The organism is Candidatus Pelagibacter sp. HIMB109 (assembly GCF_052048155.1).
In the GTDB taxonomy this organism is placed as follows: Bacteria; Pseudomonadota; Alphaproteobacteria; order Pelagibacterales; family Pelagibacteraceae; genus HIMB114.
In genome coordinates, this window is the sequence record NZ_JBNAIK010000005.1 from 1 (window position 1) to 57,671 (window position 57,671).

Annotated in this window: 55 protein-coding genes, 2 tRNA genes and 1 riboswitch (1 of these 58 running past the window's edge); of the genes, 27 read left to right on the forward strand and 30 right to left on the reverse strand. The window is 31.3% G+C overall.

The genetic code is table 11. From position 1 onward, the window contains the following. Positions 1 to 80 precede the first annotated feature (80 nt). Both ACTTAQ_RS03995 and ACTTAQ_RS04000 read left to right on the forward strand, forming a co-directional pair. Complete coding sequence (locus ACTTAQ_RS03995) at positions 81 to 1,808, forward strand: ShlB/FhaC/HecB family hemolysin secretion/activation protein (protein WP_440695751.1); 1,728 nt, start codon at positions 81 to 83, stop codon at positions 1,806 to 1,808. Then, positions 1,808 to 2,356, forward strand: coding sequence for an invasion associated locus B family protein (locus ACTTAQ_RS04000; protein ID WP_440695753.1), 549 nt, complete (start codon positions 1,808 to 1,810; stop codon positions 2,354 to 2,356). Before ACTTAQ_RS03995 ends, ACTTAQ_RS04000 begins: the two co-directional genes overlap by 1 nt. Here the strand turns inward: ACTTAQ_RS04000 and rpoH are convergent, their stop codons facing one another. The 12 genes from rpoH to ACTTAQ_RS04060 all read right to left on the reverse strand — a co-directional run bounded on the left by rpoH (position 2,357) and on the right by ACTTAQ_RS04060 (position 13,178). Then, positions 2,357 to 3,259 carry an RNA polymerase sigma factor RpoH gene (gene rpoH, locus ACTTAQ_RS04005; protein ID WP_009360489.1) on the reverse strand — a complete coding sequence of 301 codons (903 nt, stop codon included), beginning with the start codon at positions 3,257 to 3,259 and terminating at the stop codon, positions 2,357 to 2,359. It lies immediately after the preceding gene. Between the two features lie 37 nt (positions 3,260 to 3,296). Continuing rightward, positions 3,297 to 4,274, reverse strand: a complete 978-nt coding sequence (locus tag ACTTAQ_RS04010) for an RluA family pseudouridine synthase (RefSeq protein WP_440695755.1) — start codon at positions 4,272 to 4,274, stop codon at positions 3,297 to 3,299. A 34-nt stretch (positions 4,275 to 4,308) separates the two neighbouring features. Continuing rightward, entirely contained in the window at positions 4,309 to 5,040 is a 732-nt protein-coding gene (locus tag ACTTAQ_RS04015; RefSeq protein ID WP_440695757.1) for an amino acid ABC transporter ATP-binding protein, read from the reverse strand. A gap of 5 nt (positions 5,041 to 5,045) precedes the next feature. After that, positions 5,046 to 6,092 carry an amino acid ABC transporter permease gene (locus tag ACTTAQ_RS04020; protein WP_440695759.1) on the reverse strand — a complete coding sequence of 349 codons (1,047 nt, stop codon included), beginning with the start codon at positions 6,090 to 6,092 and terminating at the stop codon, positions 5,046 to 5,048. A gap of 1 nt (position 6,093) precedes the next feature. Beyond that, a complete protein-coding gene (locus ACTTAQ_RS04025; protein WP_440695761.1) occupies positions 6,094 to 7,290 on the reverse strand; it encodes an amino acid ABC transporter permease in 1,197 nt (398 codons plus the stop codon). Between the two features lie 55 nt (positions 7,291 to 7,345). Then, positions 7,346 to 8,389, reverse strand: coding sequence for an amino acid ABC transporter substrate-binding protein (locus ACTTAQ_RS04030; protein WP_440695763.1), 1,044 nt, complete (start codon positions 8,387 to 8,389; stop codon positions 7,346 to 7,348). Between the two features lie 118 nt (positions 8,390 to 8,507). Beyond that, positions 8,508 to 9,395 (reverse strand): ABC transporter permease, encoded by an 888-nt coding sequence (locus ACTTAQ_RS04035; protein ID WP_440695765.1) that lies wholly within the window; start codon positions 9,393 to 9,395, stop codon positions 8,508 to 8,510. 18 nt (positions 9,396 to 9,413) lie between these two features. Next, positions 9,414 to 10,424 (reverse strand): glycine betaine ABC transporter substrate-binding protein, encoded by a 1,011-nt coding sequence (locus tag ACTTAQ_RS04040; RefSeq protein ID WP_009360482.1) that lies wholly within the window; start codon positions 10,422 to 10,424, stop codon positions 9,414 to 9,416. 193 nt (positions 10,425 to 10,617) lie between these two features. Further along, positions 10,618 to 10,694 (reverse strand) — tRNA-Arg (locus tag ACTTAQ_RS04045). 30 nt (positions 10,695 to 10,724) lie between these two features. Continuing rightward, entirely contained in the window at positions 10,725 to 11,516 is a 792-nt protein-coding gene (locus ACTTAQ_RS04050; protein WP_440695768.1) for an ABC transporter permease, read from the reverse strand. Next, a complete protein-coding gene (locus tag ACTTAQ_RS04055) occupies positions 11,506 to 12,237 on the reverse strand; it encodes an ABC transporter ATP-binding protein (RefSeq protein WP_440695770.1) in 732 nt (243 codons plus the stop codon). The genes ACTTAQ_RS04050 and ACTTAQ_RS04055 overlap by 11 nt, the downstream gene beginning before the upstream one ends. Next, positions 12,234 to 13,178: an L-threonylcarbamoyladenylate synthase gene (locus ACTTAQ_RS04060; RefSeq protein WP_440695772.1), complete on the reverse strand. Its 945-nt coding sequence runs from the start codon at positions 13,176 to 13,178 to the stop codon at positions 12,234 to 12,236. Before ACTTAQ_RS04060 ends, ACTTAQ_RS04055 begins: the two co-directional genes overlap by 4 nt. Before the next feature lie 39 nt (positions 13,179 to 13,217). Here ACTTAQ_RS04060 and ACTTAQ_RS04065 point away from each other — a divergent pair, with 39 nt between their 5' ends. Then, a complete protein-coding gene (locus tag ACTTAQ_RS04065; RefSeq protein WP_009360478.1) occupies positions 13,218 to 13,475 on the forward strand; it encodes an exodeoxyribonuclease VII small subunit in 258 nt (85 codons plus the stop codon). A 6-nt stretch (positions 13,476 to 13,481) separates the two neighbouring features. Then, positions 13,482 to 14,360 (forward strand): polyprenyl synthetase family protein, encoded by an 879-nt coding sequence (locus tag ACTTAQ_RS04070; protein WP_440695773.1) that lies wholly within the window; start codon positions 13,482 to 13,484, stop codon positions 14,358 to 14,360. On the opposite strand, the gene ispH is transcribed toward ACTTAQ_RS04070, so the two are convergent. The 5 genes from ispH to crtI are packed head-to-tail and all read right to left on the reverse strand — an operon-like array spanning position 14,357 to position 19,647. Continuing rightward, positions 14,357 to 15,301: a 4-hydroxy-3-methylbut-2-enyl diphosphate reductase gene (gene ispH / locus ACTTAQ_RS04075; protein ID WP_440695775.1), complete on the reverse strand. Its 945-nt coding sequence runs from the start codon at positions 15,299 to 15,301 to the stop codon at positions 14,357 to 14,359. The two genes, ACTTAQ_RS04070 and ispH, sit on opposite strands and share 4 nt — an antisense overlap. Beyond that, on the reverse strand, positions 15,301 to 16,215 hold the full coding sequence (locus tag ACTTAQ_RS04080; RefSeq protein ID WP_440695777.1) for a Brp/Blh family beta-carotene 15,15'-dioxygenase: 915 nt from the start codon (positions 16,213 to 16,215) through the stop codon (positions 15,301 to 15,303). Before ACTTAQ_RS04080 ends, ispH begins: the two co-directional genes overlap by 1 nt. Positions 16,216 to 16,219: 4 nt before the next feature. Further along, positions 16,220 to 17,311, reverse strand: coding sequence for a lycopene cyclase family protein (locus ACTTAQ_RS04085; RefSeq protein WP_440695779.1), 1,092 nt, complete (start codon positions 17,309 to 17,311; stop codon positions 16,220 to 16,222). A gap of 2 nt (positions 17,312 to 17,313) precedes the next feature. Further along, the gene (locus ACTTAQ_RS04090) at positions 17,314 to 18,171 is read right to left on the reverse strand and encodes a phytoene/squalene synthase family protein (protein WP_440695782.1); all 858 of its coding nucleotides are present in this window, start codon (positions 18,169 to 18,171) and stop codon (positions 17,314 to 17,316) included. Positions 18,172 to 18,174: 3 nt separating this feature from the next. Next, positions 18,175 to 19,647: a phytoene desaturase family protein gene (gene crtI / locus ACTTAQ_RS04095; protein ID WP_440695784.1), complete on the reverse strand. Its 1,473-nt coding sequence runs from the start codon at positions 19,645 to 19,647 to the stop codon at positions 18,175 to 18,177. 175 nt (positions 19,648 to 19,822) lie between these two features. Between crtI and ACTTAQ_RS04100 the strand changes: the two genes are divergently transcribed. The 6 genes from ACTTAQ_RS04100 (at position 19,823) to ACTTAQ_RS04125 (ending at position 26,998) form a co-directional block, all read left to right on the forward strand. Then, the gene (locus tag ACTTAQ_RS04100) at positions 19,823 to 20,524 is read left to right on the forward strand and encodes a bacteriorhodopsin-like (RefSeq protein ID WP_009360471.1); all 702 of its coding nucleotides are present in this window, start codon (positions 19,823 to 19,825) and stop codon (positions 20,522 to 20,524) included. 88 nt (positions 20,525 to 20,612) lie between these two features. After that, positions 20,613 to 22,523: a 1-deoxy-D-xylulose-5-phosphate synthase gene (gene dxs / locus ACTTAQ_RS04105; RefSeq protein ID WP_440695786.1), complete on the forward strand. Its 1,911-nt coding sequence runs from the start codon at positions 20,613 to 20,615 to the stop codon at positions 22,521 to 22,523. A gap of 5 nt (positions 22,524 to 22,528) precedes the next feature. After that, entirely contained in the window at positions 22,529 to 23,269 is a 741-nt protein-coding gene (locus ACTTAQ_RS04110; RefSeq protein ID WP_440695789.1) for a hypothetical protein, read from the forward strand. A gap of 100 nt (positions 23,270 to 23,369) precedes the next feature. After that, positions 23,370 to 23,915 (forward strand): hypothetical protein, encoded by a 546-nt coding sequence (locus tag ACTTAQ_RS04115; protein WP_009360468.1) that lies wholly within the window; start codon positions 23,370 to 23,372, stop codon positions 23,913 to 23,915. 7 nt (positions 23,916 to 23,922) lie between these two features. Beyond that, the gene (locus ACTTAQ_RS04120; protein WP_440695791.1) at positions 23,923 to 25,155 is read left to right on the forward strand and encodes an MFS transporter; all 1,233 of its coding nucleotides are present in this window, start codon (positions 23,923 to 23,925) and stop codon (positions 25,153 to 25,155) included. A 151-nt stretch (positions 25,156 to 25,306) separates the two neighbouring features. Then, complete coding sequence (locus ACTTAQ_RS04125) at positions 25,307 to 26,998, forward strand: GMC family oxidoreductase (protein ID WP_440695793.1); 1,692 nt, start codon at positions 25,307 to 25,309, stop codon at positions 26,996 to 26,998. Here the strand turns inward: ACTTAQ_RS04125 and ACTTAQ_RS04130 are convergent. From ACTTAQ_RS04130 to aroC, 3 genes are all read right to left on the reverse strand, one after another. After that, the gene (locus ACTTAQ_RS04130; RefSeq protein ID WP_440695795.1) at positions 26,995 to 27,423 is read right to left on the reverse strand and encodes a hypothetical protein; all 429 of its coding nucleotides are present in this window, start codon (positions 27,421 to 27,423) and stop codon (positions 26,995 to 26,997) included. The genes ACTTAQ_RS04125 and ACTTAQ_RS04130 overlap by 4 nt on opposite strands. Before the next feature lie 80 nt (positions 27,424 to 27,503). Continuing rightward, complete coding sequence (locus tag ACTTAQ_RS04135; protein ID WP_440695797.1) at positions 27,504 to 28,235, reverse strand: rhomboid family intramembrane serine protease; 732 nt, start codon at positions 28,233 to 28,235, stop codon at positions 27,504 to 27,506. Continuing rightward, positions 28,236 to 29,321: a chorismate synthase gene (gene aroC / locus ACTTAQ_RS04140; protein ID WP_440695800.1), complete on the reverse strand. Its 1,086-nt coding sequence runs from the start codon at positions 29,319 to 29,321 to the stop codon at positions 28,236 to 28,238. It abuts the gene before it with no gap. Between the two features lie 32 nt (positions 29,322 to 29,353). On the opposite strand from aroC, the gene pdxH reads away from it, so the two are divergent. Then, the gene (gene pdxH, locus ACTTAQ_RS04145) at positions 29,354 to 29,971 is read left to right on the forward strand and encodes a pyridoxamine 5'-phosphate oxidase (protein ID WP_440679701.1); all 618 of its coding nucleotides are present in this window, start codon (positions 29,354 to 29,356) and stop codon (positions 29,969 to 29,971) included. Here the strand turns inward: pdxH and ACTTAQ_RS04150 are convergent, their stop codons facing one another. Genes ACTTAQ_RS04150 through ACTTAQ_RS04160 form a run of 3 tightly spaced genes read right to left on the reverse strand, consistent with a single transcriptional unit; the run spans position 29,972 to position 32,513 of the window. Continuing rightward, positions 29,972 to 31,225, reverse strand: coding sequence for a rhodanese-like domain-containing protein (locus ACTTAQ_RS04150; RefSeq protein WP_440695802.1), 1,254 nt, complete (start codon positions 31,223 to 31,225; stop codon positions 29,972 to 29,974). Beyond that, entirely contained in the window at positions 31,225 to 31,728 is a 504-nt protein-coding gene (gene gloA, locus ACTTAQ_RS04155) for a lactoylglutathione lyase (protein WP_440695804.1), read from the reverse strand. Before gloA ends, ACTTAQ_RS04150 begins: the two co-directional genes overlap by 1 nt. 8 nt (positions 31,729 to 31,736) lie before the next feature. Beyond that, the gene (locus tag ACTTAQ_RS04160; RefSeq protein ID WP_440695806.1) at positions 31,737 to 32,513 is read right to left on the reverse strand and encodes an NAD(P)-binding domain-containing protein; all 777 of its coding nucleotides are present in this window, start codon (positions 32,511 to 32,513) and stop codon (positions 31,737 to 31,739) included. Between the two features lie 25 nt (positions 32,514 to 32,538). Here ACTTAQ_RS04160 and ACTTAQ_RS04165 point away from each other — a divergent pair, with 25 nt between their 5' ends. From ACTTAQ_RS04165 to ACTTAQ_RS04195, 7 genes are all read left to right on the forward strand, one after another. Beyond that, positions 32,539 to 33,387, forward strand: a complete 849-nt coding sequence (locus ACTTAQ_RS04165; RefSeq protein WP_440695808.1) for a DMT family transporter — start codon at positions 32,539 to 32,541, stop codon at positions 33,385 to 33,387. A gap of 2 nt (positions 33,388 to 33,389) precedes the next feature. Next, positions 33,390 to 34,355, forward strand: a complete 966-nt coding sequence (locus ACTTAQ_RS04170) for an NAD(P)/FAD-dependent oxidoreductase (RefSeq protein ID WP_440695810.1) — start codon at positions 33,390 to 33,392, stop codon at positions 34,353 to 34,355. Between the two features lie 88 nt (positions 34,356 to 34,443). Beyond that, positions 34,444 to 34,528, forward strand: a riboswitch (glycine riboswitch). Positions 34,529 to 34,614: 86 nt separating this feature from the next. Continuing rightward, positions 34,615 to 35,724 carry a glycine cleavage system aminomethyltransferase GcvT gene (gene gcvT / locus ACTTAQ_RS04175; protein ID WP_440695812.1) on the forward strand — a complete coding sequence of 370 codons (1,110 nt, stop codon included), beginning with the start codon at positions 34,615 to 34,617 and terminating at the stop codon, positions 35,722 to 35,724. Between the two features lie 11 nt (positions 35,725 to 35,735). Then, entirely contained in the window at positions 35,736 to 36,116 is a 381-nt protein-coding gene (gene gcvH, locus ACTTAQ_RS04180; protein ID WP_440695814.1) for a glycine cleavage system protein GcvH, read from the forward strand. After that, positions 36,116 to 38,977 (forward strand): aminomethyl-transferring glycine dehydrogenase, encoded by a 2,862-nt coding sequence (gene gcvP / locus ACTTAQ_RS04185; RefSeq protein WP_440695816.1) that lies wholly within the window; start codon positions 36,116 to 36,118, stop codon positions 38,975 to 38,977. Before gcvH ends, gcvP begins: the two co-directional genes overlap by 1 nt. Continuing rightward, positions 38,977 to 39,138 carry a hypothetical protein gene (locus ACTTAQ_RS04190; RefSeq protein ID WP_440679712.1) on the forward strand — a complete coding sequence of 54 codons (162 nt, stop codon included), beginning with the start codon at positions 38,977 to 38,979 and terminating at the stop codon, positions 39,136 to 39,138. The genes gcvP and ACTTAQ_RS04190 overlap by 1 nt, the downstream gene beginning before the upstream one ends. Further along, positions 39,138 to 39,617, forward strand: coding sequence for a TspO/MBR family protein (locus ACTTAQ_RS04195; protein WP_440695818.1), 480 nt, complete (start codon positions 39,138 to 39,140; stop codon positions 39,615 to 39,617). Before ACTTAQ_RS04190 ends, ACTTAQ_RS04195 begins: the two co-directional genes overlap by 1 nt. Here the strand turns inward: ACTTAQ_RS04195 and ACTTAQ_RS04200 are convergent. Then, positions 39,610 to 40,623 (reverse strand): polyprenyl synthetase family protein, encoded by a 1,014-nt coding sequence (locus tag ACTTAQ_RS04200; RefSeq protein WP_440695820.1) that lies wholly within the window; start codon positions 40,621 to 40,623, stop codon positions 39,610 to 39,612. The two genes, ACTTAQ_RS04195 and ACTTAQ_RS04200, sit on opposite strands and share 8 nt — an antisense overlap. A 106-nt stretch (positions 40,624 to 40,729) precedes the next feature. Between ACTTAQ_RS04200 and ACTTAQ_RS04205 the strand changes: the two genes are divergently transcribed. From ACTTAQ_RS04205 to ppdK, 4 genes are read left to right on the forward strand one after another with little or no spacing between them, the layout of a single operon-like run. After that, a complete protein-coding gene (locus ACTTAQ_RS04205) occupies positions 40,730 to 41,536 on the forward strand; it encodes a S49 family peptidase (protein ID WP_440695822.1) in 807 nt (268 codons plus the stop codon). After that, positions 41,533 to 42,468 (forward strand): glycine--tRNA ligase subunit alpha, encoded by a 936-nt coding sequence (locus ACTTAQ_RS04210; protein WP_440695824.1) that lies wholly within the window; start codon positions 41,533 to 41,535, stop codon positions 42,466 to 42,468. Before ACTTAQ_RS04205 ends, ACTTAQ_RS04210 begins: the two co-directional genes overlap by 4 nt. Further along, positions 42,468 to 44,531: a glycine--tRNA ligase subunit beta gene (gene glyS / locus ACTTAQ_RS04215; RefSeq protein ID WP_440695826.1), complete on the forward strand. Its 2,064-nt coding sequence runs from the start codon at positions 42,468 to 42,470 to the stop codon at positions 44,529 to 44,531. The genes ACTTAQ_RS04210 and glyS overlap by 1 nt, the downstream gene beginning before the upstream one ends. A gap of 2 nt (positions 44,532 to 44,533) precedes the next feature. Further along, a complete protein-coding gene (gene ppdK, locus ACTTAQ_RS04220) occupies positions 44,534 to 47,200 on the forward strand; it encodes a pyruvate, phosphate dikinase (protein ID WP_440695828.1) in 2,667 nt (888 codons plus the stop codon). Here the strand turns inward: ppdK and nadC are convergent, their stop codons facing one another. Beyond that, on the reverse strand, positions 47,201 to 48,028 hold the full coding sequence (gene nadC / locus ACTTAQ_RS04225; RefSeq protein WP_440695830.1) for a carboxylating nicotinate-nucleotide diphosphorylase: 828 nt from the start codon (positions 48,026 to 48,028) through the stop codon (positions 47,201 to 47,203). It abuts the gene before it with no gap. A 5-nt stretch (positions 48,029 to 48,033) separates the two neighbouring features. Beyond that, a complete protein-coding gene (gene nadA / locus ACTTAQ_RS04230; protein ID WP_440695832.1) occupies positions 48,034 to 49,035 on the reverse strand; it encodes a quinolinate synthase NadA in 1,002 nt (333 codons plus the stop codon). Between the two features lie 76 nt (positions 49,036 to 49,111). Here nadA and ACTTAQ_RS04235 point away from each other — a divergent pair. Further along, positions 49,112 to 49,196 (forward strand) — tRNA-Leu (locus ACTTAQ_RS04235). A gap of 2 nt (positions 49,197 to 49,198) precedes the next feature. On the opposite strand, the gene ygfZ is transcribed toward ACTTAQ_RS04235, so the two are convergent. Further along, positions 49,199 to 50,020, reverse strand: coding sequence for a CAF17-like 4Fe-4S cluster assembly/insertion protein YgfZ (gene ygfZ / locus ACTTAQ_RS04240; RefSeq protein ID WP_440695834.1), 822 nt, complete (start codon positions 50,018 to 50,020; stop codon positions 49,199 to 49,201). A gap of 10 nt (positions 50,021 to 50,030) precedes the next feature. Here ygfZ and ACTTAQ_RS04245 point away from each other — a divergent pair, with 10 nt between their 5' ends. Beyond that, positions 50,031 to 51,341 (forward strand): dihydroorotase, encoded by a 1,311-nt coding sequence (locus ACTTAQ_RS04245; RefSeq protein ID WP_440695836.1) that lies wholly within the window; start codon positions 50,031 to 50,033, stop codon positions 51,339 to 51,341. On the opposite strand, the gene ACTTAQ_RS04250 is transcribed toward ACTTAQ_RS04245, so the two are convergent. Then, positions 51,334 to 51,849 carry a polyhydroxyalkanoate synthesis regulator DNA-binding domain-containing protein gene (locus tag ACTTAQ_RS04250; protein WP_440695838.1) on the reverse strand — a complete coding sequence of 172 codons (516 nt, stop codon included), beginning with the start codon at positions 51,847 to 51,849 and terminating at the stop codon, positions 51,334 to 51,336. The genes ACTTAQ_RS04245 and ACTTAQ_RS04250 overlap by 8 nt on opposite strands. Then, positions 51,849 to 53,711 carry a PHA/PHB synthase family protein gene (locus ACTTAQ_RS04255; protein ID WP_440695840.1) on the reverse strand — a complete coding sequence of 621 codons (1,863 nt, stop codon included), beginning with the start codon at positions 53,709 to 53,711 and terminating at the stop codon, positions 51,849 to 51,851. Before ACTTAQ_RS04255 ends, ACTTAQ_RS04250 begins: the two co-directional genes overlap by 1 nt. Positions 53,712 to 53,930: 219 nt before the next feature. Here ACTTAQ_RS04255 and ACTTAQ_RS04260 point away from each other — a divergent pair, with 219 nt between their 5' ends. The 3 genes from ACTTAQ_RS04260 (at position 53,931) to ACTTAQ_RS04270 (ending at position 56,437) form a co-directional block, all read left to right on the forward strand. Next, positions 53,931 to 54,398 carry a phasin family protein gene (locus ACTTAQ_RS04260; RefSeq protein WP_051040688.1) on the forward strand — a complete coding sequence of 156 codons (468 nt, stop codon included), beginning with the start codon at positions 53,931 to 53,933 and terminating at the stop codon, positions 54,396 to 54,398. Positions 54,399 to 54,489: 91 nt separating this feature from the next. Next, a complete protein-coding gene (gene phbB / locus ACTTAQ_RS04265; RefSeq protein WP_440695843.1) occupies positions 54,490 to 55,218 on the forward strand; it encodes an acetoacetyl-CoA reductase in 729 nt (242 codons plus the stop codon). Between the two features lie 19 nt (positions 55,219 to 55,237). Then, entirely contained in the window at positions 55,238 to 56,437 is a 1,200-nt protein-coding gene (locus ACTTAQ_RS04270; RefSeq protein ID WP_009360437.1) for an acetyl-CoA C-acetyltransferase, read from the forward strand. Here the strand turns inward: ACTTAQ_RS04270 and ACTTAQ_RS04275 are convergent, their stop codons facing one another. Further along, positions 56,438 to 57,671: the 3' portion of a propionyl-CoA synthetase gene (locus ACTTAQ_RS04275; RefSeq protein ID WP_440695845.1), read on the reverse strand. Its footprint extends 653 nt past the window's final position; 1,234 of the gene's 1,887 nt are visible here — the last part of the coding sequence; its start codon lies off the right edge, out of view; the stop codon is at positions 56,438 to 56,440.

The following is a 57,671-nucleotide window of genomic DNA, read 5'->3' on the forward strand; positions in this document are numbered from 1 at the left end:
AGAAAATTCTCAAAACCAAAACGATAATAAAAATGAAAATTCTGGTGTTAGTGAGGATGATGAAGAAGAAAAAAAAATAAATGAACAGACAAAAGCTAATTAGTATTCTTATTTTAACTCTGTGTTCTACAAAGCTATTTGCAGCTGATCCAAAAATTCCAACTGTTGATGATGTTAATCGTGAAATCCCAAAAGTTAAAAAAGATTTAAAGAAAAATGAAATGCCTTCCGATTCAATCATAGATAAAGATAAAAAGAAAGTTGATCAGGTAAAAGAAGAAGATGTAACAAAAGTTTTTGTTAAAAGTTTTATTATTAGAGGAAATAAAAAATACCCAACTGAAATTTTTGAGGCGATGGTAAAAGATAAAGTCAATAAAGAATTAGGTTATGCTGATTTAAGGAATATTATAAATGAAATGTCTTTTTACTACAGGTCTAAAGGATACTTGGCTACAGCTTTTTTACCTGAACAAAATGTAAGCGATGGTGATATTTTAATTTATATTTCTGAAGGAAGAATTGGAAAAGTTGAAATTAAAGCTGACGCAAAAAAAGTTTTAAATATTTCAAGAAATAGAATTTCTAAATTTATTTATAATAAAATTGATCCAAGTGACGTTTTAAATATTACTCAGCTTGATAAAAATATTAGAAATTTAAATAATACTCCTGGTATTAATGCAATTGCTCAGCTTGTTGAAGGGAGTTTGCCAGGGGAAACTGATGTCGTGATTTCTGCCTCAAACACTAAAACTGTAAATACAACAAGTTTAGTTGATAATAATGGATCAAGATCATCTGGTTATGAAAGAATTACAAATATCTTAAATTTTGACAGTGTACTTAATTATGGAGAAAGATTTTCTGTTACTGATGTGATTACTGAAGGTTCTCATTATTATGCTGGATCAGTAACATTACCAATTGGATATGATGGTCTTCAAAGTACTTTTAGAATTTCAAAAATGGAATATGATTTAGGAGCACCATTTGCTTCTACCGATCCAACTGGTTATTCAACAGAGTATAGTCTAGCTTTGAACAAGGAACTCATGACTAAACCAGATAAAAGTTTAAGTTCTTCATTAACTTTTGCAAGAAATGATTACGTCAATGATTTAAACACTGGTAGCAATAGTAATAAAGATATCTCAAAAGCTGTTTTAAGTTCTACCTTTAATATTCAAGATAAAATTTTCTCTGGTGGTGCAAATTCTTTCACATTTTCAGTTACAGGAGGTCATCTTGATTTAACTGATAATATGACCAATTATGATACTGATCAGCTGACTGCAAAAACAGATGGCGATTATTGGAAGGCTGCTTTAAATTTTAATCGGTTTCAAAGAGTAACAAATACAGTGAATTTAAATTTAAAATTTAATGGTCAGTATACTGATATGAATTTGGATGGTGCTGAACAAATCAGTTTAGGAGGACCTTCCGCGGTTAGAGCATATCCAGGAAATGAAGCAGCGGGTGATCAAGGTTTTGTGACAAGTTTAGAAGCAAACAAAATATTTAAAGGAAATAAAAAATTAACTTTATTTGGTGATTATGGAAAAATACAGTTACATAAACAATTGTGGGCTAATTGGAATGCAACGAATACAAAATTAAAAAATCAATATGATCTTTATGGAGTCGGTTTATCTTTTTCAATGCCAGTATTTAAAAATTTTAGTTTAACAGCAACTTATGCTGAAAAACTTGGGAATAACCCTGGCAAAGATACAAATGGTAATGATGTTGATGGATTGACTTGGGATAGTAGAAGTTTAATAAGTTTAGTAGGTCAGTTTTAATGTTAAATAAAATCTTAATCATATTTTTTTTATTAACCGGATTATCATTTGCAGGTCACAAAGCTGGAGACCCACCACCAAAAGTTTCATCTCAGCAATATAATAGTTGGACCTATCAATGTATTGAGGATCATGGAAAAAAGAGATGTGAGGTTTCGCAGTCTTTGCAAATACAAAATTCAAATCTAAGATTTAGTATCAATTACTTTAAATTTAAAAATAAAGAAAATGAAGTTAAGGATATTATTAGTATTATCGCACCACTTGGTGTTAATCTTAGTCAAAAGTTAGCAATTAAGTTTGATAACAATTCACAAATTAATTTAACTTGGACCAAATGTGAAGTTGTGGGCTGTATGGTGATATTAAGTAATAATACAAAAGATAAAATAGCATTAGAGATATATAAAAGAATTAATGATGGTTTTAAGAAATCAAAAAAAGCAGCAATTGGTGTTGCAGGTTTTGCTGGCAAACCACTTGCAATTGAGATCAATCTTAATGGTTTTAATGGAGCAACAAAAGAGCTTGCTAAACAAAAACTATAGTTAGTTTACAGAAATTAGTTTTTGGTCTTTAGCTTGTTCAAGCATTTCTTTTTGTAGTTTTTCAAATGCTCTATTTTCGATTTGTCGAATTCTTTCACGACTAATATTATATTTTTGGCTCAATTCTTCTAATGTCTTTGGCTCTTCATTTAATCTTCGATCAAATAAAATTTCTTTTTCTCTTTCATTTAAAATAGACATTGCTTTATCTAGTAACGCTTTTCTCTTATTAGTTTCTTGACGGTGCGCAATTTGTAACTCTTGGTCAGCATTTTCATCCACGACCCAATCCTGCCATTCTGATTCACCTTCTTCACCAGAAATAGTAGCATTTAGTGATGCTTCAGGACCTTTCATTCGCTGATCCATTGAATTCACTTCATCTTCAGTCACATCAAGTCGGTTTGCAATTTCTGTAACTTGTTCTGGTAAAAGATCAGTTTGGTCTGATCTCATAATTTGGTTTTTCATTTTTCTTAAATTAAAAAATAACTTTTTTTGTGCAGCGGTTGTACCAATTTTAACTAAGCTCCAAGATCTTAAAATATATTCCTGCATAGACGCTTTAATCCACCACATTGCATAGGTTGCTAATCTAAATCCTCTTTCAGGATCAAATTTTTTAACAGCAGTCATTAATCCGATATTACCTTCAGAAACTAACTCACTCATTGGAAGACCATATCCTCTGTAACCCGTTGCAATTTTTGCAACTAATCTCAAGTGAGAAGTAACCAGTTTATGAGCAGATTCTTTATCACCTTTTTCCCTCCAATTTTTAGCTAGGATATATTCCTCTGCTGCATCCAGCATTGGAAATTTTCTTATCTTTTGTAAATAAGAGTCAAAACTCCCATCAGGAGATAAAACAGGTAGATTGGTTTTACTTATTTCTTTACTCATGCTGTATATGTAATTTTTAATTTCAAACCTTCAAGGCTCAATTTTTTAGTGTTTCCAGCCTATTTTTTAATTTATTTAAATCATCTGGCAATTCTGAGGCAAAGAATACCTCTTCATTTGTTGTTGGATGAACAAATCCAAGTGTATGAGCGTGTAGTGCTTGTCTTTTTAATGATTTTAAAATTTCTTCAAATTCTTGATCAATACCTCTAATTTTTTTTATCTTTTTACCATAGGTTTGATCTCCCAAAATCGGATTACCCTTATGAGACATGTGAACTCGAATTTGATGAGTTCGTCCGGTCTCAAGAATACATTTTACCAAACTTATATCTGGAATTTTATTTCCTTTAAAAACTTCTAGTGTTTCATAATTGGTTATTGCATCTTTACCTCTGATCACATCTGCGCTCATTTTTTGTCGGTTAGTTTTATTCCTACCAATTAAGGTTTCAATTTTTCCATGAAGAGGTCTGAGAATTCCGTAGACAAAAACTAAATAACTTCTTTTAATTGAATGTTTTTCAAATTGTTTTGCAATAAAGGCATGAGCTTGATCATTTTTAGCAACTACTAATAGTCCACTGGTATCTTTATCAATACGGTGAACTATACCAGGGCGATCTTCACCATTTATACCTGAAAGATTATTTTTACAATGATAAAGCAAACCATTAACCATCGTATCCTCATAATTACCCGCACCTGGATGAACGACCATTCCAATAGGCTTATCTATGATAATGATATCTTCATCTTCAAATATAATGTTAAGGTCCATTTTCTTTGGGATAAGATTAATGGTCTCTTCTATCAAATTTTCAAATTCGATTTGGTCTCCTGATTTAACTTTATGAGATGGATCTTTTAAAATTTCACCATTTAGTTTAAGGAGCTCAGTTTTTATAATTTTACTTACCTTTGATCTGCTAATTTTTGGATATTGTTTTGCTACAACTTGATCAATTCTTTTTTGATCAAAGTTCTCATCAACTACAAAATTATAGTTATTCATCTGAGTTAAAGTATATCTTATCTAAACAAAAAGTTTATAGAATTTGACTTAGGAAAAGTTTTGTTCTCTCATTCTCTGGGTTATCAAAGAAATCTTTAGTCTTTTTAGCTTCTACAATATTTCCTTCATCCATAAATACGACACGGTCTGCAACTTCTTTTGCAAAACCCATCTCGTGTGTTACCACACACATTGTCATACCGCCTTTTGCTAAATCAACCATCACATCTAAAACCTCTTTAATCATTTCAGGGTCTAATGCAGATGTGGGTTCATCAAAAAGCATAATCTTTGGCTCCATACAAAGTGCTCTTGCAATTGCAGCTCTTTGTTGCTGTCCACCTGATAACTGTCCTGGGAACTTTGCAGCCTGATCATCAATTTGAACTTTTTTCAAATAATCCATAGCTAAAGCTTCAGATTCTTTTTTTGTCTTTTTCTTCACCCAAATTTGAGCAAGTGTACAATTTTCTAAAATAGATAGGTGTGGAAATAAATTAAACTGTTGAAACACCATTCCAACTTCACTTCTAATTGCTGAGATATTTTTTGTATTCTCATCAAGAGTCATGCCATCTACTATGATTTCACCTTTTTGATGTTCTTCTAATCTATTGATGCATCTAATTAATGTAGACTTTCCTGATCCAGAAGGGCCACAAATAACAACTTTTTCTTTCTCGCTAACCTCAAAGTTAATGTCTTTTAGGACGTGAAAATCGCCGTACCATTTATTAACCTGTTTTAATTGAATTATGCTTTCCATTGTCCCTAGTTAGTTGTTTTTAATTTCCTCTCTATACTTAAACTATATCTGCTCATAGCGAAACAGAAAATCCAGTAAACTAAAGCTACAAATACATAACCTTCTGTTGCCATTCCAAGCCATGCAGGATTTGTTTTTGCTAAATTTACCATTCCTAAAATTTCAAGTAGTCCAACCACAAAAACTAAAGGTGTATCTTTAAATAATGCAATGAAAGTATTAGCAATTCCAGGTATCACTAATTTCAGAGCTTGTGGAAGAATAATAAAAATATGACTTTTCCAATATCCCATACCAATTGCTTTTGATGCATCATATTGGCCGCGACCTACAGCTTGCAATCCACCTCTAACCACCTCAGCCATATAAGCAGCTTCAAACAAGGTAATTGCAATAATAACTCTAACTAATTTATCCATATTAGTTCCAGCTGGTAAAAGAAGCGGGAACATAACGCCTGCCATAAATAAAACTGTAATTAGAGGAACCCCTCTCCAAAATTCAATAAAGCCAATTGAAAAATATCTCACTACTGGAAGATTTGATCTTCTTCCCATTGCTAAAAGAACACCTAATGGGAAACAGAAGATGATTGCAAATATTGATATAACAAGTGTTAAAAATAATCCTCCCCATTCCCTTGTATCAACTGGCATTAAACCAAGAAAGCCACCAGAAAAAAGCATTAAGGATAAAATTGGAAATGGAATAACTAAAAATAAAAATAGATATTTTTTGTATTTTTCATTTAAAAATCTGTAGACAATAATTGATACGACCAAAAATCCAAATGGAAGATTGATTCTCCAAATTTCATCATTTGGATACATTCCATATAAGAATCTATTAAACCAAATTTTTACAAATACCCAGCATGCTCCACCTGAAACACATTCTTTTTTACTTTCACCTGAAAAAGTTGCGCTGATAAACATCCAATCAAGTAGTGGTGGAATAGTTAGATAGATTAAATAACTAATTGATATTGTAAGAAATGCATCAATAGGTGATGAAAAAAACTTCTCTCTAATGTAATTTAAAGTTTTATTCATATTATCTTTCCGTCAAAGAAACCTTTTTGTTGTACCAATTCATAAAGATAGAAATACTTATACTTAACGTTAAATAAGTAAGCATCGTGATGGTTACAATTTCAATTGCCCTACCTGTTTGCATTAAAGCTGTTCCAGCAAAAACTAAAACAATATCTGGATAAGCAATAGCAGCTGCTAAAGATGAGTTTTTAGTCAGATTTAAATACTGGTTTGTTGTTGGTGGTATAATAATTCTTAATGCTTGAGGAATGACCACTAATCTTAAGATTTGAGTATTCGTTAAACCAATTGATGCTGCAGCTTCTTTTTGCCCTTTATCAATTCCTAAAATTCCAGCTCTAACGTTTTCTGCAATGAAAGTTGATGTATAAATTGATAATGCAAAGGCTAGGGCCAAAAATTCTGGTATAATTGATGAACCTCCAATGTAGTTTGCAATTCCCATTTTAACTTCAAGTTTTGGATGAGAAAACTCAACACCAACGCCAAAAATAAATATTACTAATGTTGGTAAAATAATTAAAATTCCAAGCGAAATTAGAAATTGAGGTAATTGTTTTCCAGTATTTTCTCTTAATCTTTTGGCATAGACATTAAAGAAATAAATAGAAATAAATGTAAAAATTAAGCCATAAATTAAGAAACTTAAATTTGTCCAAATAAACTCTGGAAAATAAATACCTTTGATATTTGCATAGATAGAGTCAAAAAACACAATGGAATTTTCTGCCTGAGGTAACAAACGAAGTACCGTGAAATACCAAAAAAAGATTTGAAGTAATAAAGAAATATTTCTAAAAAACTCAATATAAGAAGTCGCCAATCCTGATGCTAAAGGATTTGATGAAAGTCTTAATATACCAAATATAAAACCAAGAATGGTTGCAAATATAATTCCAATAACAGAAACTAGAATGGTGTTTAATAAACCTACTAAATAAGCACGACCATAAGTCATACTAGAGTCAAACTCGATTAAACTAAACTGAATATCAAATGATGCTTTGTTACTTAAAAAGCCAAATCCAGTATTGATACCTCTTGCTGAAAGATTTGAACTTGCATTGAATGAAAAATAAGAAATGATTGATAAAACGAATATAATAAGAATTGCTTGTGGTAATAAAAATTTTACTCTTGGATGATCATTTAAGTACTGATCAATTTTTTCTAAATGATTTTGAATAAAAGACATTTAAGGTAGATTAAAAAAAAGGGCTGGAAAATCCAGCCCTTTTTTAAATAGTGTTTTATCTAACTGGTGGTACGTAAAGTATTCCGCCTTTAGTCCATAAGTTATTTGGACCTCTGTCAGGTAAAATACCAGTATCAGCTATATGCTTTTTATAGCTTTCACCATAGTTACCAATTTGCTTGATAATTCTATAGCTCCACTGGTTATCTAAACCTAAGGCTTCACCATTTTTAGTACCTTCAGCACCTACTATTCTTTGAATAGCTGGGTTTGGACTGCTCTTTAGAGAGTCAATATTGCCTGAATTTACGCCGTACTCTTCAGCTTCAATCCATACATTTAATGACCATCTTACAACATCTTCCCATTTAGAGTCACCTTGTCTTACAACAGGGCCCAAAGGTTCTTTAGAAATTGTCTCTGGCAATACAATGTGATCGTCAGCTTTAGACATTTTAGTTCTTTGAGCTGCTAATCCTGATTTATCAGTTGTATAAGTGTCACATCTACCAGCATCATAAGCTTGAACAACTTCGTCCGCTTTTTCAAATACTACAGGCTCATATTGAACACCTTTAGATTTAAAGAAGTCAGCCATGTTAAGTTCAGTTGTAGTACCAGTGTTTGTACATACTTTTACACCGTTTTTAAAATCATTAACTGATTTTATTCCAGTTGCTTTTCTTACCATGAAACCTTGACCATCATAGAAGTTTACACCAACGAATGTTAATCCGATTGAAGCATCTCTTTCTAATGTCCAAGTTGTATTTCTTGAAAGTACGTCGATTTCTCCAGCTTGTAATGCAGTGAATCTTTCTTTAGCACTTAAAGGTGTATACTTTACTTTATTAGCATCACCTAAAACTGCAGCAGCTACTGCTCTACAAACGTCTACGTCGATACCTGTCCAGTTTCCTGATGCATCAGCATTAGAAAATCCTGGAAGACCTTGTGAAACTCCACATTTTACAAAGCCCTGACTTTTAGTAGTGTCTAAAGTACTAGTTGTTTTTTTAGCTCCACCGCCGTCGCCGCAAGCTGTTAAAACAAAAGCTAATACTGATAAACTACCAATTGCTTTCATTATGTTTTTCATTGTTCCCCTTTTAATTTAAATTAAAGATGCCTTAAGATAGAAAAATCTAAGTTAAATTACAATTGTTTAATTACTCAGTTATGAATTTGGGATATAGGTTCTTCAATTATTAGTTGAATTATTTCTTCATTACATCTTTGTGTTTTTGCATACGTCTTGCATAGTGCTGAGATATTCGGTCAAATATGATTGCAAGTGCAACAATTGCTAGACCATTCATAACTCCAAGTGCAAGATATTGGTTTGAAATCGATCTTAGAATTGGGACACCAAGACCGCTCACACCAATCATAGATGCAATCACGACCATTGATAACGACATCATAATTGTTTGATTAACTCCAGTCATAATAGATGGAAGAGCCAATGGAAATTCTATTTTATAAAGAATTACAAATTTAGAAACGCCAAGAGCTTTACCAGCTTCAATCAATTTTGCATTTACTTCTCTAATTCCAAGATTTGTTAATCTTACAATCGGTGGAATAGCATAAATACAAACTGCAATAAGGCCTGGAACCTTTCCAATTCCAAGTAACATTATAATTGGAATTAAATAAACAAAGGTTGGTATCGTTTGCATTGTATCAAGAACTGGTGACATAACTAAAGAAACTCGATTTGATTTTGCCATTAAAATTCCAAACGGAGTTCCTATTAATAAACAAAGTAATGTAGCAACTGAAATAATTGCAAGTGTCGACATAGTATCTTCCCACATTCCAAAAAGACCAATTATAATAAAAGCTAGTATTGTCCCAAATACTAAACTTAATTTTTGCGATGCTTTCCAGGTTAAAAAGGCAATGATACCAATAATAATTAGCCATGGAGAATTAATTAATAATTTTTCAAAAAAAACTAAAAATTGTAATAAGGGATCAAAAAAATTTTCTATACCTTCACCATATGATCGTGAAAAGTCTTTAAAAGAACTATCGACTCCTTTTTTTAAATCTCGAAGTGTTTCTCGCCCTAAAGAGGGAAAGTTTATAAGGTATTCCATCTTTAGAGCGAGATAATATTATAATGATTTTTTAATTTTATTTGCCACATCTGTTGGAAGCCATTTGGTCCAAACAGTCTCGTGTTTTTTAAAAAACTCGATTGCAGCGTCAGAACCATCTGCTTGATTTTCTGTCATGTAAACAAGCATACCGTTCATTACTTTTCCTGGATAAGTTCTTTTCTCAAAATACGTGATTAAATTTTTATCAGCATTTTTTCTAAACTTATCAGTAACCACTGTATTTACAGCTGGTGTAATCCATGCAGTTGGCTTTGGATTTGCACAATCTTTTTCAGGTTTTGCAATACATCCATCCCAGTTTTCTTTTCCTGCAAATGGAATGCCCCAGTCAAGTTTGACTAGATTATATTTTCCAATCATTGCAGTTGGAGCCCAGTAGTAACCAACCCAATTTTGTCCTCTCTCAGCTGCTTTTGCAATTGTTCCATCTAAACCAGCTGCAGAACCCGGATCAATAAGTTTCCAACCTTTTTTCTCCATTTCAAAAGCTCTAAAAAGATTTGCATTACTTAACTGACATGCCCAACCTGCAGGACAAGTCACAAATCCACCTTTTGATTTATCTTCTGGGTGTGGAAATAAATCTGGTCTTTTTAATAAATCCATCACAGTTTTAATTTCAGGATGTTTTTTTCTAAATGCAGGAGTGACCCACCATCCTTCACCAAGTCCCGTAATTGGACCTTTGTTTAATCTGTGAAGTCTTCCTTCTTTAATCGCTTTATTCAGCGGTGTAATAAATGAGTTGGCCCAAAGTTCTGGAACGATATCAGGCGAACCTTTTTCATTCATTGATGTAAATGCTGGAACGGTATCAGCTTGAATAAGTTCAACATTACAACCAAATCCTTTTTCAAGGACAATCTTATCTATATTGGCCATCAGACCAGCTGATGCCCAGTTCATATTTGCAATTTTTACATTTTTACAGGCGGCGTTACTTTCACCCGTGTTAGATAATAATAAGAACCAAGCTCCTATTAAAACCGTTAATATTTTTTTCATTTTCTCTCCTTAACTTTTACAACTTATAGTTTATACAATTAGTAGCGTTGCAATTTACAAATTACTCTACTAATAGGTATAACAAATGAGAGGTTCAGTTGAACCGTATACAACTATAAAGTTGTATTTAGCATATCTTGTGTTTTGAAAAAAAATATTGGCATATTTGTAATTTTTTATAGGACTTTTTATTTGGCGCGCCTGCAAGGAGTCGAACCCTGAACCTCCAGAGCCGAAATCTGGCGCTCTATCCAGTTGAGCTACAGGCGCATAAGCTAATATTTATCAATATTTTTGTAATTATTCACCAATATTAACTAACGTTCCGTTTCTTTTGGCGCTAACAAATGATCTATAAAATATTGAAATAGCTAGGGTAAGGTAAATTAAATTTAAACCGATTGCATAATAAATGTTTGTAAAACTAACCGTTTGATTAACAAGAATATTTCGTGTTTCTTCAAATATATGAGCAATTGGTAACCCAAGTGCAATAGGCTGAACCCAACTGGGCAGTATCTCTACAGGGTAATAAATGCAACCAAGTGGGGCTATAAAAAACAAACTTGCCCATGCCACATTTTCAAATGATGGACCAAATCTAACTAGGCCTGCAGTAACTAAAAGTCCAAGGGTTACACCAAACAAATAAAGACTAAATAATAAGAGTATCAAGGGAAACCCAAGTTCAAATATGGATATTCCAAACAATGGAATAGCTATAAAAGCAGCAGGAACCAATCCAATCATGGTTCGAATTAAAGCAGATGAAGTTAATGCCATGATAATCTCAGAAATTTTAAGAGGGGAGACAAATAAATTAATAATATTTCTGCTCCAAATTTCCTCTAAGAAAAGCATATTATAGCTAATGCTTGATCTAAATAAGAAGTCGTAAAGAATTGCAGCACTTAATATGACACCAGCAACATTGTTAAAGTAATCACTGTGCATCGTAAAAAATTTAGAGACAAAGCCCCATAGAATAATTTGTACAGTCGGCCAATAAATTAGATCAAAAATTCTTGGGAAAGATGACCTGATTAAATAAAAATGCCTTAACATTAATGATGAGGATCTTTTAATATTCATTTTTCTGCCTCACCAATTTTAAAAATACTTGTTCTAAATTTTTTCTTCCGTGTTTATCAATTAAATCTTTTGCTTTACCATGATCAATAATTTGGCCTTCTTTCATCATTAAAACATCATCACTTAATCTTGTGACCTCATCCATATTATGAGAAGCTAAGAGAATACTAATATCATTTTCTTTTTTATACTTTTCTAGATAGCTTCTTACATAGTCACCAGTATCAGGATCTAAACTTGCTGTTGGTTCATCAAGTAGTAAGATCTTTGGATCATTGATTAAAGATTTTGCTAAGGACACTCTGTTTTTTTGACCAGACGAAAGTTCGCCTGTTCTTTTATTTAAAAAAGTTTTTAAGTTTAAATCTTCTATAAGTTGATCAATTTTTTCTTTAAAATTTTTTATCAAATACATTCTCCCATAAACTTTTAAATTTTCTAAAACGGTAAGTTTTTTTGGAAGCTCGACATAAGGAGATGCAAAATTCATGATATTTAAAAACTGATGATCTTTGTAATTTAATTCTTGTCCATTAATAAATATGTTTCCTGATGTTGGAGTAATTAATCCAAGTAACATTCCAATGGTTGTTGTCTTCCCGCATCCATTTGGACCAAGAAGTGCTAAAGTTTCACTTTGGTTAATTGAAAAATTAATTCCTTTTACAGCTTCAGCTGTTTTAAATTGTTTTTTTAAGTTTTTAACTTCAATTGATTTCATGATGATGCTCTTTTTAACCTGTCATTTATTGCTATTCCAATACCTTGATTTGGAATTTTTGTAACAGATATCGTTTTATATTTTAATTTTTTAATTTGTCTTAACTTTAGATAAAGTTTTTTTGCACACTCATCCAATGATTTAGATTTTGAAAGATAGAATATATTCCCCCCTTTTAATTTTGTTTTGCCAAATACAAGCAAAGCACCATTAGGTTTTGGTTTTTGTTGATTTAAAAAAATAGGTATACCAGGAGAGTAATGTTTTTTAAGCTGGCCAGGAGATAAAATTTCTTTGGATATATTTTTTGTAACATGTTTTACAACCTTTTGAATTTCATGCTTTGTTATTTTACCAGGACGCAATACTTTAGGTCTTCCAACGAGATTAACTACAGTAGATTCAATTCCAACCTTTGATTGTTTACCATCTAATATGAATTTAATTTTTTTTCCAAATTCATCAAAAACATCCTTTGATGAAGTAGGGGATACATGATTACTGATATTAGCGCTGGGTGCCGCTAGAGGTGCATGAGTAAGTCTTATTATTTTTCTAAAATGTGTATTTGCAGGAACCCTACATGCAATGGTGCCATTTTTATTAATAAGTTTTTTTGAAATTTTAGATTTCTTTTTTAACTTTAATACGTAGGTAATGGGTCCAGGTGAAAACTTGCGATAAAGTTTTTGAAGATATGGATTTTGCTCGGTTTCTTTAAGGATAGATTGAAGGCTATCAAAGTGAACAATTAATGGGTTTTTCTTTGGTCTTTTTTTTAAACTGTATATTTTTGTAACAGCACGATTTGAATACGCATTTCCAGCTAATCCATAGACCGTTTCAGTTGGTAATGCCGCGATGCCATGGTTTTTTAATATCTTAGAGCACTTTTTTAAATTTTTATCAGTAGGGCTAAAGATATTTGAATAGTTTTTCATTTTGAAATATTTATTATGCATCAAAGTTAAAATCTATAAATGAATAAAGCAAACAAATACGCTGATATTGAAAAAATGTCCTTTGAAAAGGCAATGGCTGAGCTGGAGACAATTGTTTCTGATTTAGAAAATGGATCAATTGAGTTAGAAGAATCTATTGAAAAATATCAACGTGGCATTCAGTTAAAAAAACATTGCGATCAAAAATTAAAAGAAGCAAATATGAAAATTGATCAAATTGAAATTGATAAAAATGGCAATGTTACAGAAAAACCATTTGTAAGAAAAAAAAAATAACAATTCATGTCTAATTTTCAGCAAGAGCTAAAGCTTACTGCAGATAAGGTTAATGCTTTTCTTAAAAGTTATTTCAAGAACCAATCTGCAGATAATAAATTATACGAAGCTATGGAATACGGATTATTCTCTGGAGGTAAGATGATTAGATCTTATCTTGTTCAGTCTGCGTGTAAAATTTTTGATATTGATGAAAAAAAATATATTCCAATTGCTGCAGCAGTAGAGTGTGTTCACAGTTACTCTTTAATTCATGATGATTTACCTTCGATGGACAATGATGATTTTAGAAGAGGAAAAGAAAGTACGCATAAAGCGTATGGTGAGTACACTGCAATTTTAGCTGGAAGCTCATTGTTAACCTTGGCATTTGAAATGATATCTGATCCAAAGTTTGAAATTGATCAAGATATTAAAATCAAAATCATTCATGCTTTATCTTCTTCATCTGGACACCTTGGAATTGCAGGAGGTCAATTTTTTGATTTAAGTTTAAAAAAAAGTGAAGTTGATAAAGATACTATTATCGATATGCAAAATAAAAAAACCGGAGCACTGATGGGTTTTTGTACAGAAGTTGCACCACTACTTTCTCATAAAAACGAATTAGCAAAAACATTCAGAGATCTTGGAATTAAAATAGGTTTATTATTTCAAATTGCAGATGATTTTTTAGATAAGTATGGAAAATCTGAAACTTTAGGTAAACCTACTCAACAAGATGAGAGTAAAGGAAAAAATACTTTAATTGTTCATTTAGGTGAGGAAAAAACTAAAGTACTTATTGCTGATTTAAAATCTGAAATTACAAATCAATTAAGTTCTTTTTCTCAAACTGATGAATTATTAAATTGTATTAATTTTATTATTGAGAGAAAAAATTAATTTTCTCTAAGTTCTCTTGGAAGTTTAAACTCAACGTTCTCTTTAACAATTTCTATATCTTGAACCTTAATATTTCTGATTTCTTTGATTTGATCTATTAGTCGATCAACTAAAACTTCAGGCGCAGATGCTCCAGATGAAACTCCAATACACTTTGATTTTTTTATTAGATCAATAGGTAATTTAAATTCTTGATGAACCAGGTAGCTTTCTTTACTTCCATTTTTTTTAGCCACTTCAACAAGTCTTTGTGAGTTAGAAGATTGCTGACTTCCTACAACAAAAAAGACATCGCATTTTCCTGCAATATTTTTAACCGCCGCTTGCCTATTTGTTGTTGCGTAACAAATATCACTTTTAATAGGCTCTTTAATATTTGGAAATTCTATTTTTAGAGCATCAATAATATCTTTCGTATCATCAATAGATAGTGTTGTTTGAGTAATATAAGCTATTTTTTCTTTGTTTAGTTTGATGTTTTTTATATTTTCAATATTCTCTATTAATGTAACTTCCCCTGCTGGCAATTGACCCATAGTCCCAATCACCTCAGGGTGATTTTTGTGACCAATAAGAATAATTTGGTAACCTTGTTTATTTAGTAATTCTGCCTCTCGGTGTACTTTTGAAACTAATGGACATGTTGCGTCAATAAACTGAATATTTTTAATTTCAGCATCTTCATAAACTTTTTTTGATACTCCATGGGCCGAGAAAATTACTGGTCTTGTTTTATCTTCAATTTCATCAAGCTCATCAACAAAGATGACCCCTTTATTTTGTAAATTTTGAACAACATGTTTATTGTGAACGATTTCATGTCTTACATAAACTGGTGCACCAAATTTTTGTAAACTTTTTTCTACAATTTCAACGGCACGGTCAACTCCAGCACAAAAACCTCTTGGAGCACAAAGCAATATATCTAAATCTTCATTCATTATTTTTTATCTAAAATTTCTAATAATATATGAGGAAGTGTAAGTGAAGCCAAACCAATAAAAATCGTTTTAATGATATTTTCATCGATTTTTTCACTTAATAAAAAGGCAAATAATACTGCAGCAAGTGCTGTAATAGATGTTAAGGGGACCGCTTTAATAGAAAATAGCTTTAATCCATTTTTTATATCCTGTTTATCTAGTTCTTTTGCAAGTCCAATAATGTGTTTAGAAGAATGAAGAAAACAAAAGTAAAGTGAAAAGGCTAGGATGAGAGGTAAATAGATAAATGATAAAATGATTAACAAAACTTCAAGTAAGGTTAATGCAAGGTGATTAATACTATCTTTAAATAAATAAATTAAACCACCAACCAAACATATTAAATTAATTGAGAATAAAGTAGATTTTAAAGGAATGAGTGCATCATAATAATTTTGTGGAACCATTAAATATTCAAAAAATAATGATGTGTTTTCAAAACTATAATGAAAGGACAATGTAATAATCAAAAAACCTTTTAAAAAACTTACTATATTAAAGATAACGCCATTGTCCTCTTTGAAAAAACTAAGATCCTCTTCTCCAAAATGATAACCAGCAGTTATTAAAAACAATAATAAGGTCACTGGCGGAAAGCTAATCCAGCTAATAATTACGATTAAACCTAGAATAATATATCCTGGAAAAAATAAGATGGACCATGCTTTATTAAATTTTGGCTCCAAAATTCTTTTGCCACGAATATGATCCAGTGCACCATGCGATACTCCAAGCACGAGAATTAAAAAGAAACAAAAAAATAGTAGGGTTAAATCATCTTGAATGAAGTTATTGGTAAATAATATGTATGAAAGGGATCCAAATATAGAGAATATAATAAGTAATATATTTTGAATTTTGTTTAATGGCATATGACTAATTAAATAAATTTTTTAAAAATAATAGTTTTGGCATCTTAGATACAATTTTCATATCATCTAACCAGATTCCTTCACTAGATAAAAATCTAATTACGCTTTCCTGATTATTTTGATCAAAAAGTTTAAAAAATATATCAGGCATTTGGTCTGTATGGTTCTTTAATACTTTAACAAACAATTGATCTAAAAATTCATATTTAGCTGAAATTGGTCTTTTGAAACTTAATTGATCTAAAGCATTGGCAATGATTTTAGAATGTGCTTGTATGTATGGGAATGCATACCCTGTACTCATACGATTTATGTTTCCTCTAATACCGATATCAACATAACCCGTTTCATTTTTTGAGGATCTTCTGAACATTGGAATTGCACCAATTTCTTCATGAATAATATTAAATTGATTGATGCCAAGATCATTTTTAATGTACTGATGAAGTTCATCAACATACTTTTCTTTATTTAATTCATTTAATTTTGATAGCCAGGTTGTCTCAATTAAAGCTCGATTACTTTTAAATGGTAGAATGTAAAAAAAATGAACACCCTGCTCTTTTTGTTTAAAGTCCATTAAAGTTAATTTATTTTCATCAAAAGCATTTTGATTTGTTTCAATAGTAAGGCCATAAAAATGTTGATAAAGATTTCCCATTTTAATTTCTGGTACACGGCTATCAAAAACTAATTTACTTTCTATAACTTCGTTACTATTTTTAAATTGAAAAATTTCTGAAGTTTTTTGAATGTCTTGAATTCGAAATCCTAATTTGAGATTAAATTTTTCATTTAAATTATTTTTAATTTTTTCATAAAATTTTAAACTATTAATTGTTTGATAGGGATATTTGGTTTGATTAAATATTTTTATTTGCTCTTTATTTTTCACTTCAAAATTAGACCATTGTTTTTCTAAACAATCTTCAAAGTCGTGATCATTTGTTTTCCAAAAAGACCATGTACGATCATTTTGAAATTTAGATTTAGAATCTAGAATAATAATTTTTTTATTCTGATTAGTTTTAGAAATTTGATAGGCAAGAGATAATCCCGCACATCCTGCTCCAATAATTGCAATATCATAAATCATATTTAGAAATAATTTGAATGAAGCTGATGGGTTAAATGTACAGGTTCTTTTGATTTATATTTTGTAAATACATTTGCCATTAAGATTAAAATTTTTTCAAAAGTATTTAAGTAAATTCGTTGTTTCAAAAAAAGCGTTTTTTTTTTAATAATTTTTTTACCAATAGAGTTATAGAGCACACCTGCAATTAAAATACTAAACTTATTTTTTTTAGGTATATAATAAATACCTTCAAATCCACTTTGATAATATGTTTCAGCAATCTCTAGTAATTGTTTTGTTATATTAAAAATTAATCCATCATTTGATCCATTAGTAATGTCATTTGGCTTAAAATTATTTGGCAGCATATCTTCTGGAATATAAATCCTCCCATTCTGCGCATCTTCTTTAATATCTCTCGATATGTTTGTAATTTGCATTCCAATTCCAAGATCTACAGCAAATTTCCAAGCGTTATGATCATTTGTACCAAGTATCTTTGCCATCAAACCTCCAACAGTACCAGCAACTTGATAACTGTATTTTATCAGTTCACTTAAATTTTTAGGTTGCTTGAAATTGATGTCTGATGAGACACCTATAATTAAATCATCAATAAATTTTTGATCTAATTGATATGTCTTTTGTAATTTTTTAAATTCCTTATTAATTAGGTCTTCTGAAGCTTCTTTTTTATAATCTGTAATTAAATCATTAAGCTTAGTTTGTTGATCTTCCTCATCAGCCGCATCATCAAGTTGTCTGCAAAAAGCATATAAAATTGCTGCATCATTAAGCGTTTTTTTATCAAGCAGTAACCCTGCAAAATAAAAAGACTTTGCATGTTTTTTTAAAATATCTTGAGCAGTACTATTCATTATTTAAATATCAAGGTGATCTAAAACTTTAGCAGAAGATAATACTCCTGGAATACCTGCTCCTGGATGAGCACCTGCTCCTACAAAATATAGATTATCTAATATCTCAGATTTGTTATGAAACCTAAAGTATGCTGATTGCGTAAATACGGGTTCAATTGAAAAACCAGATCCGTATTTGGTATTTAATTCTTTTTCAAAATAATCTGGAGTAACAAAAATTTCTGCTTCAACATATTTGGATAGCCCTGGCATACAAGTTTGTTCTAGTTTTCTTATCACTTTATCTTTAAAAGCTTTGCCTTCTTGTTCCCAGTTTATTTTAGATTGATTATTGGGAACCGGTACTAAGACATAAAAACAATCTTTACCAGCTGGCGCCATGCTTTGATCGGTGGCTGAAGGGCGGTGTAGGTAATAACTAAAATCATCATCAAGCGTTTTGGTATAAAAGATTTTGTCTAATAATTGTTTGTGGGATTTTCCAAGGTAAATTGTGTGGTGTTCAATATTTTCATATTTCTTTTTTGTTCCAAAATAATAAACATATAATCCCATTGAATATTTCAAACGATCAGTCTTTAAATTAAATAATTTGTTATTAATTTTTGGATATATTAATTCATCATAAACTTTAGGTGGATCAGCATTGCAGACAATACTATCAATTTCTAAAACATCATTATTCTTTAAGACTATATTTTTAACTTTTCTATTTTCATGATTTATTTTTACAATTTCTTGTCCTTTGATAATTTTTACACCCACTTCATTCATTAATTTCTCAAATGCACTTATAATATTTCCAGTACCACCCATGGAATAATGAACTCCCCATTTTCTCTCTAGAAACAAGATCAATGCATAAATTGAAGTCGTACTGTAAGGGTTGCCACCAACAAGCAATGGATGAATAGTAAATGCTTTTCTGAGTTTTTCATTTTTAATAAACGAAGAAATGAAAGTAAAAACTGAATTATAACTTTTTAGTTTAAGTAATGCTGGAATTTGTTTGAGCATAAACCACACTTTATGAAAAGGTTTGTCTGCTAATTTTAAAAATCCAATATTAAATATTTTTTCAGACTCAATTAATAACTTTTCAAATCCTTTTTTGTCATTCGGATCAATTTTTTCTATATCTTGTAACAGTTGGTTTAAATCTTCACCGTAATTTAATTTAGATAGGTCATCAAATATGAATTGATACCAAATTTTAAGAGGAACGATGTTCACATAGTCTTGATATTTTTTATCAAACAGTTGGAAAAGTTCATAAATTAATTGTGGTGCAGTGATAACAGTGGGTCCAGCATCAAAAGTGTAGCCATCTTTTTTAAAAACTCTTGCACGTCCACCAAGATCATTTTGTTTTTCAATTAAACTAACTTCATGACCCTTTGCTTTCAGTCTTAATGCTGCAGCAATGCCACCAAAGCCAGATCCTATGACTGCAATTTTTTTAACTTCACTCATTTTGAACTATCTAAAAAGTATATTAAAAGTTGCATTTTTTCAGGAAAAAAGCGTCTTTTTGTGGAAATTAATGTTTTTTTTGGGTTTTAATGAACGCAAATATAAGTATAAATTGCCGCAGTTAAGAGCGAATCCGAATGGTTTCGCTTTTTTTGTTTAAACAAAAAGGAGAAATATGAAAAACGTAATACTACAGTCAAATGACTTCACTGGAGTTACTTTCTGGTTGATTTCTATGACTATGTTAGCGGCTACTGTTTTCTTTTTCATCGAAAGAAATTCAGTAAAAGCATCTTGGAGAACTTCAGTTACGTTATCTGGTCTAGTTACTGGTATTGCATTCGTGCATTACATGTACATGAGAGACGTTTGGGTAACAACTGGTACTTCACCAACTGTATTTAGATATATCGACTGGTTACTAACTGTGCCGTTATTGATGATTGAGTTCTACTTCATCTTATCAGCAGTTAAAAAAGTTTCTGGTGGTATTTTCTGGAGACTATTAATCGGTACTATCATCATGCTAGTAGGTGGTTACTTAGGAGAAGCTGGTTACATCGGCATCAACTTAGGTTTCATCATCGGTATGGCTGGATGGATCTACATCCTATATGAAGTATTTGCAGGTGAAGCAGGTCAAGAAGCGAAAAAATTAAAAGGCGCTGCTGCGAGCTGTTTCGAATTCTGTAAGTGGATCGTTACTATCGGTTGGGCGGTATATCCATTAGGTTACCTATTTGGTTATATGACTGGTTCAGCGGACGAAGTTTCGTTAAACATCATTTACAACCTAGCAGACTTTATTAACAAGTTGATCTTTGGTTTAGTGATCTGGCATACAGCTAAGTCACTTACTCCTGCATCAGCGAAGTAATAAGGCTTAGAGCTTAAATTAAGGCCCGCTTCGGCGGGCCTTTTTTTTTATTTATTCCAATAATTTTCTAATCAGTTAAAATAAACACATGTCAAAAACTCCATTGCTGGATAAAATTAATTATCCTCATGACCTTCGCTCTTTTGATAAAAAAGATCTCACAACACTAGCAAAAGAATTGAGAGAAGAGATGATTGATGCTGTTTCTGTTACAGGAGGTCATCTTGGAGCAGGACTTGGTGTTGTTGAACTGACTTTAGCCATTCATTATGTATTTGATACTCCAAAAGATAGATTGATCTGGGATGTTGGGCATCAAGCATATCCTCATAAAATCATTACAGGAAGACGTGATCGTATACGAACTTTAAGACAAGGAGGTGGTCTATCAGGTTTTACCAAAAGATCTGAGAGTGAATATGATCCTTTTGGAACAGCACATAGTTCAACTTCTATATCTGCAGGACTTGGAATGTCTGTGGCTAGAGATTTAGATGGTAAAACAAATAATATTATTTCAGTTATTGGCGACGGGGCCATGAGCGCGGGTATGGCTTATGAGGCGATGAATAACGCTGGGTCCATGGATTCAAGGTTGATCGTGATTTTAAATGATAATGATATGTCGATTGCACCTCCAGTTGGAGCGATGAGTTCATACCTGGCAAAATTATTATCTGGTAATAAATATATTGGTTTTAGAGAGTTCTTTAAAAAACTATCAAACAAGTTTCCAAAATCTTTAAAGAAAAGCATTGGTCAAGCTGAGGAATATCTTAGAGGACTTGCGGTTGGGGGGACTTTGTTTGAAGAAATGGGTTTCTTTTATGTGGGTACTATTGATGGTCATAACTTTGATCATCTGCTTCCTGTCCTAGAAAACGTTAAAAATTCTAAACATGAAGGACCCTTTTTAATACATGCTATTACAGAAAAGGGAAAAGGTTATAAGCCAGCAGAAGACTCAAAAGATAGGTATCACGGAGTAACCAAGTTTAACGTTGAGACAGGTGAACAATCTAAATCAAAATCAAACATTCCATCATACACTTCAGTCTTTGGAGAAACTTTAACAAAGCATGCTGAAAAGGATAGCAAGATTGTAACTGTAACAGCGGCAATGCCATCTGGAACTGGCGTAAACATTTTTCAAAACAAATTTCCAAAAAGATCTTTTGATGTAGGGATTGCTGAGCAACACGCGGTGACTTTTGCTGCAGGACTTGCAACAGAAGGATATAAACCTTATGCAGCAATTTATTCTACATTTTTGCAACGTGCTTACGATCAAGTGGTTCATGATGTGGCTATTCAAAAATTACCAGTTCGATTTGCAATTGACCGTGCAGGATTAGTTGGAGCAGATGGTCCAACACATGCAGGGGCATTTGATATTACATACCTATCTACACTACCAAACTTTATTGTGATGGCGGCAAGCGATGAAGCAGAGCTTGTAAGAATGATTAATACCTCAGTTGATATTAATGATGCACCGTGTGCGTTTAGATATCCAAGAGGAAATGGTGTTGGACTAGAACTACCCGATATTAATGAGACCATTGAAATTGGGAAAGGGAGAATAATCCAAGAAGGATCTACTGTTTGCATTTTAAATTTTGGAACAAGGTTAGAGGAATGTAAAACAGCTGCCAAACAACTTGATTCAAAAGGGATTACAACTACCATTGTTGATGCAAGATTTGCAAAACCGCTTGATCAAGATTTAATTTTAAGATGTGCAAGAGAACATGAAATGATAATCACCATTGAAGAAGGATCTATCGGTGGATTTGGTTCTCATGTGTCACATTTATTATCTGAAAAAGGTTTTTTTGATAAAGGTTTAAAATTTAGATCAATGACTTTACCTGATATATTTATTGATCAAGACACACCTGAAAAAATGTATGACATAGCAGGTCTTAATGCTAAACAGATTGCAGAAAAAATTGAGAACATTTTTTTTAATAAAGATGGAATAAAGATTATAAAATAATCAAAATGAAAAAAATTATTACCTTTTTTTTTGCATTTTTAATTTTCAAAACTGATTTGTTAGCAGATATCACTAAATTAAAAGTTGATGGAAGAGTTAGGTATTTCACAACTCTCGTTGATGATCTTGGAACACGTTATGATGATACAAGACCAGGGCCTGCTTTAGATTTACATTTTACTTATCCTTTAACAGATAACCTATCGATTAAGAGTTTTAATTATATTATTAATTATAATGATACGACTTCTGGTGATGAAACAATGAATACTGAGTTTAACCAAAGATTAGGATTATTATATAAGAGAAAGGGTACTATATTCTATCCGTATGGAAAAATACTTTGGCATGATGAAAATCCGGCAAAACAAGTCGACAATTCTCATTTAGGTATTGTTGTCCAACAATATTTTTCAAAAGATGTATTTATAAGCGCTGATTATAGAGAAGAGTTATCAAATGGTGCAGTTTTAGCTGGGGTAAGACATTCTCAAAGAGTATTTGATTTAAGATATAATAAAAAAAATCTCACAAGCATTGCTGATTATCCTGTTCATTTAAAACTTGGATATGCTGAGGGTGTGAATTTACGTGGAGTGAAATCAATTAGATTTGATATGGATGTAACAAAGCGTTTAGAGCTTTCTGTTAAATATGTAGATAATATGGGAAAAGGTCCAATTTCCTCAACTTTAGACTCTCAAAACCAAGACTTCTTAGTTGGTAGTATCGGTTACAAATTCTAAAAATAATTTAACCCATTTTGGGTTTTAGTTTCCCATTTTGAGTAGTAAAATCTCATTTTAAGTTTAAGTGTTTCAAAGCTTTTAGAGAGAGGGAGACTTTATGAGTTCTGCGATTAATAAATTAACTGGTGAACAGTTGATGAAAGATCAAGTTGAGCAACCCAATAGTGACTTGTCAATTGCATCTTATGCTTTCCTGGTTTTTTTGACAGATTATTATCGCAGAGTCAAAGTAGATTATAAATTAGATTTTGATTCATTTATGGTCATTGCTGTAGTCATGCAGCACGCAATTTATGAGTCTAATAAAATTAGAGAAGAACCTATTGCAAGATTAGATAAGTTAAAGTCAGATGTTGAGCAAACTCGTTCAGAAGGTTTTTTTAAAACACGAGGTCGTAAATTAGGAATCAATAGTATCTCAAATGTTTTAGAAATGCCTGAGGAAACTACAAGAAGAAAAATTGAAAACTTAGTTAAGAGAAAGATATTAGCAAAATCTAAAATTGATGGGATTATATTAGGTCCTGACTTTTTAAAAAATCATTCTCCATTCGCAGACAAAACACTTAAATCTTATAAAGCTATGATTAGACAAATGAATAAAAACGGTTTAGTCGAAGAATTTCTAAAAGAAAATAAATAATTTCTTTATGAAAAAGTATGTTTATGGGTTATTTGATGTAGCCAACTCGCCCTTTCAAGTATTAATTATCAGTCTAATTTTTTCACCTTACTTTGCTAACCAAATTGTTGGCGATCCACAGATTGGTTCTGCCTATTGGCAATGGACTGTTGGACTATGTGCAATTGTTGTTTCTATTGTTGGAATTAAATTAGGATCATTTAGTGATCAAATTAAAGGTGGAAGAAGAAATTTTTTTTATATTTCAACTCTACTTTGTATTTTTTCAACTTTTTTTTTATGGAGCTGCGCTCCTGGTACCGAGAATATTTTTAAATGCTTAGCTATTTTTTTTATTGCTAATTTTTTCTATGAGTTATGCCACATGTTTTATAACTCATACTTATTTGATTTTTCTGAAAAAAAAAATCGAGGTTTTGTATCAGGATTAGGTTTTTCCCTAGGATTTATTGCAATCATTCCATTATTACTTTTATTAATAAATTTATTTATTTTACCAGAGCAAACTTTTTTAAATTTAGATAAATCTCAGTTTGAACATGTTAGAGTTGTGCCAGTTGCAGTTGCTATTTGGTTTCTGATTTTTTCTATTCCAATATTCGCCTTCATTCAGTTTACAGAGCCTAGGCCTGTCACAAAAAAAGAAGATGTTCAGCCTTTATTAAGTTTAGTTTATCGTGAAAAAAAAATAACTAATCTTGGAAACTTTTTGATTGCAAGATTATTCTACGCTGATGCAATTATTGCGATACAAATTTCTTTTTCAATATTTGTTGTAAAAGTTTTAGGTTTAACTGTTAAAGAAATTTTTCAACTCGTCATCATCACATCCGTCGTCCAAGCTTTAGGAGCATTTATTGGTGGATATTTGAATGATAAAATTGGAAGTAAATTATTAATACAATATTCTTTATATATTGTTTTATTAACTATTATTGGGCTTGTTTCTTATCAGGAAAGAACAGTTTTTATTATTACATTTCAAATTGGAGCTTGTTTCTTTGGTATACTCCAAAGTGCAAGTCGTGTCTTTATGACAAGTTTTGTAAGCCAAAGTAATCTTGGCCAGGGTTTTGGGTTATTCACTTTGGCATCTAGATCAACAGCAATACTTGGTCCAATTATGGTTGGAACGATTACTTATTTTACCAGTTTAGACTTTGGTTTCTTATCGATTACGGTTTTAGTGTTAGCTGGGATCATTATGTTAAGAAGAGTTGACGTTCCTAAGAGTTATTAACAACACCTTCTGAGGTTGTATTTTTGAATCAAATTGGAATCAAAATAGAATCAAAACGAGAACATTTGATTAAATAACAAAGCAAAATGTGAGTAAGTTACTGCCTCAATACGCCTGTAGAATATAAATTTAAAATATTTAAAAAACTGCCGTGGAACAAAAAAACCTGGAATTTGACACTATTATTGTAGGGGCTGGTAGTGCGGGTTGTTTATTAGCTAACCGTTTATCAGCAGATCCAAATCACAGAGTGCTTCTTGTAGAAGCTGGAGGCCAGGATGATTGGATATGGATCAAAATTCCAGTTGGATATTTATATACCATTGCAAATCCAAGGACTGATTGGTGCTTTAAAACAGAGCCAGATCCTGGCTTAAATGGAAGATCTATTCATTATGCAAGGGGACGGGTTTTAGGTGGATGCTCTTCTATTAACGCTATGATTTATATGAGAGGTCAAAAGAGTGATTATGATTTATGGAACCAAGCAACAAATGATCCAACTTGGAATTGGGGGAGTGCTTTAGAGACTTATAAATCGATAGAAAATTATTTTGGTGGTGAAAATGAATGGCATGGAACCAAGGGTGAGATTAGAGTTGAATACCCAAGAGTAAGCTGGCCAATACTAGATGCATGGAGAGATGCTGCTGATGAAAATGGTATTCCAAAAATTGAAGAGTTTAATCGAGGGGACAATGAAGGATGTGCCTATTTTCACATGAACCAAAAAAAAGGAGTCCGTTGGTCCATGTCAGACTCTTTTTTAAAACCTATTCAAAATAGAAAAAACTTAACCATCATGACCAAGACTCAAGTTTTAAAAGTTTTAACAAGACAGAAAACTGATGAGACCAAACAAAATCAAAAATATAATGAAAGAGGATGGGCTAATTCTAAAATTGAAACTTATGGTTTAGAAATTTTAAATCAAAAACAAAAATTAAATGTAATTGCTAAAGAACAGGTCATTTTATCATGTGGTGCAGTAAGTACTCCACATCTTTTACAAGTATCAGGAATAGGATCAAAAGAATTAATAAATAAAATTAATGTTGAGCATGTTCATGAGTTACCTGGTGTTGGAGAAAACTTACAAGACCATCTACAAATTAGAACAGTTTACAAAGTATCAAACTGTAAAACAGTAAACACAATGTATAAAAATATATTTTCAAGAATGATGATGGGATTAGAATATTTATTTTTTAGAACTGGACCATTAACGATGCCACCATCAACATTAGGAGCTTTTACTAAAAGTGATGAAAGCCAACAAAGTGCAAATCTTGAATGGCATGTGCAACCTTTGTCACTTCCAAAGTTTGGAGAAAATTTGCATTCTTTTAATGCAATTACACCTAGTGTTTGTAATTTAAGACCAACATCACGAGGTTACATTCATGCAAAAAGTTCTAATCCATTTGAGTACCCAAAAATCATGTGTAACTATTTATCAACCAAAGAAGATCTAGATGTTGCAGTAAGTGGATTAAAAAAAACAAGATCAATTATGAAAAGCAATGCTTTAAAACCTTTTGCTCCTGAAGAAATGTTACCTGGCCCAAATTTAAATTCTGAAACAGAGCTTCAAAATGCAGCTCGTGATCTTGGAACGACTATTTTTCATCCTGTAGGAACATGCGCGATGGGTGAGGTTGATGTTAATGGAAATGCAAAAGATCCAATGACTGTATTAGACTCTGAGTGCAGACTAAGAGGAATTTCAAAATTAAGAGTGATTGATGCATCTGTTATGCCATCAATTACATCGGGAAATACCAATGCACCAGTGATGTTAATTGCAGAGACGATTGCTAAAAAGATTTTAAGAAAAAATTAACTACTTGATAGTCTTTCACTCATTCCAAGTGATGCTTCTGGAGATATAATCCTAGCTTTTATTCTAAGTTTTGATTGTTTAATATTTACTTCGTTTTGAAGATTTCTAATTTCCTTTAAAACATTTTCTAATTGTTTTTGTTTATCATTTTCACTTTCAATTTTTAAAATCTCTTCTTTTTTTGATTGAAGCTCTTGTTGTTTTTTAAAGCCATCATCGTAAACTTTGTAATATTCTTCCCAAATAATTTTAGTCTCACTTCTTTTATTATGGATTAAAATAGCTAGGTTATTTTGACATTTTTCGCACTTTAACTTTTTCTTAATGGTAAAATCTTGAAGCGTTATAAAGTCATTTTCAAATGTTATTCCATTTACTGTAGTAAAATGTAGTTTTGAGCAGCAAGGACATTTAAAAAATTTCATAGAATTCCATTAAACCCAAAACACATTTTCAACACAATATTATCCACACCCAATTTAGGGTTTTTATTTGTCAGATTGGGTTAGGCTTGATCCCAAGGATTTTTGATTTTTTTTGAAACTTTTTTTGCTCGAGCAGGTTTTCGTCTCACTCCTCGATTGAAGAACAGGATTGCGATAGCTCCAAAGATAAAACCACCAATGTGAGCACCGTAAGCAACACCACCACCTGTACTACTTGTCGCAGCTGAACTGATGAACTGAAGAACAAACCAAAAACCTAGAACAAAAATTGCTGGGATCTTTATGATCTGAGAGAAGAACCCAAGAGGGATTAAAACGAGCACTTTGGCTTTGGGATGATTAACAATGTATGCCCCAAGTATTCCTCCAATTGCACCGCTTGCCCCAACCATAGGAATAGTAGACTCTGTATTCATATAACCTTGTGTTAAAGCTGCAGCTACACCTGATAAGAGGTAAAAAATAATAAACTTGGTTTTCCCAAGTTCATCTTCAATATTATCTGCAAAGATCCACATATAAAGCATGTTGCCAATAAGATGCATGAACCCTCCATGCATAAACATTGAGGTAAACAATGTCGCCATAGGTGTAACTCGGTAAACTTCACTTGGAACTTCAAAGTTATGAAAAAAGGATGCAGGGATAAATCCCCAGGAATAAAATATTGCTCCACTATCATAATTAGGAGATGAAAGTTCTAATAAAAAAATAACAACACACACTCCAATTAAAAAGTAAGTAATGATTGGTGTTGAGGATGTTGGATTATCGTCTTTGAGTGGGATCACTTATTTTCCACATTGTGCTTTGTGCATCAGATAATGATCTAACAAAATACATGCTAGCATCGCTTCACCAATTGGAACAGCTCGAATTCCAACACAAGGATCATGTCTTCCTCTTACAGAAATTTTTGTATTCTTTCCTTTTTTATTTACAGTCTCTCTTGTGTTTAAAATAGAAGAGGTAGGTTTTACAGCAAATGAACATATAATTTCTTGTCCAGAAGAAATCCCACCTAAAATTCCACCAGCTTTATTAGATTTAAATTTTACTTGTTTGCCAGATGCTCGCATTTCATCTGAGTTTAATTCACCTGATAACGATGCCACTTCACTCCCCGCACCTATGTTTACAGATTTTACTGCATTAATACTCATTAAACCTGCCGCAATATCTGCATCAAGTTTTGAATAAATAGGAGCGCCAAGACCAACAGGAATACCTCTTGCTCTAAGTTCAATCATTGCACCACATGAACTCCCAGATTTTCTAATATCCATGAGATAATGTTCATAAATAGAAACAACATCTTTATCTGCAGCAAAGAATGGGTTCTTACTAATTTGTTTATCATCCCAATTCTCTGGGTTTGAAAAAACCGGACCCACTTGCGTGACCGCTCCAACAATATTAAATTTTTTTCCAAGTTTTTGTTCTAAAACTTTTCTCGCAATAGCACCCGCTGCGACACGCGCAGCAGTTTCTCTGGCAGATGATCTTCCTCCACCTCGATAATCTCGAATTCCATATTTTTTAAAATAAGTAAAGTCAGCATGACCTGGTCTGAATTTATCTTTGATATCACCATAGTCTTTTGATTTTTGATCTTCATTATAAATCACAAGTGAAATAGGAGTTCCTGTAGTTTTACCTTCAAAAATACCAGATAAAATATGTACGGTATCACTCTCTTTTCTTTGCGTTACAAATTTAGATTGCCCAGGTTTTCTTCGATTAAGTTCTTTTTGAATATCACTATCTTTTAAAGGGATGTTTGGAGGACATCCATCAACAACACAACCAAGCGCAGGACCATGAGATTCACCCCATGTCGTAAATCTAAATAATTTCCCAAAAGTATTGAATGACATAAGGGTATTATATAGGTTAATTTGGCTTAATTATGAATGAAAAATTAGGACTAGATCCAGCTTTTTTAAATGAAGAAAATCCATTTGATCTATTCAAAGCATGGATGGAAGAAGCAAAAAAATCTGAACCTAATGATCCCAATGCAGTGAACGTTGCAACTGTAGACAGTGCAGGTCAACCCGATAACAGAGTAGTATTGTTAAAAGGTTTAACGGATACCAGTTTTATTTTTTACACAAATTTAGAGAGTAAAAAGAGTAAGGATTTAAAAGGAAACCCAAAGGCTTCGATGTGTTTCCATTGGAAATCATTACTCAGACAAATTCGCATTCAAGGATCAGTTGAGCTTGTTGATAGCAAAACAGCTGATGAATATTATAATTCAAGACCATATGGCAGTCGTATTGGAGCGTGGGCATCATCTCAATCTGAAGTGATGAAACACCGTGATGAGTTTGAAAATAAAATTAAAGAATTTAAAGAAAAATACCCTGATGAAAATAATGTCCCAAGACCAGCGCACTGGTCAGGCTGGGCACTAACGCCTTATAAAATAGAATTTTGGAAAGATGTAAAAAACAGATTACATCAGAGATTATGCTATAGTCGTATAGGGCAGGCGTGGTCTAAAGAAATTTTATATCCTTGATTAAAAGTTTTTATAAACTTTATAAATCGTATGCTTAATATCTCTTAGATTTTTTTGATTTGCAGATACCCAAGGTTGCTTACAACCCCACTTTCTTATTGTTGGGATAAGAGAATGTTCCCAATTTAAATAACCTCTTGAATGCGATTTGTTTCCAAGATGTCTTTTTGGAAAGAAATAAGTTGGATCAGGTTTTGTTATTGAATAACTTTTTTTAAATGATCTTGGGTTTTTAATTTGCCAAATCGCATTATATCCCATTCGTCTTAACCAAATCGTGGCAAAGACAGCAGAGGTTGGGATATTAGAGAATATAAATATTTTAGTTTTGGTAGATGCAATAAACTTGTCTGTATTCTGAACCAGGGTTGTTGCATTTACCCGTTTCCATCCTTTTATTTTTTTAAAATTTTTAATTTCAGAATTTAATTGAAAGTAGTGACAGCTATGATTTTTATTTTTTTGTGATGATTTTGGAATATTAAATTTTCTTGCGATTTGGTTTGCAAGATTTAAATCTGATTTAAAGTTTAGTTTTGTAGATTTGATTTTTGATTTATTTTTAAAATCTCTGTCATATCCATTTAAAACCCAGTTTTGTGTACCTCCATTGAGTACATATTTTTTATTTTTAAAGTTAAAATCCTTTAATGTTTGGTAAGCAACAATACTTCGTGTTCTTCCTGCGCAGTGAACGATATAATCCTTTTTTAAATTAGTTTGGTTATTAATAAAACAAGGAAGCTCACCTCCTGAACATTGTACTGAGTTTGGGAGTGTAAATTTTTCAAATTCTTTTTTTGGTCGTGCATCGATTTGTAAGTAATTGTGAGGTTTTTGATGAATTTTTCTGAGTTGTTTTGGGAATAGATTTTTAACTTCTGAAGTAATTTCAATCCACTCACCAAATGCTTTTGAAAATGTATATTCCCCAGCCCAAATGGGTAACTTTTCTTTTTTCCATTTTTTATAATCACCTTTGATTTGAAAAACATTTTTATAATTTAAAGATTTGGTTATTCTTCCAACTTTTTTAGTCTGAACTGAATTTTTAAAACCTATAAATAATATAGCGGAAGATTGATCGGGTACTAAATCTTTAATTGTGGTTTTAAATTTAGATAAAGGGCAATTGATAGTTCCAAATGCAAATCCTTGTACGTATTGCTTTCTTTCTCTGATATCTAAAAAAGCAATATTTTGCTTTGGATTTTTTAATAGTTTAATAGCGTTTTTAACTTCAATAATTTGCATTAAACAATTTCAATCCAGTATCCATCTGGATCTTTGATAAATGCAATATTGCTCATACGTCCATCTTCAGGCTTTTTTTGAAATGTAACTCCAAGTTTTTCAAAACGTTCACATGCTTTTTGCACATTAGGAACACGAAAAGCTATATGGCCAAAACCCCTAGGATCTTTATTTCCATCATGGTAAGCAAAATCTTTATCATCTTCTGTACCGTAGTTATGAGTGAGTTCTAAAATTGATTTTTGACTAAGCACCCATGCTCTTCTTTCATCATCGGTTTCAGGAATATCTTTCACTTCCTTTTCATCAAAGCTACCTAGGAAATACAAAGAAAACTTTGCTGCTGGAAAATCAATTTTCCTTAACAATTTCATTCCCATAATTCTTGTATAAAAATCAACTGACTTTACAGGGTCTTTTACCCTGATCATGGTGTGGTTCAATCTGTAATTTTGAGTTTCTTGGTCCGGAGTTTTACAATTTCCTTCAACTTCACTAAACATACGCCCTCCTATTTATCGTTAGCTTTTTTTAGTCTTAAATAAATTTTGTTAAAATTATTTTCCATTTTTTTAAAAAACTTATCTTTTTCTAATCTTTTTAAAAGCTCTTCATTAATCCCACCTGTTGTTTGAAGTGCTTTAACCGATTTATCTAAATCAAAGTTTTGATTGTTCATTTCAAACAACATGCCGGTTAAAAATGTATTAAGATACTTATCTGCATCTTGTTTTTGAACTTTGTTTTTTTGTAAATATTTTTTTAGTGTTTTTATAATAGATACATAGGTTGCCATAAAAGATGACATCACCCAAAGGTGATTATTTTGATTTTCATTTTTAGCAACCACAACAGTTCCAATAAGTTCAAACAAACTTTTTACAATTTTTTGATTTGGGTAAATAATAGTTGGGCTAAGCCCATCCTCTGCCATAGGTAGAGGTGCAGCTTTTACAATTTTTGTAACAGGTTTACATAATTTTTTTAAAGTTTTTAAATTTAATGTTGAGACAAAGCTCACAACGATTTGACCCTTTTTAAATTTAAGTTTTGTTAGCTCTTTACTTGCCACTTTTGGTAATAGGCTGACAAAAACAATTGAGGATTGATCAATGATTTCTTGGTTTTTATTAAAAACTCTAATCTTTTTTGATTTACGTCTTAATTTTGATGAGTTTTTTTTAGAGCGTAGAGAAATATTAATTTGCCCAAGCCCTGCTTTTGACTTAAGTAAGCCCTCAATGACTGCCGTTGTAATAGTTCCTGTTCCAATAAAACCAAGTTTCATAAAGTTAGTATTAAACTAATCAAACATGTTATCCAATTATAAAATTCCAGGTTTTTTGTTGGTATCCCTTGGAGGATTATTCTTAAGTTCTGGTGGAGCTTTATTTAAACTCTTTGAAAACCAAGACGTATGGACAATTTATTTTTGGAGATCTTTTTTCTTTGCGCCTGCAGTTTTAATTTACTTATTTTTTTCATCAAAAAACAATGTGATTAATAAATTTAAAAACGTTGGTATCATTGGTATTTTTTGTGCAGCATTATATGCAACGGGTAGCGGTGCTTATATGTTTGCCATGAAGCATACTACGGTTGCTAATGTTTTATTTATTATCAGCACTCAAACTTTTATGTTGGCAGTTGCTGGATACTTCATTCTCAAAGAAAAAATTAATTTAACTACTGGTATTGCAATCTTAATGGCCTCAATTGGAATCTACATCATGATTGGAACCAAAATTTCAAACGGTACAATGCTTGGTAATGCTTTTGCTTTTGTAACTCCAATTTGTTTTACAAGTATTGTTATGATCATTAGAAAATTTCAGCATACAGATATGGTTCCTGCAGTCGCTCTATCAGGAGTTTTTTGTATGGTTGTTGGGGCAATGATGAGCAACAATTTAATGATGACATCTCATGATTTCTTTTTAGCTTTTTTATTTGGATCTTTACAATATGCACCAGGATTTATTTGTCTAACCCTGGGTTCAAGAACAACAGAGTCTGCAAAAGTTGGTATATTTGCTTTCTCCGAAGCTATTGCTGGACCCTTGTGGGCATGGATATTTGTTAATGAAAATCCATCTATTGGAGTTTTTATTGGTGGTACAATTATTTTCTTAGCACTATTGTTAAAATCATTTAAAAAATAATTATGAATAATATTGCAATATTAGGAGCCGGATTTTCTACCTCTACACTCTGTTATTATTTAAATGAAAAAGATATTAAAGTTTTTGAAAAAGCTAGAGGACCAGGAGGCAGATCTTCTACAAGGAAAGTAGATGATATTGGAGTATTTGATCATGGTCTTCAATATATTTCTCCTAAAGATAAAAACTTTTCAGAATTTTTAAAATTAAATAAAAGTGTCAAGCAATGGGATGGAGATTTTGTTGAGATTGACGGGAAAGTCTCTGTTTTACCTCCATCTGAAAAGCTGATTGGTATCACTGGGAATAATGATTTTGTAAAATCAAATATCAATTTAGATCAATGTCATTTCAAAACTAGAATTGAAAAAATTGAGTATCAAAATGATCATTGGAAACTGATTGACGATAGTTCAAACGAGCACCTTGCAAAAAAAATTATTTTAACTCTTCCTCAAGAACAAACGAATATTTTAATAAAAGATTTAGATTTAAAATTTGAGATAAAAGAAAATTTTATGAAGCCATGTTTTACTGTCATGTTAGCTTTAAAGGAGTCTCCGATTTTTAAACATTCGGGCTATGTAATTAAAAATAATAAAATTATATCTTGGTGTGCAAATGAAAGTTCTAAATTTAGAGATTTAAATAACAAGAAACTTACATTGTTAACTCTTCAAACCACTGAAGAGTATGGTTTTGCGAACTTTAAAAGATACAGAGAAAACAAAGAGCATATCTTAAATGAAATTTTGAGTGAATTTTTAGATATTTTTAAAATTGATGATTCTGAGGTGATTCATAAAAATGTTCATGGTTGGCTATATGCTTTTTCTGAAAATCAATCTTCTGAAGTTTTTTGGGATGATAAAAAATACATTGGTATTACTGGTGATTGGTTTACAGGTGGAAGAGCTGAAAATGCTTGGATTAATGCGAAATTATTATCTGAAAAAATAAATAATTAAATCTGGGAAACAAACCCATTTATCAAAACGAACCTAAATTACCCTCACAACTATTGCGTTATTGTATAAGGATATATAAAAGATACTGTAACTTTATACGGGAGAGTCTGTTAAGTCAGCACCGAAGGAGCAAAGCCCAGGAAACTCTCAGGTAAATGGACCGTATATAAAATAAACTCTGGAAAGCGGATTGAAGTCCCACCGAAGGAGCAAATCTCTCAGGTAAATCGACAGACGGGCATATGAACAGAGTTTATTAATGAGTCAAAACGCAGAAAAAATTACAGATTTAAAAACAGCGCTTTACGATTTTCACGTATCCGTTGGTGGAAAGATGGTTCCATTTGCGGGATACCAAATGCCAGTACAATATCCTGAAGGCATTATGAAAGAGCACTTGCATGTAAGAGCTAATGCTGGAATTTTTGATGTTTCTCATATGGGTCAATTCTCAATCTATGGAACTGAAGAAGAATATCTACCTTTAGAAAAAATAGTTCCTATTGATTTAAAATCATTAAATAACAACCAATCTAAGTACACTGTTTTGATGAATAAAGATGGTGGTATTGATGATGATTTGATTGTCACGAAAATTGAAGGTGGACTAAATATAGTTCTTAATGCGGCTTGCAAACATCACGATATTAAAAGAATTCACGAAGTAATCGATCCTTCAAAAACTAAATTACATGAAGACTTATCTTTAATTGCAATACAAGGTCCTAAAGCTGTTGAAATTTTAGATAATATCATTCCTGGAGTTTCAGCTCTAACTTTTATGAACGGATCAAAGTTTAAATTAAATAATGAAGATATTTATGTCACGCGTTCGGGATATACTGGAGAAGATGGTTTTGAGGTATCAATTAAAAATTCTTTAGCTGAAAAATTTTGCAAAACTTTATTAGAAGATCATAATGTTAAGCTTATTGGGCTAGGAGCAAGAGACTCTTTAAGATTAGAAGCTGGTTTGTGTTTATATGGCCATGATCTAGATACCAAAACTACACCTGTAGAAGCAAGTTTAACTTGGGCATTATCTAAGAAAAATAAAGAAGAAGGAAATTTTTTAGGTGCTTCAATTGTAAAAGATCAAATCAAGAATGGTGCTTTAAAAAAGAGAGTAGGGATCAAACCTGAAAAAACAATTGCAAGAGAAGGTTCAAAAGTTTTTAAAGATGATAAAGAAATAGGAATTGTAACAAGTGGTGGATTTGGACCAAGTGTAAATGGGCCTGTTGCAATGGGTTATGTATTGAAAGAATTTTCTAATGAAGGAGAAGATTTAGAATTAGAAGTGAGGGGAAAAAGGCATGCAGCAAAAATTTTTAAGATGCCTTTTTATAAAAAAAATTACGTAAAATAGAAAGGAAAGTAATGGCTGAAAAAAAATATTCAAAAAAACATGAGTGGGTTGAACTAGATGGAGATACAGCAACGATTGGAATAACAAAACATGCAACCGAGCAATTAGGAGATATTGTTTTTACTGAGGTACCAGATAAAGGAAAAACATTTGAAGCTGGAGGAGAGGCTGCAGTTGTAGAATCTGTAAAAGCAGCAAGTGATGTTTATTCACCAATTGCTGGAGAAGTTACAGAAAGTAATGAAGCAATAGTCTCTGACCCTTCTCTTGTAAATCAAGATCCAGAAGGAAATGGTTGGTTTTTTAAAATTAAAGTTTCGAATCCAGAACAACTTAACGAGTTAATGAATAAGGAAGATTATGATAAATTTGCAACATCGGAGAATGCCTAATGACAGATAACAGAAACAAAGAATTTATTAGAAGACATATTGGTCCATCATCTTCGGATCAAAATAAGATGTTATCTTATTTGGGTTTTAACTCTTTAGATGAATTTATTAAAAAAATTGTTCCTGAAAAAATTTTAGAAAACAGTGCTTTAAATATCGATTCACCTATTTCTGAAAATGCAGCGCTTCAACAATTGAAGCAAATCGCTAGTCAAAACAAGATTTTTAAAAGCTTTATTGGTATGGGTTATTACGGAACTTATACGCCAAATGTAATTTTAAGAAATTTATTAGAAAACCCAGGTTGGTATACATCTTACACTCCATATCAACCCGAAGTAGCTCAAGGAAGATTAGAGATGTTATTAAATTTCCAACAGATGGTTACTGATCTTACGGGTATGGATATCGCGAACGCTTCACTGTTGGATGAGGGAACTGCAGCCGCTGAAGCTGTAGCGCTTTGTCAAAGAGTAGATAAGAGTAAACTTCATAAAATCTTTATATCGAAAAATTGCAATCCTCAAACCATTGATGTTGTTAAAACAAGAGCAGAACCTTTTAATCTCGACGTTATAATTGGAGATGATGACAATATAGATAAAGTAGAAGGAGATTTGCTTTGCTCAATTTATCAATATCCTAATACTTACGGAGAAATAAATGGAGCGGAAACTTTTATTAAAAAAACTCAAGATAAAAATGGAAAAGCTATTCTAGTAACAGATTTATTAGCTTTAACCTTATTAAAGCCTCCTGGAGAGATGGGTGCGGATATTGTTGTAGGAAACTCTCAACGTTTTGGTGTTCCAATGGGTTACGGTGGTCCTCACGCAGCATTTTTTGCAACTAAAGATGAATTTAAACGCGCAATGCCAGGAAGATTAATTGGTGTATCAAAAGATAGAAATAATGATCAAGCTTTAAGAATGGCTCTTCAAACAAGAGAACAACATATTAGACGGGAAAAAGCGACGAGTAATATTTGTACAGCTCAAGCTTTATTATCAATAATGGCAGCAGCATATGGAATTTATCATGGCCCAGATGGCATAAAACATATTGGAGAAAGAACGGCAAAATTTGCAAATGCATTTGCAGACATTGTAAAAACAAAATTTGAAATTTTATCAGATCAGTTTTTTGATACTGTTACAATAAATACAAAAGATAAAACGCAAGAGATTTATGCAAAAGCTTTAGAGTTTAAAGTTAATTTAAGATTAATAGATCAACACGCACTTTCAGTTTCTTTTGATGAAACAACAGAAATCAAAGATTTAAATAATCTCTTTAAAATCTTTGGTTTAAATCAACAAGTCGATAGTATTGATAAAGTAAATATTTCTTCAATTGAAAATTCACTTCAAAGAACTTCACAATTTTTAACTCATGAGATCTTTAATTCATATCATTCTGAAACAGAAATGCTTCGATATTTAAAAAAATTAGAAGATAAAGATATAGCATTAAATCGATCGATGATTGCACTTGGATCGTGCACAATGAAATTAAATGCTGTTGCAGAAATGATACCAGTAACGTGGCCAGAGTTTGGCGGTATTCATCCTTTTGCACCTTTGGATCAGGCCAAAGGTTATTCAAAAATGTTTGCTGATCTCGAAGATATGCTTACAGAAATTACAGGATTTTCTGGAGTATCTTTACAACCAAATGCAGGCGCGCAAGGTGAGTATGCGGGATTGATGGTAATTAGAAAGTTTCATTTAAATAACGGAGACACAGATAGAAATATTTGTTTGATACCAAGTTCAGCACATGGAACTAATCCAGCAAGTGCACAGATGGCAGGTATGAAAGTTGTAGTCGTTAATTGTGACAAAGACGGAAACGTTGATATTGATGATCTAAGCAAAAAAGCTGAAGAGAATTCAAAACAACTGGCAGCTTTAATGGTTACTTACCCTTCAACACACGGGGTATTTGAAGAGCATATTAAAGAGATTTGTGATGTTATTCATTCCCATGGTGGCCAAGTATACATGGATGGAGCAAATTTAAATGCTCTAGTAGGATTAGCAAAACCTGGAAAGTTTGGACCAGATGTTTGCCACATGAATCTTCATAAAACTTTTTGTATACCGCATGGTGGCGGTGGACCTGGAATGGGACCCATTGGTGTTGGAAAACATTTAGAGCCATTTTTACCAAATCATGTTCTTGTTAATTCTGGCCCTAAAACTGGAATGGGCTCTGTATCAGCAGCACCGTGGGGAAGCGCAAGTATTCTGCCGATTTCATGGATGTATATCAAAATGATGGGAGCAGAGGGTTTAAGATTAGCAACTGAAGTTGCAATATTAAACGCAAATTATATGTCAAAAAAGTTAGAGAGTTCTTATCAAACTTTGTACAAAGGAAAAAATAACCTGGTAGCCCATGAGTGTATTTTAGACTTTAGGCCAATAAAAGCTGAGTCTGGAATCTCTGAAGAAGATATAGCTAAAAGATTAATAGATTATGGTTATCATGCTCCAACAATGTCTTGGCCAGTTGCAGGTACATTGATGATTGAGCCAACTGAAAGTGAAAGCTTATTAGAAATGGATAAGTTTTGTGATGCGATGATTAATATCAGAAAAGAAATTAAAATGGTTCAAAACGAAGTTTTTGATAAACAAGATAATCCACTTAAAAATGCACCTCATACGAATTTAGAATTATCATCTGACTCTTGGACACATAAGTATACAAGAGAGCAAGCAGCATTCCCGCTTAGCTATTTAAAAGCCAATAAATTCTGGCCACCTGTGGCAAGAGTAGACAATGTTCATGGCGATAGAAACTTGATTTGCTCATGCCCATCTATAGATAGTTACCGCGACGAAGAAGCGGCTTAATGAAATTAGAAGTATTATACAACCCAGGTAACGTACTGTGTGATTATCTAAAAATGAAAGATGATCATAAATTTATATTTAGAGTTTTTGTTAACTTAACTTACTACGGTCATATTTTAGGTCTATTAGCTTTATATTATTCTAAGCACTTTAGTTTTTAATGATTAAAAAGTACAAGAGCTTAATCTTAATATTATTAGTCACTTTTTTTTCATCATTAATTGCAGGTTATGTTACAAGAATAAATATTGATCCTTGGTATCAATCATTAAATCGTTTACCAATTTCTCCACCTGATTGGATTTTTGCTCCTGTTTGGACAACACTTTATGCGTTTATGAGTATTGCGATTTGGATTGTTTATGAAAAAACTAAAGTGAGTGAACCAAGTTTTTCAAAAAAAATTATAAAAATTTATTTTTATCATTTAGTGATTAATTTAACATGGAGCTTTATATTTTTTTATTATCATTTAATTTTTGCTGCTTTTATAAATATTATATTTTTAATTATAGCGATTAGTATTTTAATGGTTTTATATTTACCAAGATCAAGAATATCTTTTATACTTATGGTGCCTTATTTACTTTGGGTAATCTTTGCTTCAGTTTTAAATTTTGGATTATATTTAATTAATTAAGTCTATTTACAATATAAAAAGATAATTCTTGTAGTTTTTCTACAACAAAATTTTTTTCAAATACTGACAGTGAGTCAGAGGCTACACTCGAAAAGTAATCAGCTCTTTTTTTACAAGTTTCAATAATTTGATATTTATTTATCAATTTTAATGTTTGCTCAAAATCATTTTCAGATCTTACACTTTGTGAAAAATACTTTTGTAGCACTTCTCTTTCTTTAGGAGTTGATTTTTGAAATAGTAAAATGATTGGTAATGTTATTTTTCCCTCTAAAAAATCATTTCCAATTTTTTTTCCAAACACTTTTTCTTTTGATGAATAATCTAGAATGTCGTCTGTAATTTGAAAACAAATTCCTAGATTTCTTCCATAAGATTCTAGCGCTTCTTTTTCTTTGTTCGATCTATCATTAATACAACCACCAACGCGCATTGAAGCACCAAACAAAGATGCTGTTTTTGCAGAAATAATATCTAGATAATTTTTCTCAACCATATCAACTTGTTTTTCAAATTGTAATTGCATAATTTCACCTTGCGCGATTTCAGACGATACTGATGACAAAATTTTTAAAACTTCTTGTGATCCATCATCTACCATCATTTCAAAACATCGACTAAGCAAATAATCACCTGCTAAAATTGAACTTTTGTTTCCCCAAATTGCATTGGTTGTTTTAAAACCTCTTCTAGACTCACTTTTGTCAATTACATCATCATGTAATAAAGTGGCATTATGAATAAGCTCTACGCAAGCTGCTAAATTAATATGTCTATTACCTTTGTAGTTAAATATTTCAGAAGAGCATATTGTTAAAAGTGGCCTTAGTCTTTTGCCACCCGTACTCATAAGGTGAGTTGCCATCTCCCCAACCAGTTCAACATGGCTCGACAGTTTTAACTTGATATGATCATCGACCTTTTTCAATTGTTCTTGATATACCGATTTAATTTCCTCAAAAGGGTTAGTTTTTATCTTTTTAAAAGGTAATACGTTTAAAAGCATATGTGTTATTAGCTTATTTAATGATGATTTGTTAACAATGAAATGACGCAGTTGTAATAAGCACTTTTAATTAAATTACCAATAAATATAAGTATTTTTTATAGTTATGATTTTTTCAAAAAAACCACAAGTTGCACACATTAGATTAAGCGGAGTTATCGGAAATGTTGGACGATTTCAGCAAGGCATGAGTCTAAGTAGTCATGAGCAAATTATTAAAAAAGCATTTAATCAAAAAAAACTATCTGCTGTAGCAATCTCAATTAATTCACCAGGTGGATCTCCAGTACAATCTCATTTGATTTATTCGTTAATCAGAAGATTGGCTGAAGAAAAAAAAGTAAAAGTTATAACGTTTGCTGAAGATGTGGCTGCATCCGGAGGATATATGCTTGCTTGTGCGGGTGATGAAATTTATGCGAACCCCAGTTCGATTGTAGGTTCTATTGGAGTTATATATTCATCATTTGGATTAAAAGAACTTATTAAAAAAATTGGTATTGAAAGAAGAGTTCATACTGCAGGTAAAAATAAAAGTACTCTAGATCCTTTTATGGATGAAAAGCCAGAAGACATAGAAAGATTAAAAAAAATACAATTAGATTTGCACGAACAATTCATTAGCTTAGTAAAAAATAGTAGAAAAGATAAAATCTCATCTGATAAAGATGATCAATTATTTACCGGTGAATTTTGGTCAGGTATTCAATCTAAAGAATTAGGATTAGTTGATGGTCTTGGTAATATGGAAGATGTTATTCAAGAAAAATATGGAAAAAAAGTTGTAATTAAGAAATTTGACAAACCTGAAAGCTGGTTAAAAAGAAAATTATCAAGTCAAATATCAAACCAATTTTCAAATATTGCAGACGAAATTGAAACAAGATCGTTATGGAATAAATTTGGACTATGATCAAAAAGAAAAACTTAGTTAAAAAAAAAGTTAAAACGAAAGTTAAAAAACAGCCTAAAGTTAAAAAATTAAAAAAAAAAGTTCCTTATCTAACTTTTCAAGAAATTATTTTTAAACTGCAAAAATTTTGGTCAGATCAAGGATGTGTAATTTTACAACCATATGATATTGAAGTAGGCGCCGGTACATTTCATCCAGCAACTACACTAAGATCACTCGGGCCAAAACATTGGAAAGCAGCGTATGTTCAACCATCAAGAAGGCCAACAGATGGGCGTTATGGAGAAAATCCAAATCGTCTTCAGCATTACTACCAATTTCAAGTAATCATAAAGCCTTCGCCAGAAGATATTCAAAAGTTATATTTAAAAAGCTTAACGGCTCTTGGAATTATTTATAAAGATCATGATATTAGATTTGTTGAAGATGATTGGGAAAGTCCAACATTAGGTGCTTCAGGACTAGGTTGGGAAGTGTGGTGTGATGGAATGGAAATTACTCAGTTTACTTATTTCCAACAAATGGCAGGATTTGAGTGCAAGCCTGTGTCATCAGAAATTACTTACGGTTTAGAGAGAATTTGTATGTATATTCAAAACAAAAATAATGTTTATGATCTTGATTGGAATCATGAAGGTGTCAAATACGGAGATGTATTTTTACAAGCTGAAAAAGAATTTTCAGCATATAACTTTGAACACGCAAATACAGAAAGCTTATTTGACCAGTTTAATAAAGTTGAAAAAGAGTCAAAAGATTTAGCAGAAAAAAAACTTTGTTTACCAGCTTACGACCAGTGTCTTAAAGCTAGTCACTTATTTAATTTGTTAGATGCAAGAGGAGTGATTAGTGTTGCTGAAAGAGCTAACTATATTACAAGAATTAGAACTTTAGCAAAAGCATGTGGAGAACTCTGGATTGAAAAACAATAATGTCAGATTTTTTTCTAGAACTTTACTCTGAAGAAATTCCTCACGGTTTACAGATTAATGCCAGAAAACAAATTCACGAATTGATATTAAAAGAATTGAATGAAAATAATATTAAGTTCAAAGAATTTGATATTTTTTCTACTCCTAAACGATTAATAGTTTTTATTGAAAATATTACTTTAAATCAAAAAATAGAGTCTCAAGAAGTGAAAGGACCTAAGGTTGGATGTAACGATCAAGCACTTGAGGGATTTTTGAAATCTAAAAATGCACTAAAAGAGGATTTAATTCAAAAAAGTACAGATAAAGGAGAATTTTATTTTGTAAAATTACCAGCCAAAACTTTACTGACTTCTGATATTTTAAGAAAAAAATTACCTTCAATTCTTCAGACTATTAACTGGAAAAAGTCAATGAGATGGTCTGATCATGATTGTTTTTGGGGAAGGCCTTTAAAGTCCATACTGTGTTTACTTGATAATCAAGTATTAGATTTTAGTTTTTTTCATATTAATTCATCAAACTCTACTTATGTTAACGGGCCTTTTGAAGATAAAGAAATTAAGATTAAAAATTTTAAAGATTATAAAAAAAACTTAGAAAAAAATAAAATTGAAATAAACCATATAAAAAGAGAGTCAAAAATAAATATTGAATTAGAGAAACTATTAAAAAAAAATAAATGCTCTCTAGAAATTAATAATGCTCTGGTTGATGAAGTTACAAATTTAGTAGAAACACCAGTAATTTTAAAAGGTAAGTTTGACCCAGAGTATTTAGAATTACCAGATGAATTATTGAACTTAACAATGGTTAATCATCAAAGATATTTTCCCATGAAGTCAGAGCAGGAAAATAAAATAATAAATTCATTTCTATTTGTTGCAAATAATTTTGATAATAAAAATTTAATTACTAAAGGAAACGAAAAAGTAATTGATGCAAGATTATCAGATGCTAAATTTTTTTGGGATAAAAATAAAAGGCAAAATTTAGTTAAACAAGTTACTAAATTAAATTCAATAGTATTTTATCAAAAGCTGGGCACGCTTTATGACAAGACTCAAAGAATTCGTCAGTTGAGTTCTGTGATTGCCGATACAATTGGAGCAAACAAAGAAGATACAGAAATTGCTGGTTCAATTTGCAAAGCAGACTTGGTTTCTGATTTAGTGGGTGAGTATCCAGAGCTGCAAGGTACTATTGGAAGATATTTTGCATTAGAGCAAGGTTTTAGCCAAGAAATTAGTAATGCTATTCAAAATCACTATTTACCTCTTGGCCCAAGTGGAAAAGTTCCAAAAGAAAAAATTTCAATTGCAGTTGCAGTTGCTGATAAGATTGACACTTTAATTGGTTTTTTTGGAATTAATGAAAAACCAACAAGTTCAAAAGATCCTTTTGCTCTAAGGAGAGCTTGTCTTGGTGTTTTAAGATTAATCACTGAAAATAAAATTAGCTTATCTTTAAAAGAGATATTAAATAATTCAAAGAATCTTTACCTTACTCAAAATTACCAATTAACAAATGAAAAAGTTATAGAGGATCTTTTTCAATTTTTTATTGAAAGATTTAAAATTAATTTAAAGGATAAAGGTGCAAGATTAGATGTTACCAATTCAATTTTAGAAAACAACAGGTCAGATGATTTTTATTTAATTATGAAAAATATAAATGAACTTTCAAAATGTTTAAAAAAATCTCAAGGCCAGGATGCTATTTCAATTTATAAAAGATCAAAAAACATTTTAGATCAATCAAATCAAGAAGAAGAGTTTTTTGGAAATCCGGATAATGTTTTATTTCAACACCCTTCTGAAGATGAAATGCTTATTAAATTAAACGAAGCTAGAGATTATTTTACAACTCCCAGTCGACTAAGAGATAATGAAAAAACTATAACTTTATTGTCAGAGTTAAAACCTATGACGGATAATTTCTTTGATAATGTAAAGGTCAACGATGATAATCAACAGGTAAGAAAAAATAGGCTAGAATTATTAACTCTCTTATGTAAAACCTTTGAAAAATTTACTGATTTTTCAAAATTAGATGGATCTTAAAAATGGCAACTTGGGTTTATAATTTTAGTAAAACATCAAAAAAAGACAAAACTGGTTTAAAAAATTTACTAGGCGGAAAGGGTGCAAATCTTTCCGAAATGATAAAAATAGGCCTTCCTGTGCCACCAGGTTTTACGATTTCAACTGAAGCATGTAATGAATTTTATAAAAGAAACAGAAAAAATCCAGTCGGCTTAGACAAGCAAGTAAAGTCTGCGATCAAAGATGTAGAAAAAAAAATTGGTAAAAAATTTGGAGATAAAAAGAATCCACTTTTGGTATCTGTAAGATCAGGAGCGAGAGTTTCTATGCCTGGTATGATGGATACGGTTTTGAACTTAGGTTTAAATGATGAAACAGTTCTAGGTTTAGCCGCTAAGACTAAAAATGAAACATTTGCGTATGATAGCTACAGACGTTTTATTCAAATGTATAGCAATGTTGTGCTTGGTGTTGATCATCATAATTTTGAAGATTTAATTGAAAATTATAAATTAACAAAAGGTGTAACATTGGACACTGATTTGGATGCAGAAGATTGGAAAAAATTAATTAAAGACTTTAGAGATGTTATTAAAAGAGAAATCAAAAAAGATTTTCCTCAAGATGTATATCAACAATTATGGGGAGCGGTTGGAGCAGTCTTTCAATCATGGAGAAATCAAAGAGCAAAGACTTATAGAAAATTAAATAATATACCAGAAGAGTGGGGAACAGCTGTAAACGTACAGTCAATGGTTTTTGGAAACATGGGAGATGATTGCGCAACAGGAGTTGCGTTTACAAGAAATCCATCAACTGGTGAAAAAAGTTTTTATGGTGAATATTTAATCAATGCGCAAGGTGAGGATGTAGTTGCAGGGATTAGAACACCACAGAACATTACCAAAAAAGCAAGATTAGAAGCAAAATCAGATGCCTTATCAATGGAAGAAACAATGCCAAAAGTTTATGGGCAATTAGTTCAAATTTATAAAAAATTAGAGAAACACTACAAAGATATGCAAGATATTGAATTTACGGTTGAAAATAAAAAACTCTGGATGCTTCAAACACGATCTGGAAAAAGAACTGCAAAAGCTGCAATAAAAATTGCTGTAGATATGGTGAAAGAAAACTTAATAAAAAAAGATGAGGCATTATTAAGAATTGATCCTAAAATGCTAGATACCTTGCTTCATCCAACTCTAGATCCAAAAGCCGAGAAAGATATTATAGCAAAAGGACTGCCAGCTTCTCCAGGAGCAGCATCTGGAAAAATTACTTTTTCTGCTGATGATGCTGAAACTTTGAAATCACAAAATCAAAAAACAATACTTGTAAGATTAGAAACATCACCAGAGGATATTCACGGTATGAATGCAGCAGAAGGAATCTTAACTTGTCGCGGTGGTATGACAAGTCACGCGGCAGTTGTTGCTAGAGGAATGGGTAAACCATGTGTATCTGGTTCTGGAACAATTCAAATTGATTATCAAAGCAAAGAATTTAAAGTTGGCAATCGAGTCTTTAAAGAAGGCGAGATCATTACAATAGATGGATCAAGTGGAGAGGTTATGTCAGGTGAAGTCAAAACCATTAAACCAGATATTTCAGGTGATTTTTCAAAAATCATGTCTTGGGCTGATAAAACTAGAAAAATGCAAGTTAGAACTAATGCTGAAACTCCATTAGATACAAAAGTTGCAAGAGAGTTTGGGGCAGAAGGTATAGGTTTATGTAGAACTGAACATATGTTTTTTGACGAAGAAAGAATTTTATATGTCAGACAAATGATTTTATCAAAATCAAAAGAAGATCGTAGCGAAGCTTTGGGTAAAATATTACCTTTTCAAAAGAAAGATTTTTATGAAATCTTCTCCATCATGAAAGGTTTGCCTGTTACTATTAGATTATTAGATCCACCTCTTCATGAGTTTTTACCAAAAAGTGAAAAAGAAATTTCATCTGTGGCGTCCTCCTTGGGAATTTCAGAAAAAGAAATTAAAGATAGAATCTCTGATCTTCACGAAGAAAATCCAATGCTAGGTCATCGAGGTTGTAGATTAGCCATTTCTTATCCAGAAATATACGAGATGCAATGTGAAGCAATTTTTGAAGCAGTATTACAGTGTAAGAAAGAAAAAATAAAAGTTTTACCAGAAATTATGATTCCACTTGTTGCTACAGGTCAAGAATTAGAAATTTTAAAAGAACTTGTAGATAGTAAAGCAAAAGAGATATCAAAAAAATATAATCAAAAACTAGACTATATGGTTGGAACAATGATTGAGTTGCCAAGAGCTGCGCTTAATGCTCATGATATATCGAAGCATGCAGATTTTTTTAGTTTTGGAACAAATGATTTAACTCAAACCACTCTAGGTATTAGTAGAGATGATGCGGGTAAGTTCTTAGATGATTATGTAGATAATAATATTTTTAAAATTGATCCATTTGTAAGCATAGATGTTAATGGAGTGGGACAATTGGTTGAACTTGCTTGTAAGAATGCAAAGAAAAATAAATCAAAAATTAAATTAGGAATTTGCGGTGAGCATGGCGGCGATCCAGACTCGATTATGTTCTGTCAGAAAGCAGGATTAAATTATGTTTCTTGCTCACCTTATAGAGTACCAATCGCTAGACTTTCAGCTGCTCAAGCTAAAATTTTATCAAAAAGAAATTAGTTAAAATTCAAGAGAAAAATCAAAATTTTTCACTGAGTGAGTCAAATAACCTAAAGATATTCGTTTCACTCCAGTTCTAGCGTATTGAATAATATTTTTTGGATTAATATTACCCGAAGCTTCTGTTTGAATAGTTTTTGGTATTATTTTTAAAGCTTTTTTCAAACTTAGTATTGAAAAATTATCAAGCAAAATTCTATCAATTTTTAAATCTACAATTTGTTTTAATTGATTTAGATTATCAACTTCAGCATTAATAATTTTTTTATTTTTATTTTTTTTTATAACTTGAATAATTTTATCTCGAAATTTCACTTTATCTAAATGATGATTATCTTTAATGAAAATTTCCTGTTCCAAATCATATCTATTATTAAACCCACCTCCTGCCTTAACTGCTAGTTTTTGAAGGTGACGCATACCAGGCGACGTTTTTCTCGTACAACAAATTTTTGTTTTATATTTTTTAGTTTTATTAACTAGTTTTTTAGTTTCAGAAGCAACTCCACTTAAGTGACCTAAGAAATTTAAAATTATTCTCTCGCTTTTAAGGATTGATTGTCCTTTACCTTTTAAATTTATAATTTTATTCCCTTTTTTAATTCCTTTTCCATCTGATTTAAAAATTTTTATTTTTATTTTTTTATCAATAGTTTTTAAAATTTTTTTTACTATATTTACTCCAAATAGAATCCCATTACCTTTTGAAACAATATTTACTGATACAACTAGATTTTTAGGAATTGTTAGTTTGGATGTAATATCTTGATGAACTTTATCTTCTTGGATTGAAAGATTGATTAATTGCTTTATTTGATTTTCACTCACTAATGTTATCTGCCAACAGCAATCATTTTTTCAATTGCACCGCGAGCCTTCAAAATAATCTCATTATCAATTTCAATTAAATTATTGTCTTCTTTTAATGATTTTAAAATACTCTGTAATGTAATTTTTTTCATGTGAGGACAAAGGTTACATGGTTTAACAAAATTAATATTTGGGTTTTCAACTTGAATGTTATCACTCATCGAACACTCAGTGACTAAAAAGATATCTTTAGCTTTTGTATTTTTTACATAATCAATCATCGAGCCTGTAGATCCAGTATAGTCTGAAGCTTTTATAACATCTGGAGGACATTCAGGATGAGAGACTACTTTTAAATCAGGATATTTTTTTCTAAGTTCTAAAATTTCTGTATCAGTAAACTTCTCATGTACTTCACATTTTCCTTTCCATGAAATAATTTCAACTTGAGTTTTGCTCGCTACATATTTTGCTAAATATTCATCAGGTAAGAAAATAACTTTATCTACATTAAGAGACTCGACAATTTTGACCGCATTAGCAGATGTACAACATATATCTGTCTCAGCCTTAACATCTGCAGATGTATTGACATAAGTAACAACTGGCACTCCTGGGTTTTCTTCTTTTAATTTTCTTACATCTGCAGGAGTAATTGACTCTGCCAATGAACAACCAGCCGATAAATCAGGAAGTATAATTTTTTTTTCAGGCGACATAATTTTTGCAGTCTCAGCCATAAAATGAACACCGCACATCAAAATTTTATCTGTTTTTACTTTCGCTCCATCAATCGCTAGCCCAAGTGAGTCTCCAACAATATCAGCGACACCATAGAAAATTTCTGGCGCCTGATAGTTATGAGCTAAAATTGTGACGTCTTTTTCTTTTTTAAGTTTATTGATTTCGTAAATATAAGGAGCCATTGTTGGCCACTCAATCTCTGGGATGGCACCTTGTATTTTTTTATATAGCGGGCTTGTTATGCTCTCTATTTCAGAATTAAACTTAATTTCGTTACTCATAATTAAATATAATATTTATTTAAAAAAAAATATTTAACATTAATGTCACATTTTATATTCTGAATACAGCAAAAAAGCGGTCATGCTGGAATTGGTAGACAGGCACGGTTGAGGGCCGTGTGGGTTTTCCCGTGAGAGTTCAAGTCTCTCTGACCGCACCATTTCAATTCATCCAATTTGGTTTAAAAATTTTTACTTTTATATCTTTTTGAGTTTTTAAATCTTTATCATTGAATTCATTAAACTTTGACATTTTGATCATTGCAAAATTTGGATTCTCACTAACAATTTTTCCAATTATTTCTTTGTTAAAGAATATTTCTTCACCAGAACTTAGCTTACTTTCACTATTAAGACGAAATAGTTTTTTTGATATTTTTTCTTTTAGACTCATTCTGGCTGTATTTTCTTGACCAATATAACAACCTTTGGAAAAATCAATAGCGTTTAACTCTTGCATATTCAATTCCAAAGAAAAATATTGACCTTGTATTTGATTAAAAATGCTATCAATCAGTCCATTTAAATTTATTAATTTATAATATTTTTCATTATCTTCTAAATTAATATCTAAATTGTCATTTTTTTTTGAAATAAAATATTTACCAAAATTAGGAATTCTTGGATCTTCAAAATCTAAAATTGAATTAAATTTAAAATTCTCATCTGTTGTAAATATAACATTATATAAATTTTCATCTTTTATATCTACTTGAGACCTTAATTTGTAAAAATTAAGCTTTTCTATGAGATCATTAGATAAATAATCATCTATTATAATAAGAAATTTATTATCTATCTTTGATATAAAAAAATGACTTATAACTTTCCCTTGAGGTGATAATAAACAAGAATAAATAGAATTATTAGAGTTTATTTTTTTTACATCGTTAGTGATAATATTATTTAAAAAAGTCTCGGATTCATCCCCAGTTATTGAAATTACTCTTTTGTTTTCTATGTTAGTTGTATAATTAGATCTCATTACTTTTATTATGTCATTATTATTAAAAAATGGTCAAGTTTGCTACAATGATGAGCTTCAAAACTTAGATATTTTAATTGAAGATAATAAGATTAAAAAAATAGATAAGAATATTCCAGATGGTCCACATGAAGTAAAAGATTGTGCAGGTCTTACAATTTTTCCTGGTTTTATCGACACTCATGTGCATTTTAGAGAACCTGGCCATCCCAAAAAAGAAACTTTAGAGAGCGGGAGTAGAGCGGCTGTGATAGGCGGCATTACTGGAATATTTGAGATGCCAAATACCTCTCCAATAACAGATAATCTAGATGCGCTTAATGATAAGCTATCAAGAGCAAAAGATAATATGCATTGTAATTATGCATTTTATTTTGGGGCTACTAACGAAAATTCAGACAAATTAGATTTTTTAAAAGGCTTTGATGGATGCTGCGGAGTCAAAATGTTTGTTGGTTCTTCAACTGGTGATCTTTTGGTTAAAGACGATTTTTATATTGAGCAAGTTATTAAAAACTCACCAAGAATAGTATCTATTCATTCTGAAGATGAAGATATGCTCATGTCGAGAAAAAGTACAATTGAAGAGGGTAATGTTAAATCGCATTATAAATGGAGAAGTGTTGATTGTGCGGTTTCATCTACAAAAAAATTAATAGAACTTTCAAATAAATATAAAAAAAACATTCATATTTTACATATAACAACTAAAGATGAAGTTGATTATGTAAGAGATAAAAAACCAACGCAAACAACTTTAGAAACAACACCGCAACATTTATCTTTATATGCGCCGGATATCTATGATCAGCTAGATACTTTTGCACAAATCAACCCTCCCATAAGAACCAAAGAACATAGTGATGGAATATGGAAAGGGGTAAAAGATAATTTGATTAGCATCATTGGTTCTGACCATTCTCCTCATACGATTGAGGAAAAAAAACAACCTTATCCAAAAAGCCCGTCTGGTATGCCAGGTACACAGACTATAGGATTAATAATGACTGATTATTTTTTAAAAGGTAAAATTAATTTAAAAAAATTAGTTGAACTTTTGTGCATTAACCCTTGTAAAATTTTTGGCATTAAAAATAGAGGAGCACTTGAGGTTGGTCATATTGCAGATTTAACAATTTATAAACTTAACCAAAAATTTACTATAAAGGATGAATGGATAGAAAGTAATTGTGGCTGGACTCCATTTAATGGAACTAATATTGATGTCTCTCCCTTTGGAACAATTATTGGTGGAAAAATTGTAGTTTGGAATCAGGAACTAATTCTAAAAAGCTCTGGAAAGCCTTATAGTTTTAATTAACTTTTTCTTTATTTAATTTGTTGATTTCAGATTTTAGCTCATCAATTTGATTAGCTAATTCTGATATTTCATTTTCTTTTGATGTATTATTTTCAGCAGGAGGAGTCTCCTTAGCATCATTATTACTTGAATTATTATTAAAGTAAGCTTGGAAATCAAAAGGATTAAATTTCATAATATTTTGAAAGCCATTATTAAAAAATTTATTTGCATCAGCAAAATTCATTACGTTACTTAAAAAACCAAACATCTCTGATGATCTATCATTCTCATAAAACAGAATAATTTGTTTTAAAAATTCCTCAGGAATTAAGTTTGTACCAGTAGTTTCTCTTTCTAAAACGATTTGAGTTAAAATACTTGAAGTAATATCTTTTTTAGATTCAACATCCTTAATTTTAAATTGCTTTCCTTGTTTGATTAAAGAAACGATATCCTCTTGAGTAATATAAGAGCTAGTTTCAGTATTATATAATCTTCTGTTTGAGTATTTTTTTATTTCAATCATTATTTTTCTAACACGTATTTTCCAGGAGCTTTATATAGCTCTTTCAAATTATTTAAATTGATTTCATTAATATTTTTTAAATCACCAGAATATTGTTTTAACCAATCAGTCCATTTAGGCCACCATGATCCCTCAACTCTTTTTGAATTTTCTAACCATTTTTCTGAGTCTTTTTCAATTTTACTATTTTCAAAATAATATTGCTTGCCAGGTTTCGCACCTTTTCCTTGTATAATACCAGCAATATGACCTGAGTTTGCTAGAGTGAATTCAATATTACTTTTGTATTGAGACAAACCCATGAATACAGATTTCCAAGGAGCAATATGATCATCAGTAGTTGCAACATGAAACATTGGAGTAGAAATTTTAGACATATCTAAAATGTTTCCATCAAAATTATATTGTTTTTTAACTAATAAGTTATTTAAGTACATTGATCTTAAATAATCACTATGTAGAACTTCTGGTATTCTAGTAGAGTCACTATTCCAATATAACATGTCAAATGCCGTAGGCTGATTTCCTTTTAAATAATTATTAATTACATAATTCCAGTACAGGTCACCAGGTCTCATAAAATTAAAGCATGCTGCCATATCTTTACCATCAAAGTAACCTTTGCCTTTCATTTGCTTTTCAATCATTTCGATTTGCTCTTCACTAATAAAAACACCAAGATCACCCGGCTCAGTAAAGTCGACAAGGCTTGTGAAGAATGTTGATGATAAAATTTTATATTTATTATTTTTTTGATTTGCCAAGTGAGCAAGAACCATTGATGTTAATGTTCCGCCAACACAGTAAGATGCAGCGTTTGCGCCATCTGATCCTGTTTCTTTGCAAACAAGCTCTAAAGCTTTTAGCACACCATCATTTATATATTCATTAAAACCAAAGTCTTTACTATCTGCTTTTGGATTTTTCCAAGAGATTAAGAATGTATTCTGATTTTTTTCTAGTAAATATTTGATCATAGATTTTTTTTCATTCAAATCCATGATGTAAAACTTATTGATAAATGGAGGGATAATAAGTATTGGTTTTTCAAACTGTTGCTTAGTCTCTGGAGAATAATGAATTAATTCAAAAACATTATTTTTAAAAATTACTGATCCTTTAGTATTTGCAATATTATCACCCACAGTGAACTCCTCGGCTGTTTGGGAAATAAACATTTTATTTGGATGTTTTAGATAATCTTTTCTAAAATTCTCAAAACCTCTTACTAAATTTTGAGCACCTTCTTTTATAGTTTGGTTTAATACTTCTGGGTTAGTTGCAACAAAATTTGTTGGTGAAAAAGCTGCATTTATTTGGTTGGTATAAAATTTAATTAATTTTTTTTGTTTTGGATCAATATGTTCTAATGAATCTACAATACTATCCATCATACGAGAAGTAAGAAGATAAAACTGTTTTATAAAATCAAAGAAAATATTTTCAGACCACTCTGGAGTTGAAAATCTTTTATCTGTTTTATCGGGTACTGCTATTGGATCAGCAGGTTTATTAGATAAACGCGAAATAAAATAAAAATTTAAAGAAGTTATTTCTTGGATCCATTTATTAATATTTTGGTAATAAGCATCTGGCTTAGTTGTCATTTTACTTGAAATATCAAATAAAGAATTTGTGATCTTTGTTGTAGTAGGGTTAATTAAATTTAATAAATCTACCGGGGTAAAATTATTTTTATTTTTGTCGTTCTTTTTATCATTCTGATCACCTTTTTTTGGCTCAGACATATTGTTAATAAAATTATTATAAATTTTTAAGTTGTTTTCAAATATGTCGTTTAACTGATCAAAATTTGGTGCCTGAATTTTTGTAAAATCCGTTGTATTATTTTCTTTTTTCATTTTTTACTTTCTTAAGGTTAAAAGCATTTAAATAGCTTTTATTAGCAAATGCAATATATTCTTTTACATTGCAATATATTATTTTGCTACGCACATAAAAATAAATCAATAAAATCAATAATTTATAATATATAAGTTTTTTATCTATTGAAATATTGCGCATCGCAATATATATAACCTTCAGTTATGAACGATAACACTAAATATAAGGAGAACAATATGTTCAACGCTAACAATCCATTTGAAATGTTTGATTTTCAAAAAGTATTATCAGCAACAAAATTACCAAATGTAGATGTAAATTCTGCAAACTACATTGATGCTCAAAAGAAAACTCTTGAAGCAGTTGCTGGTGCATCTAAAGCTGTTTTCGAAGGTGTAAACGCTTTCGCAAGCAAACAAGTAGAAATTCTTAATACTGCTATCTCTAGCGCAAAAGAAGCTACTACTGAAGTTGCAAAAGGTAATACTCAAGACCAAGCAGCTAAATCAATTGAATTAGTAAAAAAAGCAATCGTAGAAGCACAAAAAAACGTTGCTGAATTATCTAAAATCAATGAAAAAACTGCTAACGAAGCATACCAAATTCTAAATACTAGATTTTTAGATGGTTTAACTGAGCTTAAAAAAGTTGTTTCTGAAGAAACTGCTAAAGCTACTGTTAAAGCTGAAACTACTAAAAACTAATTTTAGTACTTATCTACAAGGTTAGGTTTCTCCCCCAGATTTTATATCTAACCTTGTAGTAATTTAAGAAAGTAATATAAGCGTCTTCACAATGACAAATAGATTAGCACTAGTAACAGGCGGTACAAGAGGAATTGGTGCTGCAATTTCTAAAAAATTAAAAGATGACGGATATGAAGTTGTTGCAAGTTATATTGGAACACCAGAAGGTCCAAATGAATTTTCTAAAGAAACTGGAATTAAAGTTATAAAATTCGATGTTTCTTATTATGAAGATTGCGTTAAAGCAATTAAACAAATTGAAGAAGAGTCTGGAAAGACGATCGATATTTTAGTTAATAATGCAGGTATAACAAAGGATAAATTTTTACATAAGATGTCCGTAGAAGAATGGAATGCTGTAATTAATATTAATTTAAACTCAATGTTTAATGTAACAAGAAATGTTATTGAAAACATGAGAGCAAAAAAATTTGGTAGAATTGTTTCTATTAGTTCTATTAACGGTGTTAAGGGGCAAATGGGACAATCAAATTACTCAGCTGCAAAAGCTGGTATCATAGGTTTTACGAAAGCTGTTGCACAAGAAAATGCAAACAAAGGTGTTACTGTTAATGCTATTGCACCTGGTTATGTTGGAACAGATATGGTTAAAAAAATTGATCCAAAAATATTAGAAAGTATCGTAGCTCAAATTCCCGTTGGAAGATTGGCTGATCCAAAAGAAATTGCTTCACTAGTAAGTTACCTATGTAGTGATGAAGCAGCTTTTATGACTGGTGCAACTTTAAATATTAATGGTGGTCAACATTATCAATAATTTAATTAGGAGAAAATGAATGTCAGATAAAACTAATATCGTAATTACAAGTGCTTTTAGAACTGCAATCGGATCTTTTGGTGGTTCTTTGGCGTCACAAACCGCACCTCAACTTGGAGCAGAAGTTATTAAAAGGTGTATGAACCACTCTCACTTAAAAGCAGATGATGTTGATATGGTTTACATGGGCCAAGTGTTAACAACTGGCGCTGGACAAAACCCAGCAAGACAAGCGGCTATCCACGCAGGAATTTCAAAAGATAAAACTGCAACAACAATTAATCAGGTGTGTGGATCAGGATTAGCCTCAGTTGCTCTAGCATATAACTCATTATTATGTGGTGATGGAAAAGTTATGGTTGCTGGTGGTCAAGAAAGTATGAGTAACGCTCCGCACTTTGCAAATTTAAGAAATGGCATCAAAATGGGTCCTGGCACTTTAACAGATAGTATGATCGTTGATGGTTTATGGGATGCTTATAATAATTATCATATGGGCATTACTGCTGAAAATGTTGCTGAAAAATATAAAATTTCTAGAGAAGATCAGGATACTTTTGCATCATCATCTCAACGAAAAGCAACAGAAGCAATTAATGAAAAGAAATTTAAAGATGAAATTGTTCCAATCAAAGTAAAAATTAAAAAACAAGAAAAAACATTTGATACAGATGAATATCCAAAATCAGATACAACAGTTGATAAATTATCTCAATTAAGACCTGCGTTTAAGAAGGATGGTACAGTTACTGCCGGTAACGCTTCTGGAATTAATGATGGCGCTGCTGCAGTTGTATTAATGACTGCTGAAGAAGCAAAGAAAAGAAAAATTGAACCTTTAGCCAGAATAGTTTCTTGGGCACAATGTGGAGTGGATCCATCAATCATGGGCACTGGTCCAATACCGGCTTCAAAAAAAGCTTTAGAAAAAGCTGGTTGGGGTGAAGACCAAGTCGACTTAGTCGAAGCTAATGAAGCATTTGCGGCACAAGCAATTTCAGTAAATAAAGAGCTTGGTTTTACTGCTGATAAAATAAATGTAAATGGTGGTGCGATTGCTCTTGGACATCCAATCGGTGCATCTGGTGCTAGAATTCTTGTATCTTTAATTCATGAGATGCAAAAAAGAAAAGTTAAAAAAGGTTTAGCAACTCTTTGTATTGGTGGTGGTATGGGTATCGCTATGTGTATTGAGAGAGACTTTTTAAATCACAAATAATTATAAGATCTTAGCAACCATAAGAGAGTCTTTGATTTCATCCAGAATTGCTGGATCATCGATTGTTGCTGGCATTTTATATTCTTCTTTGTCTGCAATTTTTCTCATTGTCCCTCTTAACACTTTTCCAGATCTAGTTTTTGGAAGTCTTTTGATTACAATTGCATTTTTAAAGGCTGCAACTGGTCCTATCTTTTCTCTAATCATTTTTACACATTCTTTTTGAATATCTTCTGGTGTTTTTATAACGCCTGCTTTTAACACTACCAATCCAACTGGCATTTGGCCTTTGAGTTTATCTGCTATTCCAATAACTGCACATTCTGCAACATCAGGATGTTCAGATAGAACTTCTTCCATAGAACCCGTTGATAATCTGTGTCCTGCAACATTAATAATGTCATCAGTTCTAGACATAATCCAAACATAACCATCCTCATCAATATGACCCGCATCATAAGTTTGGTAATATCCAGAATAAGTAGTCATATAATTTTCTTCATATCTTTTGTCTGCATTCCAAAGTGTTGGAAAAGTACTTGGTGGCAAAGGAAGCTTAACACAAATATCTCCCATCTCTCCAGGTTTAGCCTCACTACCATCTTCTTTTAAAACTTTAACATCATAACCAGGAGCTGGTTTACCTGCAGAACCATATTTTGTTGGAAACAATCCAAGTCCTTTAAAATTTCCTGCAATGGTCCAACTTGTTTCAGTTTGCCACCAATGATCAATTACGGGTTTTTTTAATAAACCTTCTGCCCAGTGAATTGTATCAGGATCAGCTCTTTCACCTGCAAGATATAATGCTTCAAATTTTGATAGATCGTATTTTTTAAAATATTCTCCATTAGGGTCTTCTTTTTTAATAGCTCGAAAAGCTGTAGGAGCAGTAAATAGTGTTTTAACTTTGTATTCAGAAATTATTCTCCAAAAAGCACCTGGATCTGGAGTTCCAACTGGTTTTCCTTCAAAGATTACTGTTGTGCATCCATGAAATAAAGGACCATACACAATATAGGAATGACCAACGATCCAACCTATATCACTTGCAGACCACCAAATATCTCCAGGATTGATGTCATAAACATTTTTCATTGTCCATTTAAGACCTACAATATGTCCACCAATGTCTCTTAGTATTCCTTTGGGAACGCCTGTTGTTCCAGAAGTATACAAAATGTAAGCAGGATCATTTGCATCACACTCAACACATTCTGCTTTATTAGCTCCG

Excerpts from the sequence above, each read along its gene's own strand:
- ACTTAQ_RS04170 (WP_440695810.1), top strand. The coding sequence starts at position 33,390 with ATGAATAATATTGCAATATTAGGAGCCGGATTTTCTACCTCTACACTC.
- dxs (WP_440695786.1), top strand. The coding sequence starts at position 20,613 with ATGTCAAAAACTCCATTGCTGGATAAAATTAATTATCCTCATGACCTT.
- ACTTAQ_RS04255 (WP_440695840.1), bottom strand. The coding sequence starts at position 53,711 with ATGAAAAAAGAAAATAATACAACGGATTTTACAAAAATTCAGGCACCA.
- ACTTAQ_RS04040 (WP_009360482.1), bottom strand. The coding sequence starts at position 10,424 with ATGAAAAAAATATTAACGGTTTTAATAGGAGCTTGGTTCTTATTATTA.
- ACTTAQ_RS04035 (WP_440695765.1), bottom strand. The coding sequence starts at position 9,395 with ATGGAATACCTTATAAACTTTCCCTCTTTAGGGCGAGAAACACTTCGA.
- aroC (WP_440695800.1), bottom strand. The coding sequence starts at position 29,321 with ATGTCATTCAATACTTTTGGGAAATTATTTAGATTTACGACATGGGGT.
- pdxH (WP_440679701.1), top strand. The coding sequence starts at position 29,354 with ATGAATGAAAAATTAGGACTAGATCCAGCTTTTTTAAATGAAGAAAAT.
- gcvH (WP_440695814.1), top strand. The coding sequence starts at position 35,736 with ATGGCTGAAAAAAAATATTCAAAAAAACATGAGTGGGTTGAACTAGAT.
- ACTTAQ_RS04010 (WP_440695755.1), bottom strand. The coding sequence starts at position 4,274 with ATGAATAACTATAATTTTGTAGTTGATGAGAACTTTGATCAAAAAAGA.
- ACTTAQ_RS04245 (WP_440695836.1), top strand. The coding sequence starts at position 50,031 with ATGTCATTATTATTAAAAAATGGTCAAGTTTGCTACAATGATGAGCTT.
- ACTTAQ_RS04130 (WP_440695795.1), bottom strand. The coding sequence starts at position 27,423 with ATGAAATTTTTTAAATGTCCTTGCTGCTCAAAACTACATTTTACTACA.
- ACTTAQ_RS04210 (WP_440695824.1), top strand. The coding sequence starts at position 41,533 with ATGATCAAAAAGAAAAACTTAGTTAAAAAAAAAGTTAAAACGAAAGTT.
- ACTTAQ_RS04260 (WP_051040688.1), top strand. The coding sequence starts at position 53,931 with ATGTTCAACGCTAACAATCCATTTGAAATGTTTGATTTTCAAAAAGTA.
- ACTTAQ_RS04205 (WP_440695822.1), top strand. The coding sequence starts at position 40,730 with ATGATTTTTTCAAAAAAACCACAAGTTGCACACATTAGATTAAGCGGA.
- ACTTAQ_RS04150 (WP_440695802.1), bottom strand. The coding sequence starts at position 31,225 with ATGCAAATTATTGAAGTTAAAAACGCTATTAAACTATTAAAAAATCCA.
- gcvT (WP_440695812.1), top strand. The coding sequence starts at position 34,615 with ATGAGTCAAAACGCAGAAAAAATTACAGATTTAAAAACAGCGCTTTAC.
- ACTTAQ_RS04080 (WP_440695777.1), bottom strand. The coding sequence starts at position 16,215 with ATGCCATTAAACAAAATTCAAAATATATTACTTATTATATTCTCTATA.
- ppdK (WP_440695828.1), top strand. The coding sequence starts at position 44,534 with ATGGCAACTTGGGTTTATAATTTTAGTAAAACATCAAAAAAAGACAAA.
- ygfZ (WP_440695834.1), bottom strand. The coding sequence starts at position 50,020 with ATGAGATCTAATTATACAACTAACATAGAAAACAAAAGAGTAATTTCA.
- ACTTAQ_RS04160 (WP_440695806.1), bottom strand. The coding sequence starts at position 32,513 with ATGAAACTTGGTTTTATTGGAACAGGAACTATTACAACGGCAGTCATT.
- rpoH (WP_009360489.1), bottom strand. The coding sequence starts at position 3,259 with ATGAGTAAAGAAATAAGTAAAACCAATCTACCTGTTTTATCTCCTGAT.
- ACTTAQ_RS04060 (WP_440695772.1), bottom strand. The coding sequence starts at position 13,178 with ATGAAAAACTATTCAAATATCTTTAGCCCTACTGATAAAAATTTAAAA.
- ACTTAQ_RS04050 (WP_440695768.1), bottom strand. The coding sequence starts at position 11,516 with ATGAATATTAAAAGATCCTCATCATTAATGTTAAGGCATTTTTATTTA.
- gloA (WP_440695804.1), bottom strand. The coding sequence starts at position 31,728 with ATGTTTAGTGAAGTTGAAGGAAATTGTAAAACTCCGGACCAAGAAACT.
- ACTTAQ_RS04165 (WP_440695808.1), top strand. The coding sequence starts at position 32,539 with ATGTTATCCAATTATAAAATTCCAGGTTTTTTGTTGGTATCCCTTGGA.
- crtI (WP_440695784.1), bottom strand. The coding sequence starts at position 19,647 with ATGAGTGAAGTTAAAAAAATTGCAGTCATAGGATCTGGCTTTGGTGGC.
- ACTTAQ_RS03995 (WP_440695751.1), top strand. The coding sequence starts at position 81 with ATGAACAGACAAAAGCTAATTAGTATTCTTATTTTAACTCTGTGTTCT.
- ACTTAQ_RS04090 (WP_440695782.1), bottom strand. The coding sequence starts at position 18,171 with ATGAATAGTACTGCTCAAGATATTTTAAAAAAACATGCAAAGTCTTTT.
- ACTTAQ_RS04100 (WP_009360471.1), top strand. The coding sequence starts at position 19,823 with ATGAAAAACGTAATACTACAGTCAAATGACTTCACTGGAGTTACTTTC.
- ACTTAQ_RS04025 (WP_440695761.1), bottom strand. The coding sequence starts at position 7,290 with ATGTCTTTTATTCAAAATCATTTAGAAAAAATTGATCAGTACTTAAAT.
- ACTTAQ_RS04085 (WP_440695779.1), bottom strand. The coding sequence starts at position 17,311 with ATGATTTATGATATTGCAATTATTGGAGCAGGATGTGCGGGATTATCT.
- gcvP (WP_440695816.1), top strand. The coding sequence starts at position 36,116 with ATGACAGATAACAGAAACAAAGAATTTATTAGAAGACATATTGGTCCA.
- nadA (WP_440695832.1), bottom strand. The coding sequence starts at position 49,035 with ATGAGTAACGAAATTAAGTTTAATTCTGAAATAGAGAGCATAACAAGC.
- phbB (WP_440695843.1), top strand. The coding sequence starts at position 54,490 with ATGACAAATAGATTAGCACTAGTAACAGGCGGTACAAGAGGAATTGGT.
- glyS (WP_440695826.1), top strand. The coding sequence starts at position 42,468 with ATGTCAGATTTTTTTCTAGAACTTTACTCTGAAGAAATTCCTCACGGT.
- ACTTAQ_RS04195 (WP_440695818.1), top strand. The coding sequence starts at position 39,138 with ATGATTAAAAAGTACAAGAGCTTAATCTTAATATTATTAGTCACTTTT.
- ACTTAQ_RS04270 (WP_009360437.1), top strand. The coding sequence starts at position 55,238 with ATGTCAGATAAAACTAATATCGTAATTACAAGTGCTTTTAGAACTGCA.
- ACTTAQ_RS04190 (WP_440679712.1), top strand. The coding sequence starts at position 38,977 with ATGAAATTAGAAGTATTATACAACCCAGGTAACGTACTGTGTGATTAT.
- ACTTAQ_RS04000 (WP_440695753.1), top strand. The coding sequence starts at position 1,808 with ATGTTAAATAAAATCTTAATCATATTTTTTTTATTAACCGGATTATCA.
- ACTTAQ_RS04020 (WP_440695759.1), bottom strand. The coding sequence starts at position 6,092 with ATGAATAAAACTTTAAATTACATTAGAGAGAAGTTTTTTTCATCACCT.
- ACTTAQ_RS04110 (WP_440695789.1), top strand. The coding sequence starts at position 22,529 with ATGAAAAAAATTATTACCTTTTTTTTTGCATTTTTAATTTTCAAAACT.
- ispH (WP_440695775.1), bottom strand. The coding sequence starts at position 15,301 with ATGAATGAAGATTTAGATATATTGCTTTGTGCTCCAAGAGGTTTTTGT.
- ACTTAQ_RS04030 (WP_440695763.1), bottom strand. The coding sequence starts at position 8,389 with ATGAAAAACATAATGAAAGCAATTGGTAGTTTATCAGTATTAGCTTTT.
- ACTTAQ_RS04055 (WP_440695770.1), bottom strand. The coding sequence starts at position 12,237 with ATGAAATCAATTGAAGTTAAAAACTTAAAAAAACAATTTAAAACAGCT.
- ACTTAQ_RS04200 (WP_440695820.1), bottom strand. The coding sequence starts at position 40,623 with ATGCTTTTAAACGTATTACCTTTTAAAAAGATAAAAACTAACCCTTTT.
- ACTTAQ_RS04115 (WP_009360468.1), top strand. The coding sequence starts at position 23,370 with ATGAGTTCTGCGATTAATAAATTAACTGGTGAACAGTTGATGAAAGAT.
- ACTTAQ_RS04250 (WP_440695838.1), bottom strand. The coding sequence starts at position 51,849 with ATGATTGAAATAAAAAAATACTCAAACAGAAGATTATATAATACTGAA.
- ACTTAQ_RS04070 (WP_440695773.1), top strand. The coding sequence starts at position 13,482 with ATGTCTAATTTTCAGCAAGAGCTAAAGCTTACTGCAGATAAGGTTAAT.
- ACTTAQ_RS04120 (WP_440695791.1), top strand. The coding sequence starts at position 23,923 with ATGAAAAAGTATGTTTATGGGTTATTTGATGTAGCCAACTCGCCCTTT.
- ACTTAQ_RS04015 (WP_440695757.1), bottom strand. The coding sequence starts at position 5,040 with ATGGAAAGCATAATTCAATTAAAACAGGTTAATAAATGGTACGGCGAT.
- ACTTAQ_RS04065 (WP_009360478.1), top strand. The coding sequence starts at position 13,218 with ATGAATAAAGCAAACAAATACGCTGATATTGAAAAAATGTCCTTTGAA.